This window comes from Pseudomonas sp. SHLD1, assembly GCF_028640935.1.
In the GTDB taxonomy this organism is placed as follows: Bacteria; Pseudomonadota; Gammaproteobacteria; order Pseudomonadales; family Pseudomonadaceae; genus Chryseomonas; species Chryseomonas aestiva.
The window spans coordinates 1,049,636-1,106,589 of sequence record NZ_JAQZAD010000013.1 but is presented as its reverse complement, the minus strand read 5'-3'; the positions used below and the strand labels follow the sequence as shown (position 1 = coordinate 1,106,589).

Here is a 56,954-nt window from a genome sequence, read left to right as displayed (position 1 = left end):
GCCAGGCCTTGTGCGCGAAGTGGGTGTCGCAGGACACGCCATAGATCTCTACGCCCAGCTTCTGGAACTCGGGGTACAGGTCAGCAAGGTCTTCCAGCTCGGTGGGGCACACGAAGGTGAAGTCAGCCGGGTAGAACACGATGGCGGACCACTTGCCCTTCAGATCGGCCTCGGTCACCTGGACGAATTTGCCATTGTGGTAGGCGGTCGCGGTGAAAGGCTTCACTTCGGTGTTGATCAGGGACATTGATGACTCCTTGATGGGTTTAAGTCAGGGTTGAAATCGATAGGACGCATACTAATCGCATTTTGACGATTCACCTCATTGTTAAAGGCGATGCTGGCGATTAGGCGCCTCTATCGGATACTACAGGTCATGAGCGAAATCAGTACCTTAGCCAGGTCTCAGGCAGCGCCCAGGGCTTTGACCGTGGCGGGATGCTGACCCCATTCGCTCCAGGACCCGTCATAGAGTCGGCCATCCGGAAAGCCGGCGACACTGAGCGCGAGCAGCAGCACCGTGGCGGTGACCCCACTGCCGCAGCTGGTGATCACCGGATGCAGGCCATCGATACCCAGGGCCTGGAAGCGCTGGCGCAGCTCTTGGGGTGGCAGCAGGGTGCCGTCTTCGGTCAACAGGCTGTCGTAGGGCAGGTTCTGGCTGCCGGGCATATGACCGGAGGCCACCCCCGGGCGCGGCTCGGCGATCTCCCCGGTGAAGCGCTTGGCGCCGCGCGCGTCGAGTACCTGGGTCTGGCCTACGCTGAGCGCGGTCTGCACATCGCCCAGGCCGCAAAGCAGGCGGTTGTTGAAGATGACGGGGTAGGGTGGCTGGGGGCTGGGCGGATTTTCACCGGCCTCCAGCGGCAGGCCCTGTTCACGCCAGAGCGGCAGGCCGCCATCGAGCACCATCACCTGGTCATGGCCGAACAGGCGGAACAGCCACCAGGCCCGGGCGGCGGAGAAGAGACCCTTCTGGTCGTAGACGACCAGGGTAGTCTCCGGGGTGACGCCCAGTTCGCCGGCCAGGCGGGCGAAGCGTCCGGCGCTGGGGACCATGTGCGGCAGCGCGGTGTCCGGGTCCGAAAAGTATTCGATGTCGAAGCGCAGGGCGCCGGGGATGTGCTGCTGCCGATAGGTCTCGTCAGCGACCTGGGCCTCGTTGGGCAGATAGAGACTGGCGTCGAGGATCAGCAGATCCGGGCGGCCGAGGTGCTCGTGCAGCCAGGCGGCGGTGACCAGCGGGGAAGCGATCATGGGTGGCGCTCCTTGATGGGCAAAGGGCGACAGCTTAGCGCGCCTGGCGCGACGTGGGCTGTCAGGGACCAGCGGATACTTTATCCTCGTCAGCCTGGCAACTGGATAGATGACTTATGAGCGAACTTAACGGGCAATCCACGGGCGGCAACGACTGGCAACTAGGGCGCATCGTCGGTGAACTGCATGAGGCGCGCAGCCAATGGCGCGAGACCCACGGACGTTTTCGCGAATTCAGTGGCCGCGAGCTGCCGTCGCGCAGCGTCATGGCCAGCGTGATCGAATCCCTCAGCGGGGCGCTCTTTCCGCTACGCCTCGGGCCGGATCAGTTGCGCCAGGAAAGCGAGGACTTCTATGTCGGCTTCGAGGTGGAGCGAGCGCTCAATGCCCTGGTGATCCAGGCGAAGCTGGAGCTGGACTATTTCGCCAAGCAGCGTGGTGAGAACGGCGTCAATCGTGCCGATGAGGCGCGCCGGCTGGTGCAGGCCTTTGCCCTGGCGCTGCCGGATCTGCGCCGCCTGCTGGATACCGACGTGATCGCCGCCTACCAGGGCGATCCCGCCGCGCGCAGCGTGGACGAGGTACTGCTGTGCTATCCGGGCATCTACGCCATGATCCATCACCGCATCGCCCATCACTTCTATCGCAGCGGCCTGCCGCTGCTGGCGCGGATGGTCAGCGAGCGGGCGCATTCGGCGACCGGGATCGACATCCACCCGGGCGCCCAGATCGGCGAAGGCTTCTTCATCGACCATGGCACGGGCGTGGTGATCGGCGAGACCTGCATCATCGGCGACCGGGTGCGCATCTATCAGGCGGTGACCCTGGGCGCCAAGCGCTTCCCGGCCGATGCCGAGGGCAATCTCAAGAAGGGCCACCCGCGCCATCCCATCGTCGAGGACGACGTGGTGATCTATGCCGGGGCGACCATCCTCGGGCGCATCACCATCGGCCAGGGCTCGACCATCGGCGGCAACGTCTGGCTGACCCATGGCGTGCCGGCCAACAGCAATGTCAGCCAGGCCAGCCTGCAGGGGTGTGCCGGCCTGGCTCAGGAATAGTCGGCGGCGTTGTCGCGAACGAACTTGGCCAGGAAGCGCCGGGTTCGTTCCTCACGCGGCCGATTGAACAGCTCGGCCGCCGGACCCTGTTCGACGATGCGGCCAGCGTCCATGAACAGCACCCGGTGGGCGACGTCGCGGGCGAAGGCCATCTCGTGGGTGACGATGACCAGGGTACGACCCTCCTGAGCCAGCCCGCGGATCGTCTCCAGCACCTCGCCGACCCTTTCGGGATCCAGCGCCGAAGTGGGTTCGTCGAAGAGGATGGCCTGGGGGCGCATGGCCAGCGCCCGGGCGATGGCGACCCGCTGCTGCTGGCCACCCGACAGCTGCCCTGGATAGGTATCCGCCTTGTCGGCCAGCCCGACCCTGGCCAGCAGCTCGCGACCGCGGGCGCTGGCGGTGTCCCGCGCTTCGCCCTGGACGATGATGGGGCCCTCGATCACGTTCTCCAGCGCGGTGCGATGGGGAAACAGATTGAAGCTCTGGAAGACGAAACCCATGCTCTGCCGCAACCGACGAATGGTGCCTTGCTGGGCCTTGAGCGGCCGGCTGGCATCGATATGCAGATCACCCAGGCGGATGCTGCCGGCGTCCGGGGTCTCCAGCAGATTGAGGCAGCGCAGCAGGGTGGTCTTGCCCGAGCCGCTGGGGCCGATGATGGCGACTACCTCGCCCTCGGCCACCTGGAGGTCGATGGCCTGGAGCACGGTCTGCCGTTGAAAGGACTTGGACAGCCCCTGCACCTCGATCATGACGGGCCTCGCTCGTTGATATGACGGCCGTAGTGCCGCTCCAGACGGTTCTGCAGGGTGGAGAGCAGGCTGGCCAGCACCCAGTAGAGCAGCGCGGCGGCCAGGTAGAGACTGAAGATTTCGAAGGTGCGGGCGGTGATCAGCTGGGCCTGGCGGAACAGCTCCGGTACCTGGATGGTGGCGGCCAGCGAGGTGTCCTTGACCAGCGAGATGAAGCTGTTGCCCAGTGGTGGCAGGGCGATTCGCAGCGCCTGGGGCAGGATGGCGCGCCTCAGGGTCTGCAGGGGCGTCATGCCGATGCTGGCGGCGGCCTCCCACTGGCCGCGGTCGATGGCGCCAATGGCCGAGCGAATGATCTCCGCGGTGTAGGCGGCCATGTTCAGCGAAAAGCCGATCAGCGCCGCGGGCAGCGGATCGAGCTGGAGACCGAGCTCGGGCAGGCCGTAGTAGATGACGAACAGCTGCACCAGCAGCGGCGTACCCCGGAAAAACGAGATGTACAGCCGCGCGAGGCTACGCAGCGGCAGACTCCGGGAGCGGCGCAGCAGGGCCAGGCCGAAGCCCAGCAGCAGTCCGAAGAACATGCCGCCGAGACTCAGGACCACCGTCCAGATCGCGCCCTTCAGCAGGAAGGGCAGCGAATCGAGCAGGAGCTGTAGCGTGTCGCTCATTGGGTGACGTCAGCCTTGAACCACTTCTCGGAGATCTTGGCCAGGGTGCCATCGGCGCGCAGCTTGGCGATCGCCTGGTCGACCGCGGCATGGAATTCCGGATCACCCTTGCGCTCGGCGATGCCCGATTCCTGGCGGCTGAAGGGCTCACCGGCCAGGGCCAGCCTGTCCTTGGTCTTGGACAGCAGTTCCAGGGCGGCCAGGCGGTCGACGAGAATGGCGTCGATACGGCCGACGCGCAGGTCCTGGTACTTGGTCGGATCGTCTTCGTAGGTGCGCACGTCCGCCTTGGGTACGTTCTGGCGCAGCCACTGCTCGTAGTTGGTTCCCAGGCCGACGCCGACCTTCTTGCCGGCGAGGTCGGCGGCGGTCTTGATGCTGTCCACGTCGTCCTTGCGCACCAGGGCCTGGATGCCGGACACGGTGTAGGGGGTGGAGAAATCGTATTTCTTCTTGCGCTCTTCGCTGATGGTGACCTGGTTGATCACCACGTCCAGACGACGGGATTCCAGAGCGGCCAGCAGGCCATCCCACTTGCCGGGCTGGATCTTGGCATCGACGCCCAGTTCCTTGGCCAGCGCCTTGGCGAAGTCCACCTCGAAGCCGGTCAGCTGGCCCTGTTCGTTCTGGAAGCTGAAGGGCGGATAGGTGCCTTCCAGGCCGACGACCAGTTCGCCGCGCTGCTTGACGGTCTGCAGGAGGTCTTCGGCCTGGGCGGTGGCCTGGTGGGCCAGGCCCAGGGCGAGCAGCAGGGCGGCGCTACGGAACAGACGCTGGGGGAGAGCTTTGCGCATGGAGGAAATCCTTGAGGTTATGAGGGTGCGCCACTATGAGGGTGTCTGTTCTGACATCCCAAGTCCGAAAACTGCTGACGTTATGCCATCGCCCTGGGGACTTGGCTAGCCGATCACGCCAACCAGTCGCCATAGGCGAAGGTGCCCGGGGCGCCGCCGGTATGCAGGAATACCAGGGGGCCGGGTGGGAGGTCGCCGCTGGCCACCAGATCCAGCAGGCCGGCCATGGCCTTGCCGGTGTAGACCGGATCCAGGACCAGACCTTCCAGTCGGCCCAGCCGGCGGATGGCCGCCAGGGTGCCGGGATTGGGCTCGCCATAGCGGGGACCGAAATAGCCGTCACGCAGCTGCGGCGGCTCCTGAGGCAGGGCGACGCCCAGCAGGGCGGCCAGTTGTTGTCGCAGCAGGGCGACCTTGGGCAGCTGTTCGGCCTCGGTGCGGGAGACGGTGACGCCGATCACCGGCACCCCTGGCCGCAGGTGATGGAAAGCGAGATCCAGCCCGGCCTGGGTGCCGGCACTGCCGGAGGCGAGGATGACGGCGGCGGGTTGCAGCTCCAGTTCGTGCAGCTGGGCGTCGAGTTCCAGGCCGGCACGGACGTAGCCGAGGGCGCCCAGGGCGCTGGAGCCGCCAACGGGAATCACCCAGGGCTTGCGCCCTTGCTGGCGCAGGCGCTCGGCTTCGGCTTCCAGCTGGCTGACCGGATCATCGAGTGCAGCCACGGCGCTGACCTCGGCGCCGAAGAGTTCGAGCAGGAGACGATTGCCGCCGTGCAGGTAACCGGGATCCGCAGTGGCGATGGGATTTTCCAGCAGGGCGACGCAGCCCAGGCCCTGTTGCGCAGCGACGGCTGCAGTCTGGCGCACGTGATTGGACTGGATGGCGCCGGCGGTCACCAGGGTGTCGGCGCCGGCGGCCAGGGCCGCAGCGACCAGGTACTCCAGCTTGCGCACCTTGTTGCCGCCCAGGGCCAGGCTGGTGGTGTCGTCGCGCTTGCAGTGGACCGGTCGGCCCAGCTCTGCCGACAGGCGCGGCAGGACCTCCAGCGGGGTCGCCGAGGATTGCAGCGTCAGGCGTGGAAAGCGGGCGAGAGCGGTGGCGAGCATGGCGGAACCCGGGGCAGTGGAGGAGGCTTCACTCTAGGGGTAAGCCGCGCCTGGCAGCAATCCTGCCCTCAGGCGAGGTCCGGGCGCCGCGCCCAGGCCTGAGGTACCAGGGAGCGCAGCAGCACGCCGTAGAGCGGCACGAAGAGCAGCAGGCTGACCGTCAGCTTGACGCCGTAGTCGACCAGGGCGATCTCCGGCCAGTGGCTGGCCATGAAGGGATTGTCGCTGCGCCAGAAGGCGATGGAAAAGAACGCCAGGGTGTCGAGGGCGTTACCGAACAGGGTCGAGACCGTCGGCGCCAGCCACCAGTGGCGCGAGCGCCGCAGGCGGTCGAACACCTGGATGTCGAGCAGTTGCCCGAGCACATAGGCGCAGAAGCTGGCCAGGGAGATGCGCAGGACGAAGACATTGAGGGCGGCCAGCGCCGTCCAGCCCTGGAAGCTGCCGTCCTGGAAGAGCACGGAAACCCCATAGGAGACCACCAGCGCCGGCAGCATCACCCGGGCGATGACCTGACGCGCCGCCGCCTTGCCCATCACCCGCACGGTGAGGTCGGTGGCCAGGAAGATGAAGGGGAAGCTGAAGGCGCCCCAGGTGGTGTGCCAGCCGAACAGCTGCAGCGGCAACTGCACCAGATAGTTGCTGGCGATGATGATGAGGATGTGGAAGGCGACGAGCGCGGCCACGAGGGCACGCCGCGGGGTGGCAAGCAAGGCAGACATGGGCAGTCCTTTTTTGGTTACCTGGGGTGAGGGAACCCAGGGCGCTCAGGCGGGGCGGCATTTTACGGATTCGCGGCGCGCCTGGCGAGGGTGCGGTGGTCGTAGCCCGATCGAAAGCCTTGTCGGCGCGATGGGCAGAGCGGGCAGCCTCCTGCTAACTTGTACGACTTCCGCACCGACAGAGAGCTTCCTGATGCACTTTCGATCGCTGGGCCGTACCGATCTCAAGGTTAGCGCCATCGCGCTGGGCACCATGACCTGGGGTGAGCAGAACACCGAGGCCGAGGCCTTCGAGCAGCTGCGCGCCGCCAAGGCCGCCGGGGTCAACTTCATCGACACGGCGGAGATGTATCCGGTGCCGCCGCGCGCCGAGACCTATACCCGTACCGAGACCATCATCGGCAACTACTTCCGCCAGCATGGCGATCGTGCCGACTGGGTACTGGCCAGCAAGGCGGCCGGTCCGGGGCGCGACATGGACTACATCCGCAATGGCGGGCTGGCCTTTACCAAGGCCAATCTCACCGCGGCGCTGGACGCCAGTCTCCAGCGGCTCAACACCGACTACCTGGATCTCTACCAGCTGCACTGGCCGGATCGCCGCACCAATTACTTCGGTCAGCTGGGCTACGTGCACAGCGAGGCGGCCTTCACCCCGTTGGAAGAGACCCTCGAAGCCCTCGACGGCCTGGTCCGTGCGGGCAAGGTGCGCCATGTGGGGCTGTCCAACGAAACGCCCTGGGGCGTGCAGCAATTCCTGCACCTGAGCGAGAGCCGTGGCTGGCCGCGGGTGGTCTCGATCCAGAATCCCTACAACCTGCTCAATCGCAGCTTCGAGGTGGGGCTGGCCGAGCAGGCCATCCGCGAGCAGGTCGGCTTGCTGGCCTATTCGCCGCTGGCCTTTGGCGTGCTGGCGGGCAAGTACCTGCACGGCGCGCGTCCAGAAGGGGCGCGGCTGACACTGTTCGAACGCTTCCAGCGCTACAGCAATCCGCAGACGCAGCGCGCCGCCCAGGCCTATGTCGAGCTGGCCCAGGAACGCGGCCTGGATCCGGCGCAGATGGCCCTGGCCTTCGTCACCAGTCGGCCCTTCGTGACCAGCAACATCATCGGCGCCACCTCGCTCGCCCAGCTGGAAAGCAACCTGGCGAGCAGCGAGCTGGTGCTGGACCAGGAAACCCTGGCCGCCATCGAAGCCATCCACGTCGACCAGCCCAATCCGGCGCCCTGATCGCGTGGTATCCGGCGCCCGGTACAGCTGCTGTACCGGGCGCTTTTTTTACGCCTGGCAATCGGGAGGGTGATGAACAGGGCGGCAGCGCAAGGCCTGCTGTCCGCGACGCCTATTAAAACCACGGGCCCCAGGCCCTAGAGTGGGTAGGACCTTTCCTCCAGCCGACAGGTGTCCACCATGGCGTCTTACGAGATCGTGCTCCTGGGTGACCAGGACGCGTCCATTGTTGCCCATCAGGCCATCCCCCAGGCCCTGGCGCTGACAGCCAGCGCACTGGGCATCACGTTGCGGACGCGCTGGCTGCCTACCATGGCGGCTGACGGCGCTCTTGCCGATTGTGACGGCCTCTGGTGCGTGCCGGGCAGTCCATACCGCAACCGGGAGGGGGTGCTGGCGAGCATCCGCACCGCCCGTGAGCGGCGGATCCCCTTTCTTGGTACCTGTGGCGGGCTGCAGTACGCCCTGCTGGAGTACGCTCATTCCGTGCTGGGATGGACGGACGCGGCCCACCCCGAGGAGCACCCGCTGACGTCGCGGGCGCTGCTGGCGCCCCTGAGCTGTGCGCGCATCGAGTATCACAATGAGCTCCGTGTGGAGCCTGGTTCGCGCCTGGCAAGGGGAGAGGAAGGCCGGCAGGCGCAGGCCGCCTATCGCTGTCGCTTCGGCGTGAATCCCGAGTACCTGCCGGACCTGCTCGCCGCCGGCTGGCGGGTACTGGCCTGGGACGAAGAGGCGTTACCCGTGGCCTTTGAGCTGGAAACCCAACCCTGTCATTTCGGGACCCTCTACCAGCCTGAGCGCGAGGCCCTGACCGGGCAGGTTCCCACCGCGGTCCGGGCCTGGCTGGAGGCCGTGGTCGCGCGGAGACCGCGTCCATGAACCGGCCGGACCTGCCGCCCGATTGCGTGGTGATCGCCTTCATCTCGCAGCGCGCGGACGAGGATCCCGACTATGAGCGTACGGCCGCGCGCATGCTGGAGCTGGCGCAGGCACAACCGGGCTTTCTGGGAGTGGAGTCGGTACGCGGCGCCGATGGCCTGGGCATCACGCTGTCCTACTGGGTCGACCAGGCCGCAGTGGCGGCCTGGGGCGCCCATCCGGAGCATCGCCAGGCGCAACGGCTGGGCCATGAACGCTGGTATCGCTGGCATGACACCCGGGTCATGCGGCTGTTGTCGTCGCGCTCCGGGGCCGGCGTCATTCCAGACGGATCGCGCCCAGCGCCGGGGTGACGCGAATCCAGCCGATGCGGCTGTCTTCGCCGATCAGCATGACCTTCTTCCAAGGGCGAAAGGGGGCGCTGTCCAGGACCAGGACGCGATCACCCGGCTCGAGCATGACGATCAGCTGGCGGTTGGCGACCACGCTGCGTTCCGGCATGGCGGGATATTGCATCAGCGGGATCTGGCCACCGCGGATCTGCCAGGTCTCGCCACTGGCCGCGTTGATGAAGGTCGGCAGCCGCGTCAGCAGGATGGCCAGCGCAAAGAACCCGATCAGCAGCAGGACGAGCCGCTGCGTCACGGTGCGGACGGCAACGATATCGGGTGACAGCTTGCCAAGCGAGGACATGGGAATGGCTCTGGGCGGCGGACGGTAGAGGTTCGATGCTACCGTCGTGCGGCCAATTGACATCATTCACATGAAGGAAAGGTCAACGGCTGCTCATTCGCCAGTGCCAGACTGTGAACGGCCGCAAAAGCGGCCGCCTAGAGGGGCGGATTCAGGGCGCCAGCTGGCGGGTGACTTCCAGGGCCTTGTCGAAGGACGGGTAGCCACTCTTGGCGACCGCCAGTTCGCCATAGGCGCTCTTGTAGGTCTGCGCCTGGATCGGATCCGCCTCGGGAACCAGGAAGGGGTCGGTGTACATGCGATAGAGCAGGGCATAGGCCAGCGGATAGCGATGATCGGCGGAGGCGTTCAGCAATTCCAGGACATCGTCGGTCTGCGGACCCTGCTTGATGGCGATCACCGCCCGATAGAATTCCACCTCGCCATCGGCGCTGGTGCCGCCATTGCGCAGGAGCAGGGCATCCGCGAGCTTGAGCTGTTCCTCACTGCCACCCAGGACCAGCAGCTTGGCCTGCAACAGGTCGTTCTGGCGCAGCAGGGTGGTCTGTTCAGCGCTCAGTGGCCGCGTTTCCGCTGCCTCGTGGTGACCGCCCAGGGAGCAGCCGGCGAGGGAAACACACAGCAACGGGAGCATCCATTTCTTCATGTCGAGATCTATCCGCGGAGTCGTGACGCTGGTTCCAAACTTTGGACGATAGCAGTTCTTTACGGCTTTGCGCAGAACCGGAAGGCAATCCTGGAGTCGTATCCGCACGTCCACAGAGCGCCCATGCCTGGCTATTTCCAGCGTCGCGCGCTTCGGGCATTGTATGCGACAAGCGGCTGGATAGACCGCCGTTCGTTTTGCCTTCACGTACAGATCAAAGGACTCCCATGATCACCAAATGTCTGTTTCCGGCAGCCGGCTATGGCACTCGTTTTCTCCCTGCGACCAAGGCCATGCCCAAGGAAATGCTGCCCATTGTGAACAAGCCGCTGGTGCAGTACGCCGTGGAGGAAGCTCTGGAGGCGGGCCTGCATCAGATCGGGATCGTCACCGGTCGTGGCAAGCGCTCGCTGGAAGACCATTTCGACATCAGCTACGAGCTGGAAAGCCAGATCAAGAACACCGACAAGGAAAAGTACCTGGTCGGCATTCGCAAGCTGATCGACAACTGCACCTTCTCCTACACCCGTCAGGTGGAAATGAAGGGCCTGGGTCACGCCATCCTGACCGGCCGCCCGCTGATCGGTGACGAACCCTTCGCCGTGGTGCTGGCGGACGACCTTTGCCTGAACCTGGACGGCGACAGCGTCCTCAAGCAGATGGTCAAGCTGTACAACCAGTTCCGCTGCTCGATCGTGGCCATCCAGGAAGTCCCGGCCAACGAGACCAACAAGTACGGTGTGATCGCCGGCGAGATGATCCGCGACGACATCTACCGCGTGAACAACATGGTCGAGAAGCCCAAGCCGGAAGATGCCCCTTCCAACCTGGCGATCATCGGCCGCTACATCCTGACCCCGGACATCTTCGATCTGATCGAGCAGACCGAGCCGGGCAAGGGTGGCGAGATCCAGATCACCGACGCCCTGATGAAACAGGCCCAGGACGGTTGCGTACTGGCTTACAAATTCAAGGGTCAGCGTTTCGACTGCGGCAGCGCGGAAGGCTTCGTCGAAGCCACCAACTTCTGCTTCGAGAACCTGTACAAGGCGCTGTAAGACGCCCTGTGCACCGGACCAGGCCACCTGCGGGTGGCCTTGTCGTTTCTGGCGGTTGGCCATCCGCGCCGCTGCCCGGGGTGGCCTTGCGTTATGCTGGCGCCAGCAGCTGCAGAGAGAGAGCTCCATGACGACCTTTGATTTCGACCTCTTCGTGATAGGCGCCGGTTCGGGCGGCGTGCGCGCGGCACGTTTCGCCGCCGACTTCGGGGCCCGGGTGGCGGTCGCGGAAAGCCGCTACCTTGGCGGCACCTGCGTAAACGTGGGCTGCATGCCCAAGAAGTACTTCATCTACGGCGCTTCCTTTCGCGACGAATTCCGCCAGGCCCGCGGCTATGGCTGGGACGCCGAGGTCCCGGCCTTCGACTGGAATACCCTGGTCGCCAGCAAGGACCACGAGATCCGCCGGCTGAACGGCATCTATCGGGCCCTGCTGGTCAACAGCGGGGTGACCCTGCTGGAAGCCCATGCCCGCATCCTCGATCCCCATACCGTCGAGGTGGAAGGAAAGCGCTATCGCTGCGAACGCATCCTCATCGCCACCGGTGGCTGGCCGGATGTGCCGGACTTCCCCGGGCGCGAGCATGCCATCACCTCCAACGAGGCCTTCTACCTGCCGGAGTTGCCCAAGCGGGTGGTGGTGGTGGGTGGCGGCTACATCGCCGTGGAATTCGCCTCGATCTTCCAGGGCCTGGGCGCCCGTACCACCCTGCTGTATCGCCGCGAGCTGTTCCTGCGCGGCTTCGACCAGGGCGTGCGCGAGCACCTGCGCGACGAGATGCAAAAGCGTGGCCATGATCTGCAGTTCAATGCCGATGTGGCGCGGATCGACAAGGCCGCCGATGGCAGCCTGCAGGTGACCCTCAAGGATGATCGGGTGCTGGAAGCCGATTGCGTGTTCTATGCCACCGGCCGCCGGCCGATGCTGGATGACCTGGGTCTGGAAAATACCGGGGTGGCCCTGGATGCGCGGGGTTTCATCGAGGTCGGCGACACCTTCCAGACTGCCGAGCCGTCGATCTACGCCATCGGCGACGTCATCGGCCGGGTGCAACTGACCCCGGTGGCCCTGGCCGAGGGCATGACCCTGGCGCGGCATCTGTTCAATCCGGACAGCTATCGTCCGTTGAACTACGACCTGATCGCCAGTGCGGTCTTCAGCCTGCCCAATCTGGCCAGCATCGGCCTGAGCGAGGAAGAGGCGCGCGAGCGTGGCCATCGGTTGAAGATCTTCCAGAGCAGCTTCCGGCCGACCAAGCTCAGCCTGACCGACGTCCAGGAGCGCACCCTGATGAAGCTGGTGGTGGATGCCGACAGCGACCAGGTGCTGGGCTGCCACATGGTGGGGCCGGATGCCGGCGAGCAGATCCAGTGCCTGGCCATTGCCCTCAAGGCCGGGGCGACCAAGGCCTGCTTCGACGACACCCTGGGCATCCATCCCACTGCTGCGGAAGAGTGGGTCACCATGCGCAAACCGGTTCGCGAGGACGAGGCGCGCTGATCGGGCGCCTCGCCGCCGCGCGCATCACTTGGGTAGCGGCGCTACCGCGGGCGTGACAGGCGCTACCGCCTCACGCTTGGCGTAGCGCTGGGCCAGTACCGCGCAGACCATCAGCTGGATCTGGTGGAACAGCATGATGGGCAGCAGCACCGGCCCCATGGTGCTGCCGGCGAACAGCACCTTGGCCATGGGCACTCCCGTGGCCAGGCTCTTCTTGGAGCCGCAGAAGACCACGGTGATCTCGTCTTCCTTGCTCATGCCCAGCAGCCGCGCGCTGTAGCGTGTGGCCAGCAGCACCAGGGTCAGCAGGGTGGCGCAGATGAACACCAGGCCCACCAGCGACAGGATCGGCGTCTCGCGCCACAGGCCTTCGATTACCGCGGCACTGAAGGCGGTGTAGACCACCAGCAGGATGGACCCCTGGTCGACGAACTTGAGCTTGCCCTTGTGGCGATCGACCCAGTGGCCGATCACCGGGCGCAGCAGCTGGCCGGCGACGAAGGGTAGCAGCAGCTGGACGCAGATCTTGACGATGGCGTCGAGGGTGCTCTGGCCGTCCGATCCGCCGTGGGCGTCGAGCAGCAGCCGTACCAGCAGCGGGGTGAGGAAGATGCCGAGCAGGCTGGACAGCGACGCACTGCAGACCGCCGCCGAGACATTGCCGCGCGCCATGGAGACGAAGGCGATGGACGACTGCACGGTGGCGGGCAGGGCGCACATGAACAGCACGCCGAGATAGAGCTCCGGTGTCACCAGGGGCGCCAGCAGCGGCTGCAGCGCCCAGCCGAGCAGCGGAAAGCTGACGAAGGTGAAGGCGAACACCAGCAGGTGCAGCCGCCAGTGGGTGATGCCGGCCACCAGCGCCTGGCGCGACAGCTTGGCGCCATGCAGGAAGAACAGCAGGCCGATGGCGATGTTGGTCACCACGTTGGCGACCTGGGCAGCGAGGCCCCGGCAGGGCAGCACGCTGGCCAGGATCACCGTGGCGACCAGCAGCAGGGTGAAGTTGTCGGGCATCAGGCGGGGACGAGCCATGGTCTCTCTCGGGTTGTCTGTGGATGGCCTCAAGGCTATCGTCTCCCGACCTAACCGACTAACGCGAAAAGCCCCAATGATGTCGTCAAACGGACAGTCTGCGGTCGAACGTCCCGTTCCCACGCTCGCCCACCTGCCCCGGCGGCTCTATGCCCGCGTCGAATCCCTGGCGCAGCCGGCCTGGACCCCCTGGCACCGGCATCCCTGGGGACAGCTGTCCTATGCCATCAGGGGGGTGCTCACGGTGACCACCGCCGAGGGAAGCTACGTCGCTCCGCCGCAGCGGGCGGTGTGGATCGCCGCGGATGTCGAGCACCAGGTGCGTTCCTCGCCGCAGGCGGAGATGCGCAGTCTCTACGTGAGCGCCGAGGCAGCGCCCTATGTCGGCGAGTGCTGTCGCGTGGTGGTGGTGAGTCCCCTGATCCGCGAGCTGATCAAGACCTTCAGCGGTTTCCCCCGGGAATATGACGAGGACGGTGCCGAGGGAAGGCTGGTGTCGGTGATGCTCGATCAGTTGCAGGCGGCGCCCGAGGTGGGGCTGTCGCTGCCGGCGCCCCAGGATGGCCGCTTACGGTTGCTGTGCGAGGCCCTGGCGGCCAATCCGTCGGACGACCGCACCCTGGCGCAATGGTCGAGGGTGCTGGGGGCTTCGGAAAAGACCCTGAGCCGGGCCTTCTTGCGGGATACCGAGCTGACCTTCAGGACCTGGCGGCAACGGTTGCGGCTGATCAGTGCCCTTGAGCGCCTGGAGCAGGGCGCTGCGGTGACCGAGGTGGCGCTGGATTGCGGCTACAACTCCCCATCGGCCTTTATCGCGGCCTTTCGCCGCCAGTTCGGCGCGACGCCCGGGGCCTTCGCCCTGGGCGTCTAGGGTGGTGTTTCAGGCGTTCGCACAAGAATTGGCGAGGGATTTCTGCTTCCAGACCAGGCCAGGCCAGGCGCTGCGACGAGTCATGGCAGGGCTATGGCGCTGAGTGGCAACACCGTCTGGAAGCAAGAAGCACCGCCAAGACTGTGCAGATGACTTCTGCGGCACCACGCTAACCGTCAGGCGGTGGCGCCGAGCAGGCTCAGGTAGTCACCGAAGCCGCCGCGAGCCCGGCAGTCCAGGCGCGAGCTGGTGCGTACCCGCACGCTGTTGCTCCAGGCAATGCGCGCGCCCTGGGTCTTGAGCGCGGTAACCAGGGTGACGTCCTCGTCCACGGTCATGGAGGGAAAGCCCCCGGCGCGCAGGTAGGCGGCCGCCGAGATGCCAAAGTTGGCGCCGTGAATGTGCTGATGGCCTTCACGATCATGATAGGCCGCCTCATAGCGCGCTCTCAGACCGGGGGAATGCGGAGCCCAGTCGTCCACCTCGACCACGCCGCAGACGGCATCGGCGCCGTAGGCGAGTTGAGCGGCGAACCAGTCCGGCGCCACCTCGGAATCGGCATCGGTGCAGGCCAGCCAGCGCGCGCCCCGCTGGATCAGGTGGGCCGCGCCGGTCGCGCGGGTCAGGCCGACGTTGCAGGCCCAGACCTCCAGTGCGGTCACCGGCAGGCGGCGAACGATGTCGGCGGTGCCGTCGGTGCAGCTGTCCAGCACGATGACGATCTCTACGGTCTCACCCAGCAAGGCCGGATGCCGCGCAGCGCGCAGAACCGATTGCAGACAGCGTTCGACGTGTTGCTCTTCGTTATGAGCGGGTATCACGGCACCTATCATAGAAGCTGCTCCCGGCGGGCGACGGAGGTGGGATCGGAAGACCAGAGGGTGAGGACGAAATCGGCTTCTTCGAGATGGCTCAGGCGATGCAGGCCGGGCAGGGCGGCCATGCGTTCGTGGACCTGGTCGCCGGTCAGGGCGCAGCCGTCGATGGGGTGGCGCCAGTGGCAGCCGAGCAGCACCCCGGCGGGCAACAGGGCGCTGTGGGCGCGATCCAGCAGGGCATCCAGGCCGCGCTCACCGAGGTAGTAGCCGATCTCGCTGATGACGATGAGATCGAAGGCGCCCGCGGGCCAGGCGTCCGGCAACAGCAGGTGCCGTACCTCGACCTGGGGCTGGTCGGCCAGGCGCTCGCTGGCGGTGGCGACCGCCGAGGCATTGCCGTCGCTGACCAGCAACCGTTCGCAGCGTTCGGCCAGCCGCCGGGACAGTTCACCGGTGGAGCAGCCTGGTTCATAGCCATGCGTGTATCGGCGGTGCGGCAGCACGGCCAGGGTAAGATCGCGCTTGCGCGCCTCATACCAGCGATGGCGGTAGTCCCAGGGGTCTTCGCTATCGGCGTAGAGCGAGTCGAAATAGCTCATGGAGACAGTCACGTTAGATAGACCTCCCAGGCACGCGTGAGACGGGCAACCACCGCAGGCGGCAGGATCGGCCCCTGTCCCGTGCTGGCGTCCTCGGTCAGCTGACTGCCAAAGGCGCTGACCGCACGCTTCTTCAGTGCGAGGACGTCTTCTTCCAGATCCAGGCGCCGCGCCCGGTCCCAGGGCACGCGCGGATCACCGGGAGCGGCCCAGTGCCAGGTCCAGACCGGCACCTCGATGCAGCGAGCCCCGCGCAACCGGCAGGCTTCCACCGCCGCTCGGCCGGTCGCCTCGTGATCGGGATGGCCATCCAGCCGCCAGGTGCCGAAGACCACGTCTTCGGGAGTGATGAACTCCAGCAGGCGCTGCTGCAGGGCGTCCTGCTGCTCGCTGACCTGACCGTCCGGGATCGCCAGGCGCGTCACGGTAGCGCGCTCCAGGTGCAGCCGGCGCAGGGCTTCGCGGGTTTCCAGCGGGCGGGTGTTGCGCAGGCGACTGGCAGGCCAGAGGGTGGACTGCGGATGGCTGCCATCGCCATCGGTGACCGCCACCAGCGCCAAACGGCGACCCAGTTCGCCCAGCAGGCAGAGCAGGCCGCCACAGCCGAGGATCTCGTCGTCCGGGTGAGGGGCGACCACCACGGCGCGGTGTCCCGGCGGAACCAGTTGCGAGGCTTCGATTGCCGGCATCTCGGTGAAGCCGGACCACTGCAGCCACGCCTCGGGCGGGGTGCCGAGTCCTTGAATCTGACGATCGCCTACAGTTGCCAAGGGGCACCCTCCAGCAGATTGAGGTCACCCAGTACCGCCAGATCACGTTCGGCGTGGCTCTGGCGCAGGTAGACGGGAAGGTCCGCCATGTGGCGGGCGCAATAGGCGTCACGGCACAGCGGCGCGGCGCCAAAGGCGCGGCCGGTATGGCGGATGACGATTTCGGCGCACTGCTCGACCAGGGCCCGCAACTGGCAGACGGGATAGCGGGCGTCCGCCTCGGGGTTGTGGTCGATCCAGTGGGCGGCCTGGCGCAAGGCCGTGGCGGCGCCGAGCAAGGCGGCGTCCACATGGCCCAGGTGAGCGAGGGCATGGGGTTCGCGATGACGCTTGCAATGGGCGCGCAGGGTGTCGGCCAGGGCGGTGGCGGAGCCATACCAGCAGGCGGCGATGCCACCGCCGCCATGCCAGAAGCCAGGGCGGTGCAAGTAGCGTCCGGGAGCCCCGACCAGCACGCCGGCGGCGCCATCGAAGAGCACATCGACGCTGCCCGTGTGCTGCATGCCGATGGCGCGCCAGCCATCCTGGGTGACCTCGACGCCCGGTTGCTTCATTTCCACCGCCACCAGCATCGGATGGTCGTCCATCCAGGCGGTAACCAGGGCATGGCTGACCAGGGATGCGCCGGAGCACCAGGACTTGCGGCCGTGCAGGGTGACCATGCCGTCGGCGCTGTAGCGCACCAGCAGGCGGGCGTCCGGCGGCTCGGCAGCCCAGACGCCCCAGAGGCTTTCGGGCGGCACGTAGCCATCCAGTTCGCTCAGGATGGCCAGGGCATCGGTATGGCCCTCGTACAGCTTGACCAGGCCCAGATCATGGTGGGCTACCTGGGCCAAAGCGCGCCAACGGTCCAGGGTCTGGCCCTGGCCGGGCAAGGGCAGGCGGTCGAGGCCGCGCTGATTGAGAATCTGGAGTCGGTGTTGCAGCAGTGCGGGAGTGACCTCGTCATAGGCCCACTCGTCCAGGGTGTCCTGAAGGCTATCCAGATCGATCGACATCGGCTCCATCCCGTGGCTGGCGACGGCGCTGTCCACGACAGCGCTCGTTAGTGCAGACCACGGGGAGCGACAAGGGGTTTCGCTTGGGCGCAACGCTTGCCGACGGCAGGCGTGTCACTAGGCCATGCCCAGTCGTTTGCGCCTTGTCGCCGTGAGGCTCTGGCGCACCCCGGCGTACCCGGCCCAGGGATCGTCCTTGAGCCCTTCGAGACGTTGCAGGAGGGAGTCGAAGCGCCACTGGTCGCTGCCCCGTAGGTCGCTCAGCTCGTCGCGCGTCACCGGCACCGAAACGCCGAGGTGGGGACGGGCGCGCAGGGAAAAGGCACTCACCGTGGTGGCGCCATGGCGATTGCGCAGGTAGTCGACGAAGATCTTCCCCTGGCGGTTCTGGGCGCCCATCTTGGCAGCGAAGAGCTTGGGCAGGGTGTTGGCCAGGTGCTGGGCGGCCGCCTGGGCGAAGGCCTTGACGGTGTCCCAATCCTGGCGCCGATCCAGGGGCACCACCAGGTGCAGGCCGCGGCCACCGCTGGTCTTGACGAAAGCCTGGAGGTCCAGCTCGTCGAGCAGGGTCAGCACCAGCTCCGTCGCTTCCACCATGCGCGACCAGGGCAGGGCGGGATCGGGGTCGAGATCGAGGATGAAGCGGTCGGGGCGATCGATACGGTCAGCGGTGGCATTCCAGGTATGGAGTTCCACCGTACCCATCTGGGCCGCGCCGATGAGCGCCTCGCGACTGTCGATGACCATCAGCGGTGCGTGACCCGGATCCAGCTCAGGCGCCAGTTCGCGGATATGGGGAATCGCGAGGGTCTGCTTGTGCTTCTGGAAGATCTGCTCGCCGGCGATACCCTCGGGCGTACGGACCAGGGCCACGGGCCGGTCGGCCAGGTGCGGCAGGATCCAGTCGGCGACGGCGGCGTAATAGCCGGCCACGTCGAGCTTGCGTGCGCCGCTGGCCTCGTCAATGACGCGCCCAGGGTGGCTGATGCGCACCCCGGCGACGGTCGCCTCCTGCTGGCCGGCACCGGGTTTGCGTCGGGGCGTGGCATCGGGATCCTCGGCTTCCCGTGCCGGCGCGGCCCGTTCGAGACCGATGCCCTCGGCCGGCTTGTCGCCACGCAGGCCATGGAAGACGCCCTGACGGACGATGCGATCCTGGGTCAGCTCGGCATAGGCGATCTCGCACAGCTGCTCGGGCCGCAACCAGGTCACCTCGCGGTAGGCAGCGCCCCTGGGCGGATCCACCACCGGTGGCTTATCGACGATCAGCGGCTGGAATCTGGCGTGCAACTGCTTGAGCAAGGCGGCAGTGAAGCCGGTGCCGACCTTGCCGGCATAGTGCAGCCGGCCCTGGTCATCGTGCAGCGCCACCAGCAGCGCGCCCAGGTGCTGGCGACCGCCCTTGGGCGGGGTGTAGCCGACGATGATGAATTCCTGGCGATGGGCGCACTTGAGCTTGATCCAGTCCTTGTTGCGCCGGGAGCGATAGGCGCTGCCCAGGCGCTTGCCGATCACCCCTTCGAGGCCCAGTTCGCAGGCGCTGGCCAGGATGCGATCGGCCGGTACCTCGAAGGCGGTGGAAAAGCGCAGCAGGTCGCTGTCGTTGCCTTGCTCCAGCAGCTTGCCGAGCAGCTCGCGGCGCTGCTCGACTGGTACCTCGCGCAGATCCGCGCCATTGAGATAGGGCAGGTCGAACAGGTAATAGGCGATGCGGGTCGCCTTGCCAGTCTCGAAGGCATTCTGCAGCGCCTGGAAGCTGGAGACGCCCCGCGCATCATTGACCACGATCTCGCCGTCCAGCCAGGCGTTTTCCAGGCCGAGGGCCGCCAGCGCCCTGGCCTGCTCCGGCAGGCGTTCGGTCCAGTCGTTGCCGCTGCGGGTGAAGAGGCGCACCTCACCGCCCTCGATATGGGCGAGCAGCCGGTAGCCGTCGTATTTCACCTCGTACAGCCAGTCGCCGGCCGGCGGACTATCGACCAGGGTCGCCAGTTGCGCCTCCAGCGTCTCGGGCAGCTTGGCCTTGCGCGCCTTGGCCTGGCGTGCCGGCGTCTTGGCTGCCTTCGGTTGGTCGGTGGTTTTGCCCTTGGACCTGGCCTTGGGCTGCGCCAGCCGCGGCAGGGTCTTGTCGCTCAGTACGCTGTCGGGTTCGGCAGCGGTCACCTCGTAGTCGGCGCTGTCGCGGGCCTCGGCGTCGCGCTCCTTGATCAGCAACCATTGCGGCTTGTCGCTATGGCCCTGCAGCCGGGTGCGTACCAGGGTCCAGTGGCCGCGAAGCTTTTCGCCACGGAGTTCGAACTTGAGCTTCCCAGCGGCATAGGCTTCGGCGGCATCGCCCTCCGCCTGCCACTCGCCGCGATCCCAGACGATGACATCGCCCGCGCCGTACTGGCCTTCGGGAATGCTGCCTTCGAAGCTGCCGTAGGCGAGCGGATGATCCTCCACCTGGACCGCCAGGCGTTTTTCACCGGGATCCAGGCTGGGACCCTTGGGCACCGCCCAGCTCTTGAGGGTGCCGTCCAGCTCCAGACGGAAGTCATAGTGCAGGCGACGGGCATCGTGCTTCTGGATGACGAAACTCAGGGCGCCCTCGGCCTTGCGCCGGCGCGGGCGGTCCTCGTCACGCGGCTCGGCGGTGATGTCGAAGTTGCGCTTGCGGTTGTATTCGCTGGACGGGCTGGCCATGGCGGCGGTCCTCACTTGGCCTTGCGGGTACGGCTGGCGGCCGGGCTACGGCGGCCGCTCGAACGACCGGCGCCCTTGGGCTTGGGTGCGTCCTTGGCTTTGTCCTGCTTGCCGCCCAGGCTACGGCGCAGCAATTCGGTGAGGTCGATGACGTCGGCGCCGCTGTCCTCGGTTTCGGGCTCCTCGGCGACGGCTTCGAGCTTGCCGTCCTTGAGCTTGCGTTCGACCAGGGCCATGACGTTGTCCTTGAAGGTGTCGTGGTACTGCTCCGGATCCCATTGCTCGGTCATCTCGTCCACCAGCCGCTGGGCCATGTCCACTTCCTTCTTGGTGACCTTGGCGTCCAGCCCTTCGAGCCCGACGTCTTCCGCGGAGCGGACCTCGTCGGCCCAGCGCAGGGTGTTGAGCACCAGGGCATCGCCCAGCGGCATGATCACCGCCAGATGCTGCTTGGAGTGCATCACCAGGTTGGCCACGCCCACCTTGCCGGCGGCGCTCAGGGTGTCGCGAAGCAGGGCATAGACCTTTTCGCCGTTCTTGTCCGGCGCCAGGTAATAGGGCTTCTCGAAGTGCAGGATGGAGATCTCCCGCGCCTCGACGAAGGTGAGGATGTCGATGGTGCGCGTGGCCTCGGGCAGCGCGTTGTGGATCTCGTCCTCGCTGAGCACCACGTACTTGCCCTTGCCATGTTCGACGCCCTTGACGATATGCTCGCTGGGCACCTCCTTGCCAGTGGTCTTGTTGATCCGCTTGTAGCCCACCGGATCGAGGCTGCGTTCGTCCAGCCAGTCGAAGTCGATGCCCGATTGCCGGGTCGCCGAGACGACCGAAACGGGGATGTGCACCAGGCCGAAGCTGACGGCGCCTTTCCAGATCGAGCGGGGCATGGACGTTCTCCTCTTGGGTGTCCCCTATGGATAGGCCGGCGATCCATCGGGTTCCGCCTTGGGGAACCCCGCTCCGCTGTTGGGTTCTACCCCCGGAACGACGCTTTTGCCGTCGCAGGTGCAGGGTAGAGAGGAGCAGGGCGTGGACAGTGTCGATCAAGAAGTTTTGCGCAAGACCCTGGCCTGGCGACGGGAGGGACATGGCGTCCGCCTGTTTACCGTGGTCCAGACCTGGGGCAGTTCGCCACGGCCGCCGGGCGCCATGCTGGCCCTGCGCGACGATGGCCAGGTCTGTGGCTCCGTGTCCGGTGGCTGCATCGAGGACGATCTGATCGCCCGACTGCACGCCGGCCGGTTCGCCGGGGAACGCCCGGAGATCATCACCTACGGTGTCTCCGGCGACGAAGCCGCGCGTTTCGGGCTGCCCTGTGGCGGCACCCTGCGTCTGGTGCAGGAGCAGGTCGGGGACTGGCGCTGGGTCGAGCAGCTGCTGCAATGCTGCGACGGCCACGAACTGGCCTTGCGTGAGCTGGACCTGGCGACCGGCGAGGTGCGGATTTCCAGCACCACCCGCGATGCGCCGGTCACCCTTGACGAGCAGCGGCTGCGCCTGGTCCATGGGCCGCGCTGGCGGCTGCTGCTGATCGGCGCCGGTCAGCTGTCGCTCTATGTCGCCGACATGGCGGCCATGCTCGATTTCGAGGTGCTGGTCTGCGACCCCCGCGTTGAATTCCGCCAGGGGTGGGAGATGCGCCAGGCGCGTTTCATCTCCGGCATGCCGGACGATGCCGTGCTGTCGATCCGCCCGGACGAACGCACCGCGGTGGTGGCCCTGACCCACGATCCGCGCCTGGATGACCTGGCGTTGCTGACGGCGCTGCAGTCCGACGCCTTCTACGTCGGCGCCCTGGGCTCGCTGCGCAACAACGACCGGCGGCGGGAGCGGCTGCTGCAGCTGGACCTGCCGGTCGCGGCGATCAATCGCCTGCATGGCCCCATCGGCCTGCATATCGGCAGTCATACCCCGCCGGAAATCGCCCTGTCGCTGCTGGCGGAGGTGGTCGCCGTCAAGAACGGCATCGCCCTGACCCAGAAGAAGCGCGCCCTGGTGGCAGTGGAGCAGGTCGCCTAGGGATGTCCGGGGTTCAGGTGCTGATCCTCGCGGCGGGTGCCGGGAGCCGGTTCCGCGCCGCAGGCGGCGGCGACAAGTTGCAGGCCACCTTGCCCGGGCCGTCCGAGCTGACGGTGTTGCAGGCGACCTTTCGACTGTGGCGAGGCGTGGGTCTGCCGTGCCTAGCGGTGGTTTCGGACAGCGCCCCCTGGCGCGCCGAGCTGGCGCAGCAGGAAGGCCTGGCGGTGCTCAGTGTGCCCACCACCGGCATGGGCGACAGCCTGGCCGCTGCCGTGCGAGCGACGTCCGGAGCGTCCGGTTGGCTGGTGACCCTGGGCGATATGCCCTTCGTGCAGCCCGCGACGGCCCGGCAGTTGCTGGATCTGCATCATCCCGAGCGCATCGTCATCCCGACCTGCCAGGGCAGGCGTGGCCACCCCGTGCTCTTTGGTCGGAATTTTGCCGCTGCGCTGGGCGAACTCGAGGGCGACGAAGGAGCGAAACGGCTCCTGCGCGAGGGTTCGGTGCTAGAGCGGGAGGTCGCGGACGCCGGTATCCAACACGACATCGATACGCCCGCCGACCTGGAAAATACCCGGCAGGCAGCCCCAGAACTTCCCCGATTCGCCGCTCTTCCAACGGAGGAGCACCGCTTTGGGGGACACGCACTCATGAACACCATCGAGTCCATGCTGGACTATCTCAAGACCCGCGAACTGCAACTCACCACGGCGGAATCCTGCACGGCCGGCAAGGTCGTGGGGCTGCTGTCGGAAGTACCCGGCAGCGGCGGCTGCATCGAATCGGGTTACGTCGTCTATTCCCCCGAGGCCAAACAGCGTCTCCTGGGCGTCAGGCCGGAGACCATCGAGCGTCACAACCTCACCAGCGAGGAAGTGGCGCGGGAGATGGCCGCCGGGGCCCTGCGCGACAGTCCGGCCCAGGTGGCCATCGCCAATACCGGGCTGGCCGGGCCCGGCGGAGCCGATGGCATTCCCCAGGGAACCGTCTGCTTCGCCTGGGGCTACCGGGTTGGCGATGACATCGTGCTCTATTCCGAAACCCAGCATTTCCCCGGCGATCGCGAGGCCGTGCAACTGGCGGCGGCCCGTCACAGCCTCGGCGCCGTAGTGACCTATCATCAACGTCTCGAACGCGAATCAGAGGAGAACGCCCGATGACCGAAGCCATTCAGCGCGACATCATCCAGGCCCTGCAGGTACCCGAACAGTTCGATCCGGCCGCGGAAGCGGAACGGCGTATCCAGTTCCTCAAGGATTATTTGCTGAACAGCCGCCAGGAGAGCTATGTGCTGGGCATCAGTGGTGGCGTGGATTCCTCCACCGCTGGCCGACTCGCCCAACTGGCGGTGGAGCGGGCGCGCGAGGAAAGTGGCAATGCCCGCTTGAGATTCATCGCCATGCGGCTGCCCTATGGCGTGCAGCGCGATGAGGCGGATGCCCAGCGCGCCCTGCAATTCATCCAGCCCGACGAGACCCATACCGTCAATATCAAGCCAGCCAGCGACGCCATGCTCGCCTCGGTCCGCGAAGCACGAGTGGCCTTCGATGATGAACTCCATGAAGACTTCACCCTGGGCAACATCAAGGCGCGCCAGCGCATGATCGCCCAGTACGCCGTAGCCGGCGCACGCCGGGGCCTGGTGATAGGCACCGATCATGCGGCGGAAGCGCTGATGGGCTTCTATACCAAGTTCGGCGATGGCGCCTGTGACCTGACGCCCTTGCACGGACTCAACAAGCGGCGGGTAAGGGCAGTGGCCGAGTGGCTAGGCGCGCCGAACGAATTGGTGCACAAGGTGCCGACCGCCGATCTGGAATCCCTGTCGCCTGGCAAGGCCGATGAAGATGCCTTCGGCATCACCTATGCCGAGATCGACGATTTCCTGGAAGGCAAGGCGGTAAGCCCGGCTACCCTGGAGATCATTCTCACTACCTACCGGCGTAGCGCCCACAAGCGTGATCTTCCCTACACACCCTTCCATTGAAATCATAGGGTTGCGGGTATTACTTCAGGTGATTTCTCGAACAGCGGCTGCAGTACGACTGCCATCCTGGCATGTGCTGCGCTGCTGCTCGACGAACACTAGGACGCTAGTCATTAAGTTAGATATCGCTTTATATCTGTGCTTCAAGCATATGATATAAAAAGAGTTTTCCTGATTTTCTGCACCTGTCGGTCATTGGGCTTTGGCTGAACTTTTGCGCGCCGTCAGTGCTCAGACTCTTTCAGACACACCCGCGTGAGTGCTTCCGGTTGCAGTAGAGCCGCGGCTGTCTGGAGTGGCGTCCTCCTGGGCGTCGCTGCGGGTTACCGACTCCTTGCAGGGGTTCGGCCAGCCGGGCCTCTTTGGCGGCAAGCTAAGCAGTAGCGGGTTCATGACCAAGGTCGCAACGCCAGCGCGTTGCGGCCTTTCACGCGTCCCAAGATGGAGTCAGGCTCGATGTCGAACACCGATCTCCCCGGTTCTTTTTCCACGCTTTCTCTCGATCCCGCTACCGCTGCCCAGACCCCGCGCATCGCCATAGAGGCGGTTACGCCGGCCGTGGACAATGGCCAGTTCCCTGCCAAGGGCATCACCGGGCGGGTGGTCGAAGTGACCGCCAAGATCTTCGCCGATGGCCACGACAAGCTGGCTGCCAGCGTGCTCTGGCGCAAGGAGGGCGAAGAGAACTGGCAACAGGCCCCGCTGACGCTCGAGACCAATGACCTCTGGCGTGGGCACTTCACCCCGCCGGCCGTGGGCCGCTATGAATTCGTGGTCCAGGCCTGGTGGGATGTCTGGGGTACCTACCGCTACGAGATCGAGAAGAAGTACGCCGCGGGCGTCGGGCTGAACCTGGAACTGCAGGAAGGCCGTCTCCACGTCGAGCAGGCCCTATCCCGTGCCGAAGGCGAGCAGCGCGGCCCACTGGAGGCGCTGCTGCAGCGCCTGGACCAGGCCGGTAGCGAAGGTGACAAGGTCGCCGTCCTGCTGGCGGGCGAGGCGAGCCAGGCCATGATCCCGGTGGACGCCTATGCCCACCTGACCCACAGCATCGAATATCCCTTGGACATCGAGCGTCTGCGCGCCGAATTCGCCAGCTGGTACGAACTCTTCCCCCGTTCCATCACCGATGATCCCCATCGCCATGGCACCTTCCGCAACGTGATCGGCGAATTGCCACGCGTGCGCGACATGGGCTTCGATGTGCTGTACTTCCCGCCGATCCATCCGATCGGCCTGGCCCATCGCAAGGGCAAGAACAACACCCTGGGTGCCGGCGCCGATCAGCCGGGCAGCCCCTACGCCATCGGCAGCCCGGACGGCGGCCACGACGCCGTGCATCCCGAACTGGGTACCCTGGACGACTTCCGTGCCCTGGTGGCTGCCGCCGCCGATCACGGCCTGGAGATCGCCCTGGATTTCGCCATCCAGTGCTCGCCAGACCATCCGTGGCTCAAGGAGCATCCGGGCTGGTTCTCCTGGCGCCCGGACGGCTCCATGCGCTATGCGGAGAATCCGCCGAAGAAGTACCAGGACATCGTCAACGTCGACTTCTATGCCCAGGACGCCGTGCCGGATCTGTGGCTGGCGTTGCGTGATGTGGTCTGGCACTGGGTGGAGCAGGGCGTGAAGATCTTCCGCGTCGACAACCCCCACACCAAGCCGCTGCCCTTCTGGGAATGGCTGATCGCCGACATCCGCGGGCGCGATGCCGATGTCATGTTCCTCGCCGAAGCCTTCACCAGGCCGGCGATAATGGCGCGCCTGGGCAAGGTGGGCTACAGCCAGAGCTACACCTACTTCACCTGGCGCAACACTAAGGCCGAACTGACCGAGTATTTCACCGAGCTCAACGAACCGCCGCTACGCGATTGCTACCGGCCGAATTTCTTCGTCAACACGCCGGACATCAACCCGGCCTTCCTGCAGACCAGTGGCCGGCCCGGCTTCCTCATCCGTGCGGCGCTGGCCACCATGGGCTCCGGCCTCTGGGGCATGTATGCCGGCTTCGAACTCTGCGAGGGCGCGCCGCTCACGCCGGGCAAGGAGGAGTACCTGGATTCGGAGAAATACGAGCTGCGGCCGCGCGACTTCTATGCGCCGGGCAACATCATGGGCGAGATCGCCCAGCTCAACCGTATCCGTCGGCAGAATCCCGCGTTGCAAACCCATCTGGGGTTGAAGGTCTACACCTGCTGGAACGATCAGATCCTCTACTTCGGCAAGCGCACCGACGATCTGGGCAACTTCATCCTGGTGGCGATCAACCTGGATCCCTTCAATGCCCAGGAGGGCCACTTCGAATTGCCGCTGTGGGAGCTGGGCCTCGACGATCACGCGACCACCTATGGCGAAGACCTGATGACCGGGCACCGCTGGGCCTGGCACGGCAAGACTCAGTGGACACGTCTGGAGCCGTCGATGCCCTTCAGCATCTGGCGCATCCGGGCGGGCCACTAGCGATACCTCGGGCGGAGCGCGTCAGGCCACTCGGGGATAGGTCCCTAGGTGCCTGGCGCCTTCCGTCATCATCGCCGGACGGCCTGGACGACCGGTGCACGCATACGCTTCAGACGCCCTGTTAAGGACCTGACGACATGGCAAAACCCAATAAAGCTCGCTCCCGCAAACCTGCCGCCTTCATCGACGATCCGCTCTGGTACAAGGATGCGATCATCTACCAGGTGCACGTGAAGTCGTTCTTCGATTCCAACAACGATGGCATCGGTGACTTCCCCGGCCTGATCGACAAGCTGGACTACATCGCCAGCCTGGGCGTCAACACCATCTGGCTGCTGCCGTTCTATCCCTCGCCGCGGCGCGACGACGGCTATGACATCGCCGAATACCGTGGCATCCATCCTGACTACGGCACCATGGCCGATGCCAAGCGTTTCATCGCCGAAGCCCATGCCCGTGGCCTGCGGGTGATCACCGAGCTGGTCATCAACCATACCTCCGACCAGCACCCCTGGTTCCAGCGCGCCCGGCGCGCCAAGAAGGGTTCCGCGGCGCGCAACTTCTATGTCTGGTCCGACGACGACCAGAAGTACGATGGCACCCGCATCATCTTCCTCGACACCGAAAAGTCCAACTGGACCTGGGACCCGGTCGCTGGCCAGTACTTCTGGCACCGCTTCTATTCCCACCAGCCGGACCTCAACTTCGACAATCCCCAGGTCATGAAGGCGGTCATCTCGATCATGAGGTACTGGCTGGACCTGGGTGTCGACGGCCTGCGCCTGGACGCCATTCCCTATCTGGTGGAGCGCGACGGTACCAACAACGAGAACCTTCCCGAGACCCACGTGGTGCTCAAGGAGATTCGCGCCGAGATCGACGCCAACTATCCCGACCGCATGCTACTGGCCGAGGCCAACCAGTGGCCGGAAGACACCCAGCTGTATTTCGGCGATGGCGACGAATGCCACATGGCCTTCCACTTCCCGTTGATGCCGCGCATGTACATGGCCATCGCCCAGGAAGACCGCTTCCCCATCACCGACATCCTGCGCCAGACGCCGGAGATCCCGGCCAACTGCCAGTGGTCGATCTTCCTGCGCAACCACGATGAACTGACCCTGGAGATGGTGACCGACCGCGAGCGGGACTACCTCTGGAACTACTACGCCTCGGACCGCCGTGCGCGCATCAACCTCGGCATTCGTCGCCGCCTGGCGCCCCTGCTGGAACGCGACCGCCGGCGTATCGAGCTGCTCAACAGCCTGCTGCTGTCGATGCCCGGTACCCCGACGATGTATTACGGCGACGAAATCGGCATGGGTGACAACATCCACCTGGGCGACCGCGATGGCGTGCGGACCCCGATGCAGTGGTCGGTCGACCGCAACGGCGGCTTCTCCCGCGCCGACCCGGCCAGCCTGGTGCTGCCCTCGATCATGGACCCGCTCTACGGCTACCAGGCGATCAACGTCGAGGCCCAGTCGCGCGATCCCCATTCGCTGCTCAACTGGACGCGGCGCATGCTGGCCGTGCGCAAGCAGCAGAAGGCCTTCGGTCGCGGCACCCTGAAGATGCTGTCGCCCACCAACAGACGCATCCTGGCCTACCTGCGCGACTTCACCAATGCCCAGGGCGAGCACGAGACCATCCTCTGCGTGGCCAACGTCTCCCGCGCTGCCCAGGCGGTGGAACTGGACCTGTCCAGCTTCGCCGGTCAGGTACCGGTGGAAATGATCGGTGGCAGCGCCTTCCCGCCCATCGGCCAGCTGCCCTACATGCTGACCCTGCCGCCCTACGGCTTCTACTGGTTCTACCTGGCCGGCAACGAGCAGATGCCGGCCTGGCACACCGAGCCGCCAGCGCCGATGCCCGACTACCAGACGGTGGTCATCAAGCGCAATCTGCAGGAACTGCTGGACGGCGAGCCGCGCCGCATCTTCGAAGAGGTGCTGCCGGTCTATCTGCCAAAGCGTCGCTGGTTCGGCTCCAAGGACGAGGCCATCACCGGTGTGCGGCTGGACTATGCCGTGCAGATCAACACGCCCAAGCTGCCGGTGATGTTCAGCGAGGTGGTGGTGACCAATGCCAAGGGCGAAGAGCGCTACGCCTTGCCCCTCGGCTTCCTCGCCGAAGAGGACCAGCACTGCAGTCCGCTGGCGACCCAGCTGGCGCTTTCCCGCATCCGCCACGTGCGGCGTGTGGGCCTGGTGACCGACGCCTTTGCCCTGACCAGCTTCGTGCATGGCGTGTTCGATGCCTTCCACAAGGGTGCCAGGCTGGCGTCCCCGGCCGGGGACCTGAGCTTCGAGGTCTACGACCAGGCCGAGGACTTCGCGCTGGATCCGGCTATCGAGATCAAGCACCTGGGCGTCGAGCAGTCCAACAGTTCGCTGATCGTCGGCGACCACCTGATGCTCAAGCTGATCCGCAAGGTGGCGCCGGGCATCCACCCGGAAGTGGAGATGGGACGCTATCTGGCCCAGGCCGGGTTCGCCAACATCGCCGCGACCCATGCCGTCGCCCAGCGTATCGCGGCGGATGGCACGCCGCACGTGCTGATGCTGGTACAGCAGCACATCCACAACCAGGGCGATGCCTGGACCTGGAGCCTCGACGGTCTGGATCGCGTCACCCGTGACCTGCTCAGCGGCGGCATCTCCGACGTGGAGAACGAATTCACCGCCATGGGCGATCTGACTGCCTTCGCGGGCGTGCTGGGCAAACGTCTGGGCGAGATGCATCTCGTGCTGGCGCAGCCCACCGAGGATGCGGCCTTCGCGCCCGAAACCGTGGACGCCCAGGCGGCCAAGGACCTGGCGCATCGCGTTCGCCTCCAGGTGGACAACGCCCTGGATACCCTGCAGGGCATGGGCGATCAGCTCGACGCCACCGGCAAGGCGCTGCTGCAGGGCCTGGTCGGCAAGCGCGAAGCCCTGGCCAAGCGCATCGAGGCCCTGGCGGCCGATGTTGAGGGCGGTCTGCGCATCCGCGTCCACGGCGATCTGCACCTGGGTCAGGTGCTGGTGGCCCAGGACGATGCCATCCTCATCGACTTCGAAGGCGAGCCGGCGCGGTCGCTGGAAGAACGCCGTGGCAAGTACGGTCCGCACAAGGACGTCGCCGGGGTGCTGCGCTCCTTCGACTACGCGGCGGCCATGGTCACCCAGTCGAGCAACGCCGGCGCGGATACCTCGGAAGAGCACCTGCAACTGCGTGCCAAGGCGGCAGAAACCTACCGCAATGCTTCCTACGCGGCCTTCCTGGAAGGCTATCGCGCTGCGGCGGCCGGCATCGGCCACCAGTGGAGCGAGCGGGGCGAGCAGGCGGCGCTGGATCTCTACAGCCTGGAGAAGGCGGTCTATGAGATAGGCTACGAGGCTGCCAACCGACCCACCTGGATCAACATCCCGCTACGTGGCGTCGCCGCCATCGTCGAGACCCTCTTGTCCGGAGCCCGCGCATGACCGATCACAACACCGCTCCTGTCGCTCCGCTGGACGACGCCCGGCTCTCGGCTGCCGAGGCCGAGTCCCTGGCCCGTGGCGAGCACGGCAATCCCTTCGCCGTGCTCGGCCCCCATCCCGATGGCGAGGGCCTAATCGTCCGCGCCTTCCTGCCCAACGCCCTGGGCGCGGAACTGGTCGATCGCGTCAGCGGTCGGTCGCTGGCCCAGATGCAACCCGGGCGGGTGCCCGGGCTGTTCGTCGCGCGGCTCGACTACGCCGCGCCCTACAAGCTGGTCATCCGCTGGCCCAGTGGTGTGCAGGAGACCGAGGATCCCTATTCCTTCGGCTTGCTGCTGGGAGAAACCGATCTCTACCTGTTCAACGAAGGCCGCCACCGCAATCTCGGCGAGACCTTCGGCGCCCAGCGCTGCCAGGTCGACGGCGTGGAGGGCGTGCGCTTCGCGGTCTGGGCGCCCAATGCCCGGCGCGTCTCGGTGGTCGGCGACTTCAACAGCTGGGACGGGCGCCGCCTGCCCATGCGCCTGCGTGCCAACAGCGGCGTCTGGGAGCTCTTCGTGCCGCGCCTGCCGGTCGGCACCGCCTACAAGTACGAGATCCTCGGCCAGCACGGCGTGTTGCCGCTCAAGGCCGATCCCATCGCCCTGGCCGCGGAATTGCCACCGCGCACCGCCTCGGTGGTGGCCGACAACAAACCCTTCACCTGGCACGACCAGGACTGGATGGCCCGCCGTCGCGAGCTGCAGGGTGTGGAAGCGCCCATCTCGGTCTACGAACTGCACGCCGGGTCCTGGCGCCGCGAAGGCGGTGAAGAGGGGCGCCAGTACAACTGGCGCGAACTGGCCGAGCGCCTGATTCCCTACATCCGCGAGATGGGCTTCACCCATATCGAGCTGTTGCCGATCATGGAGCATCCCTTCAGCGGTTCCTGGGGCTACCAGCCCCTGGGCCAGTTCGCGCCCACCTCGCGCTTCGGTACGCCGGCGGACTTCGCCGCCTTCGTCGACGCCTGTCACCAGGCCGACATCGGCGTCATCCTCGACTGGGTACCGGCGCATTTCCCGACCGACGAACATGGCCTGGCCCGCTTCGACGGTACCGCGCTGTACGAATACGAGCACCCCTACGAGGGCTTCCACCAGGATTGGAACACCTACATCTACAACCTGGGGCGCCACGAGGTGCACGGCTTCATGCTGGCGTCGGCCATGCACTGGCTCAAGCACTTTCACATCGACGGTCTGCGCGTGGATGCCGTGGCCTCCATGCTCTACCGCGACTACTCGCGCAAGCACGGCGAGTGGATTCCCAACATCCATGGTGGTCGCGAGAATCTGGAAACCATCGCCTTCCTGCGCCATCTCAACGAGGTGGTCCACGAAGAGGCGCCGGGTGCCCTGGTGATCGCCGAGGAATCCACCTCCTGGCCGGGTGTCAGTGCGCCGGTCAGCGAAGGCGGCCTGGGCTTCGACTTCAAGTGGAACATGGGCTGGATGAACGACACCCTCCACTACGTGGAGGAGGACCCGGTCTATCGCCAGTACCATCACCATCAGATGACCTTCGGCCTGGTGTATGCCTGGTCGGAGCGCTTCATGCTGCCCATCTCCCACGACGAGGTGGTGCACGGCAAGGGCTCGATGATCGAGAAGATGCCGGGCGACGTCTGGCAGAAATTCGCCAATCTGCGCACCTACCTGAGCTTCATGTGGACCCATCCGGGCAAGAAGCTGCTGTTCATGGGCTGCGAATTCGGCCAATGGCGCGAGTGGAGTCATGATCGCGAGCTGGACTGGTTCCTGCTGGAGCACGGCACCCACCGGGGCGTGCAGCAGCTGCTGGCCGATCTCAACCAGCTCTATCGTCACGAACCGGCACTGCACGAGCGCGATCACCTGCCCGAAGGCTTCGACTGGATAGTCGGCGACGACAACGGCAACAGCGTCTTCGCCTGGTTGCGCAAGGACGCCCAGCAGCGACCGCTGCTGGTGATCGCCAACTTCACTCCGGTACCGCGTCACGATTACCGGGTGGGCGTGCCTTCGCTGGGTCATTGGCAGGAGATCTTCAACAGCGATGCCGAGCGCTACGGTGGCTCCAACCTGGGCAATGGCGGCGGGGTAACGGCCGAGGAGATCGGCGCCCACGGCCAACCGGCCTCGCTGAATCTGCAAGTGCCGCCGCTCGGTCTGTTGGTGTTGAAGCCGCAGGGCTGATCCGGGAGCGCCCCATGCGGGGCGTGTTCCGCTGACAGGCATCCCCGTTCTGGGCGATGCTTGTCAGGCATCTGGCAACCGAGAACACCATGATCGATCTCGCCGAATGGAATCTGACGGTTCCCGTACCCATGCCCGTGGCCCAGGTACAGACCGCCGAACTCAACAGCAGCGCCTTTCGCAGCCCCTATCTCGCGCGCGGCGAGGGGGGATCGCTGGTGTTCTGGGTGCCGGTGACCGGCACGCCGCAACCCTTCAACACCTATCCCGCCACCGAGCTGCGCGAAACGCGCCCGGACGGCAGTGCCTATGCCTGGAAATACCGCGAAGGCGATGCCCTGCTGCAGGCGGAAGCCGTGGTGCAGCAGGTGCCTTCGCGCCCCGAGGTCATCATCAGCCAGATCGAAGATCAGACTGCCGTGCCGGCAGCCCCCCAGGCGCTGTTGCAGCTGGTCTATCAGGTAGAAAGCGTGACCAGTGGCAAGGGACAGATAGAGCAGGGCCAACTCATCGCCCGGTTGCGGGAAAGCCCCAGCGACAGTCCCAAGGACGTCATCCTGCTGGAGCGCCTGCCCCTCAACAGTCGCTTCAGCTATGACATCAAGCTGGCCCGCAGTGGCGTGCTCACCGTCCGTGCCCACGGCGCCGGTTCGCGCACCGGTGACCTGGGTCTGCAACTCGACAGCGCCTGGAGCAGCCATCACCTGTATTTCAAGGCCGGTGCCCGCTTGCGCGATGGGGAAGGGCCCGCCACCGAAGGCGGGCGGGTCCTGTTCTACCGGCTGATTTCCATGCACCAGCCCAACAACCGTTAAGGCCGCTTCAGGTCGCGTGCTTTTCCTGCTGCTTGCGCTCTTCGCGCCGGTCATTGCTGACCTTGAGCTTCTTGGCCCGGCTTTCCAGGGCGAAGTAGAGTACGGCCGCGATCAGCAGCGGCAGGATGAAATACAGCGTCCGGTAGCCGAGCAGGGCGGCGATGATCTTGCCCTGGGAGAGGCCGTCGTTGGCCAGCAGGGCGATGAACACCGTCTCCAGCACCCCGACCCCAGCCGGGATATGCACGATGACCATGGCGATGCTGGAGAGCAGCAACACGCCCAGCACATGCAGATAGTCCACCTGGCGACCGAGGAACAGGTAGACGATGGCCGCCATGGCCATCCAGTTGATCGAGGACACCAGCAGTTGCAGGCAGGCCATGCGCAGCGAGGGCAGGGCGAGACGCTGCTTGCGTACCGTCCATTCGCGCTGCTTGGCGAAGGCGCAGACGCCCAGGTAGAAGACGATGAAGGCCAGCAGGCCGAAGCCGATCAGCCGCAGGGTGGTATCACCCACGAACCAGTTGGGCGGCATGTCCACCACGCCACTGATGAAGATGCCACCGGCCAACAGGATGTAGCCAAGCCAGTTGGTGGCGATGCTCAGGGAAAAGATGCGGGTGATGGTGCCGCTGGAAAGTCCAAGTCGTGAATAAAGCCGGTATCTCATGCCGATGCCGCCGACCCAGGTGCTCAGGGTCAGGGTGAAGGCGTAGCAGATGAAGGACACCAGGAACACCTGGCGCTTGACCAGCTTGTGCCCGCAATAGGCACGCCCGATCAGGTCATAGCAGCCGTACATGATGTACGACAGCACCACCAGGCCGCCGGCCATGGCCAGGGTCGTCCACTTGTAGCCGGTGAAAACCTTCCAGACCTCGCCCCAGTCCACCTTGCGGGCATAGATCACCAGCAGCACCACCACCGCGATAAGAAAGACCCAGGTGAGGATCTTCTTCGCCAGCACCCAGCGACCGTTCTGCGGCTTGTCGGCGGCCTGCTGGTCGTCCTCGTCGTCGGCGTGGTCCAGGGCGTCGCTGTGGCTGCTCATCGTTGGGGATACCTTGAAATCGAGGAATCGACCCGATCCTGGGTTTCGAGTTCGGGCTGCACCGGCGGACTCACCAATTCGATCTTGGGGGTATGACCGGGCAGCCAGCCGACCCAGGCGGGGAAGTGGCGCAGGAAGTGAAAGACCAGCATCGTCTTGGCCAGGTGCCAGTAGGTGCGCTTGGGTACCTTGCTGCTGTCGACGTGCTCGCAGTGATTCTGGATCAGGGTTTCCAGGCGACCGCGCAATTCACGATTGAAGGCGTGGTCATGGAAGATCAGGTTGCATTCGAGATTGAGCGAGAGACTCAAGGGATCGAGATTGCTCGAACCCACGGTGGACCAGTGCTCGTCCATGGTCGCGACCTTGCCGTGCAGGGGCCGCAGGCAGTATTCGTAGATCTCCACCCCGGCCTTGACCAGGTAGTTGTAGAGCATCTGGGCGCCCACCTTGACGATGGCCATATCCGGTTCGCCCTGCACGATCAGCACCACGCGGACGCCACGCTGCGCCGCATTGCGCATCTCCCTGAGCAGGCGATAGCCCGGGAAGAAGTAGGCGTTGGCGATCACCACCTCGCGCTTGGCGTTGCGCAGCATCTCCAGGTAGTGCTTTTCGATGTCGGCACGATGCTCGTCGTTGTCGCGGAACACCAGCAGCGCCTGGGCATTGCCGGGGTTGCGGTTGTCGGCCGGCTTCTGCGAGCGCTTGCCCCACCAGCGGTGGGTCTCCTCCGGGGAGTTGATGGCGTCGCGCGCGAAGCGGTGGATGTCATCGACGATGGGACCTTCGACCTCGACGGCGTAGTCCTGCTTGGCTTCGGGCCCGAAGTCGCCCAGGTGCTCGGCAGAGTAGTTGATGCCGCCGATGAACCCCAGACGGGCGTCCACCACCACGATCTTGCGATGCAGGCGGCGGAACAGATTGGTCCGCATCCCCATGACCAGGGGGCGCGGATCGTAGTAGCGAAAGCGCACGCCGGCATGCACCATTTCATCGATGAAGTCGCGTGGCAGATCGGGCGAGCCGTAGGCGTCCACGGTGATATCCACCTGGACACCACGCTTGGCCGCCTTGACCAGTTCTTCCTGCAAGGCCTTGCCGACCTTGTCGTAGAAGAGGATGAAGGTCTCGATGATGACCTCGCGCTCGGCCGCGCGGATCGCCTCGAAGACCCGTGGAAAGAAGTCCTCACCGTTTTCCAGCAAGGCGATGCGGTTTCCGTCCCGCCATTCGAAATTCATAGGTGGAAGTCCGCCGCCAGGGGAGCATGGTCGGACAGGTGCGACCAAGGCTGATTGCCCAGCACCTGTGGGCGCCCGACGCTGACGTTGCGCGTGTAGATGCGATCCAGGCAGAGCAGGGGGCGCTTCGCCGGGAAGGTCTTGGGCAGTCGCCCTGCGGTCTTCATGAACACCTCTTCGAGTCCCGCGCCCTCGCCAAGGATGTCATTGGCCTTCTGGCGCCAGTCGTTGAAGTCCCCTGCCACCACGACGGGGGCGTCGCTGGGCAGGGAGTTGATGTGTTCGCAGATCAGCTGCATCTGCATCTGGCGATGTTTCTCGCGCAGGCCCAGATGCACGCAGATGACGTGCAGATCCACGGCCTGATCCGGGATACGCAGGACGCAATGCAGCATCCCGCGCTTTTCCGGACCGGCGATGGAAATGTCGAAGTTGTCGTAACTGACGATGGGAAACTTCGACAGCACCGCATTACCGTGATGGCCGTCCGGGTAGACCGCATTGCGCCCGTAGGCGAAATCGGTCCACATCGAATCGGCCAGGAACTCGTACTGCGGCGCTGCCGGCCAGTTCTCGAAGCGCAACGGGTGCTTTTCGTGGGTACCCAATACCTCCTGCAAGAAGACAATGTCCGCTGACACCGTCCGCACCGCATCGCGCAATTCCGGCAAGATGAACTTGCGGTTGAAGGACGTGAAGCCCTTGTGCGTGTTGATGGTCAGGACCTTGAACGAAAAACCCTGTTGCGCGTTCGTCATGCCTGGCGCTTCCTCCGCTTGGTCTGCGTCAGCTCGAACAGCAATACCGAGCGTCCGGTGACCTGATAGGTGTCTCCGAAATTGAAGACGTCGCCGGCATCCAGGTCAGGCTGATTGGTATCCAGCTGCAGGGACCAATGCTCGCCCATGGGGACTTCCGGCAGGGTGAAATCCACCACGTCATAATGAGCATTGACCAGAATCAGCAGCGAGGTATCCGCACCCTTGCGACGAATACCGGTCGGCTGGGCACGGCCATCGAGCAGGATGCCCATGCACTTGTTGCTGCCGTCCTGCCACTGCTCGTCGCCCATCTCGGTGCCACCGGGCTGTAGCCAGGTGACATCCTTGACGCCCAGCTCTTCGTTGTAGGCGCCGGTGAAGAAGCGGCTACGACGCAGCAGCGGATAGCGACGACGCAGGTCGATCAGGTTGCGCACGTATTCCTGCAGTTCGGCGCTCTTCTCGCTGATTTCCCAGTTGACCCAGCCGATCTCGCTGTCCTGGCAGTAGCCGTTGTTGTTGCCGCCCTGGGTACGCGCGAACTCGTCTCCGGCCAGCAGCATGGGCGTGCCCTGGGAGAGGAAGAGGGTAGCCAGCAGGTTGCGCATCTGCCGATAGCGCAGCTCGATGATCTCCGGATCGTCGGTCTCACCTTCGACACCGCAGTTCCATGACAGGTTATGGGAGTGGCCGTCGTTGTTGCCTTCGCCATTGGCCTCGTTGTGCTTGTCGTTGTACGACACGGTATCGGCCAGGGTGAAGCCATCGTGGGCGGTCACGAAGTTCACGGAAGAGTAGGGCTTGCGACCGCGACGGTTGAACTTGTCGCCGGAGCCCAGCAGGATCTTCGCGAAATCGCCGATCTTGTCTTCGTCACCCTTCCAGAAGGCGCGCGCGGTGTCGCGGAAGGTGTCGTTCCATTCCATCCAGCCGGGCGGGAAGTTGCCGACCTGGTAGCCACCGGGGCCACAGTCCCAGGGCTCGGCGATGAGCTTGGTCTCGGCCAGGATCGGGTCCTGACGGCAGGCATGCAGGAAACCGCCGCCTTCGTCGAAGCCGTCCGGCTCGCGGCCCAGGATGGTCGCCAGGTCGAAGCGGAAGCCGTCCACGCCCATCTCGGTCGCCCAGTAGCGCAGCGAGTCGGTGACCATCTGCAGCACGCAGGGGTGGCTCATGTTCAGGGTGTTGCCGGTACCGGTGTCGTTGATGTAGTAACGCGCATCATCGGGCATCAGGCGGTAGTAGTTGGCGTTGTCGATGCCCTTCAGCGAAAGGGTCGGGCCCATCTCGTTGCCTTCGGCGGTGTGGTTGTAGACCACGTCGAGGATGACCTCGAGGCCGGCATTGTGCATGCGCGCGACCATCACCTTGAATTCGCCGATGGACTGGCTGGCCATGTAGCGCGAGTGCGGGGCGAAGAAGGCCAGGGTGTTGTAGCCCCAGAAGTTCCTCAGGCCCTTTTCCAGCAGGTGGTTGTCATCGAGGAAGTAGTGGATCGGCATCAGTTCTACGGAGGTGATGCCGAGCGACTTGATGTAATCGATAACTTCGCTTTCCTGCAGGCCGGAGAAGGTGCCACGGGCGTTCTCGGGCACTGCCGGGTGCTGCATGGTGTAGCCGCGGACATGGGTTTCGTAGAACACGGTGCGGTCGCGCGGGACACGCGGATGGGTGGTGTTGCCCCAGGTGAAGGCCGGGTCGATCACCCGGCAGCGCGGCATGTAGGGGGCGCTGTCGCGCTCGTCGAAGGACAGGTCGCCATCGGCATGGCCGATGGTGTAGCCGAACAGGGCATCGTTCCACTCCAGCTCCCCGACGATCTGCTTGGCGTAGGGATCGATCAGCAGCTTGTTGTGGTTGAAACGATGGCCATTCTGCGGCTCGTAGGGGCCGTGTACACGGTAGCCGTAGAGGGTGCCGGGACGGGCGTCGGGCAGGTAGCCGTGCCAGATCTCGTTGGTGAATTCCGGCAGTTCGATGCGTTCGATTTCTTCCTTGCCTTCGTCGTCGAAGAGACAGAGTTCTACCTTGGTGGCGTTGGCGGAAAAGATGGCGAAGTTCACGCCGGAGCCGTCCCAGGTAGCGCCCAGGGGATAGGGCAGGCCTTCACGAACACGAGACTTGGACTTGCTGATGAACGCGGTCGCTTCGGTTAGGGGCTTGTTGGAATCGGTTGATGTCATTTCGACGCTCTCGGGGATAGCTAGGAAGGAAGTAGCTCTGACTCGGCTCTCAATACCTGCCGGTGGCTGAATCGATACAGATCCGGCTACCTGTATATGAAAGGCCCGACGCAGCGCAGTTCCGAGCCCTGATGGCGAACCGACAAAGCGTTGTTTTTTCAGGAAAAATCAAGAGAACGGCGGTAACGCGAACACCGCAGCGAGGCGGCAGGGGGAAGGCCTGGCCGAACGGCCAGGCCGGAACATCACATCACTCGATGGCGGCGGGCTTGGCCGTGGTCGCCTTGGCGCGGGAAGCACGCGGCTTCTTGGGCGTGGCCGGTGCCACACCTACGCCGGTAGCCTCGACGTTGGCGTCAGCCTTGGCCTTGCTGGCCGGGGCCTTGCTCGCGCTGGCCTTGCCTGCACTGGGCTTGACCGCCTGCTTGACCTTGGTGGCGACCTTCTTGGCGGCCGACTCGACCTTCTCGGTCACGGACTCACCGGCAGCCGCGTCTTCGGTAGCGGCCTTCTCGCTGCCACTCTTGGTCTTGCCAGTGGTGCCGGCCTTGCTCGCGACAGGCTTCTCAGCACTGGCTGCAGCCTTGGTGGCGCGAGGCTTCTTGGCCGCGGTCTTCTTGGCCACACCTTCCTGTTCGGCTTCGTACAGTCGGGTCGCCATCTCCCAGTGGCGATCATGTTCGTGAGCCGGCCGTCCTTCGGACTCCCAGATCTGATAGGCGAGCTGCTGGATGCGTTCGTCTTTTTGGGTCATTGCGGTGCGGCTCCTTGAGTGATGTCTTGTGTGCTGAGCAATCCAAGCGGAAAACGTGCCAGAACCTCGCCGACAGAAAGCTCTTTCTTCTGGTCATGGACAGATGCCGGGGCAAAAGTTTCCCCAAAACGGTACATGGACAAGGTTTCGGGAAGTTTTATCCGGGTGTCCTGCCAAGCCTCCGCGGAAAAATGCAGTTTTCCGCTGTTCTCCAGCAGTTCGGCGGCATGCACCGGCACGATGACGATCACCGCCTGTTGCTCCCAGGTACGGGCAAAGGCCAGCACCTGATCGGCGTGGGCACCCACTACGCTCAGGGGCAGGTAGCCACCCTCGGTGAACAGTTGCGGCTGCTGCTTGCGCAGTTGCAATACGGTAGCCAGTACCTGCTGCTTGATCTCGCCGTTCTGCCAGGCATCCAGGGCAGCCTCGACCGAGGCGTGCTTGGCCAGCGCCTGTTGCCGCGGGGCGTAGTCCACGGCGCGACGGTTGTCGGGCTCCACCAGGCTGAAGTCCCAGAATTCGCCACCCTGGTAGAGGTCGGGCACGCCAGGCGCGGTGTTGCGCAACAACATCTGCACCAGCCCGTTCAGGGCACCCGCCGGCGCCAGTTCCTGTACCGCGGTGACGATCTCGCTGCGCAGGGTGCGGTACTGGTCGTCGGTGAGCAGACCCTCCAGGAAGGCCTTGCAGGCCGCTTCGTAGTCACCGTTCGGCGCCCACCAGTCGGACTCCAGCTTCTCCTCGCGCAGGGCCTTTTCCTGCCACTGCAACAGGCGCTCCAGATAGGCCTCCAGACCCTGCCGGTCATCGGCCTGCAGATGCAGTGGCCAGCTGGCGAGCAGGGTCTGGTAGAGCATGAGTTCATCGCCCGGCGTCGGCGCCGGGGCGTCGTTCCACTGGCCGCGCAGCGGTGCGGCCATCTGCATCCAGCGGGTAGCCTGGGCGGTGTAGGCGTCCGGACGTTCCGAGACCACCGCCAGGCGGGCGCGGGTGTCCTCGCCACGTTTGTGGTCGTGGGTCGCGGTGGTCAGCATGTTGCGGGGGAAGTGTTCGGCGCGCCAACCGCTGGCCTGGTGGAAGGCGCTGACCGGCTGGGCGAAATGCTGCGGATCGAAGCCCACGTCATTGCGTGACAGCAGCGGTGCGGAGCGATAGCACGCGGTGTCTTCCACGGCCTTGGCGGCAATGGGCGAAGTGAGCTGCTGGAACTTGGTGATCGCCCGGCGCTGTTCGCGACGCGCCACGCTGCCCACTGGCTTGTGACGCGGGGCATCACCACCCAGCCAGGCGCGCAGTTGCTCCAGCAGCGGCTGCTCTGCTTCGCTGACATGGGGGCGGGCGGCCTCCAGCGCGGTATCGAACCATTGGGCATCGGCACCCACGAAACCCGCCGCGCCGGCATAGGTGCGATAGACCTTGAACTGCACGATCAGCTCCAGCAGCACCCGGCGAATGGCGCCTTGACTGGTGTCGCGGGTACGCCAGTCCTGTTGGGCGAGCAGGTGCAGGGTGTGCACGGCCGATTCGAATTCGCTGGACAGCGCGCCGGTGAGAACCAGACGCCGTGCTTCCCGTACTTCTTCGAGGAAATCCTCGGTACGACCGGTCTGCTCGGCCCAGAACCGGCGGAGCGGTGCTTCGCCGCTGGCCGCATGCTGCACCGCCGAGACCTCGTTCATGAACTCGTAGCCGGTCGTGCCATCGATGCCCCAGCCTTCGCGCAACTGCTCGCCGTCCGCCAGGATCTTCTCGATGTAGATGGGGAAGCCATCTTCCGGCGCGCCACCGGTGCGGCTGGCGCAGAGGTCGTCCACACGACGGCGCAGCTTGCGGCAATAGGCACGGGGATTGGCCAGGCCATCGATGTGATCCAGGCGCAGGCCGTCGAGCAGGCCTTCGCTGATGAGGCGGAAGATCAGCGAATGGGTTTCCTCGAACACCTCGTGGCGCTCCATGCGCAGGCCGCCGAGTTCGGTGATGTCGAAGAAGCGCCGCCAGTTGATGTCGTCCGACGCGGTGCGCCAGCTGGCCAGGCGATAATGCTGACTCTCCAGCAGGGCATGCAGGCGTTCCTGGTTGGCCGCCTGGCTACCGTCGAAGGCGGCGACCGCCTTCTCGATCGCCGCCGCCACGGCGGGCTCCCTGGCGGCATCCGCCAGCTGGCGCTGGGCACCGCGGGCTTCTTCCAGGTTCTTGGCACGTGCCGAGAAGGCATCGGCGAACAGACTCAGCTGCGGCAGATCGCTTTCGCGCAGGATCTGACCGTAGGTACCCGGGTTGATGGGGAAGTGGTGGGCGTAGTACTCCACGCGGAAGGCGCCCTGCTCGGCATCGAACACCAGCTTGAGTTCGCCGGCCTGCAACACGTTGCCATAGGCGTCACCGAGGAAGGGCAGCAGTACCTGGCCCTGCAGGTCCGGGTCGGGGCCGTACCAGTTGATGTCGTAGAAGCCGGCATAGCGACTCTGGCGACCCCATTCGAGGATGTCCAGCCACCAGGCGTTTTCCGAACCGCCCACGTTGGTGTGGTTGGGCACGAAGTCGGCGATCAGCCCCATGCCCTGTTCGCGCAGGCGGGCGACCAGGCGTCGCAACGCCTCTTCGCCGCCCAGCTCCGGGTTGACCCGGGTCGGATCTACCACGTCGTAGCCATGCACGGAGCCGGCGCGAGCGGTGGTGATGGGCGAGGCGTAGATGTGACTGATACCCAGCTTGGCGTAGTAGTCCACCAGGGGCAGGGCATCGTCGAAGGTGAAGTCCTTGTGGAACTGCAGGCGTACGGTAGCGCGCAAGCGACTCATCGAGTGTTCTCCGGATTATTACGCGCAGTGCTCAGCACGCTCAGGCGTCGTTTAGGGGTAGCAGCGTTCAGCAAGCGCTCGGCCGGGTCGTCCCAGCGGCGCAGCCAATTGGGGTGTTCGTTGGTGGTGCCGGGCAGGTTGGCCTGCTCCAGCTGGCCCAGGGCGTCTTCCACCGGCAGGATGATCAGTGGTGCCGGGGTGCGGCCGATGAAGGCGATGGCGGCATCCACCGCCTGCTCGACGTTGCTTTCCCGGGTGTCGTCCAGTTCCAGCACCTTGGCCAGGTATTGACGATCCTCGGCCCGCTCGTCGAGCCGGTCCTGGCGCGAGGTGCCATCGGGCAGCAGCCCCAGTTCCTCCTGCCAGTCGGCATCGCGGCCCTGCCACCAACCGGTAAGGGTCGGCAGGTCATGGGTGGTAGGCATCCCCATGGCCGTGTTAGACCATTGCGCAGCAGGCTTGAAGGCCTTGCCTTCGCGTTCGAACAGCAGCACCTGCATGCCCATGATGGCGCGCTCGGCCAGGCGTTCGCGGAAGCCTTCGGGCACCGTGCCCAGGTCTTCACCCATGACCACGCAGCGATGACGCCAGGATTCCAGGGCGACCAGCCGCAGCAGGTCGTCGATGGGGTAGGAAAGATAGGCACCGTCGGCCGGCGAAGCGCCCTCGGGCACCAGCCAGAGGCGTTGCAGCCCCATCACGTGGTCGATGCGCACGCCACCGGCATGGGCGAAGTTGGCCCTGAGCATCTCGATGAAGGCGCGGAAGCCATGCTGGATCATGCCGGTGGGCGAGAAGGCGGAAATGCCCCAGCCCTGGCCTTTCTGGTTCAGCAGATCCGGTGGGCAACCCACGGTGACCGAGGCCAGCAACTCTTCCTGCCGGCTCCAGGCCTGGCTGCCGCCGCCATCCGCGCCCACGGCGATGTCGGCGATCAGGCCGATCTTCATGCCCGCGTCGCGACACTGTGCCTGGGCTGCGGACAGCCCTTCGCTGGCCAGCCACTGGGTGAAGGCGTAGAACTCCACGTCCTGGGCATGGCGTTCGGCGAATTCGGCCACGGCCGGGTTCTTGGGGTCGCGATACTGCTGCGGCCAATGCTGCCAGCTCGGCGAGGCAGCGCCCTGGGTGAAGGAGGCATGCAGGGCTTCGAAGCGACAATGGTTTTCCAGCGCATCGCCACCGTCGCGGCGGAAGGCCTCGAAGCGCTTGCGCAACGCACCGCCCGCGGTACGGAAATCCAGGTGCAGCGTGCGCAGCAGGCGCAGGCGCAGCTTGGCCAGCGCCGGCCAATCGATCAGCTCCAGCTGCTCCAGGCGCTCGGCTTCCTTCTGCAGGCCGGCGCGCTGCATGGCCTGGCGTACGGACTCGGCACCCAGGACCAGCTCCGGCGCGGCGTAGAGCACATTGAAGAACACCCGACTCGACGGCGAGTAGGGGCTGTAGCGGCTGCCATCGGCGCTGAACATGGCGTGCAGAGGGCTGATGGCCAGGGCGTCGGCGCCCTTGTCGCCAGCGGCCTTGGCGAAGTGCACCAGGCCTTGGAGATCGCCGGCGCCGCTGCCCCCTTCGCGTCTGAGGCTGTAGAGCTGCACGGCCAGACCCCAGAGACGGGCCTGTTCATTACCGGTGGCGTCGGCGATGGTGAAGCAGCGTTCCGGGGCGACGGCCAGGGTCAGGGCTTCGCCATCGACCTCGGCCTGGTGATAACCGGCGGCGCTGATCGGCGCCAGCTGTCCCCGCTCGTCGACCTGGCCTTCCAGGCGCTCGCCGCCTTCCAGCTGTACCTGGTAGCGGACCCCGCGCTTGAACTGGTCCGGCGCACCGACCGGTTTGTCGACCACCGCGGTGATGAGCGGCGGCAGGTGATGCTTGTCGCCTACCTCCGCCAGCTTGCGCAGGCTGGCGTCGATATCGGCGTCGCTGTCCGCAGGCAATTCGATGGCCTTGAGCAGATTGCGCAGCGCCTCCGCGCTCACCCGTTGGCGCTTGCCGTCGTAGGCGGTCCATTCGATGGCGATGCCGGCGGCCTCGGCCAATTGTTCCAGACGATCGCCACTCATGCCTTTTTCTCCAGCCAGACCAGTGCCGAATGCGCCGCCAGCGTGCCGTCCTGGCGCGCGGGCGTTGCCGCGGCGTCGCTGCTGTGCAGCAATTCGCCCTGAGGCGCCTCGTCCAGTTGTACGGCCTTGTCGCTCAGGTTGAGCTCGATGGTCAGGCGGCTGCCGTCGGCGAGGCTCCAGCGCGCGCGCACGGCGCGGTCGGCCAGGGCTTCGGCGCCTGCGGGACGAGCCCCTTCCAGGCGCGGGAAGAGTTCGCGGCGGCGGATCTCCAGCAGCTCGCGGTAGAGCCCCAGCCAGGCCGCGTGGTCGGGCTGATCGGCTTCGCCGAAATTGGGCTTGGAGTCCTCGAAGGTCTTGGGCGCGTTCGGATCGGGGATCTGCTGGCGATGCTCTTCGCTGGTGAAGAAGTCGAAGTCCTTGAACTCGTTACGGCGACCATCGCGAACCAGCTCGGCCAGTTCTTCGTTGTGGCTGGTGAAAAACAGGAAGGGTTGGCGGCTGCCCCATTCCTCGCCGATGAACAGCAGCGGAATCATCGGACTGAGCAGCAAGAGCGCGGTGGCGGCCTTCAGCGCCGGCTCCGGTGCCAGACGGGTCAGGCGTTCACCGAAGGCGCGGTTGCCGACCTGGTCATGGTTCTGCAGGAAGATGACGAAGGCCGAGGCTGGCAGGTCCTTGCTGGGCTCGCCGCGGGCCTTGCCGTGGCGGGTCTGTTCGCCCTGGTAGATGAAGCCTTCGCCCAGGCAGCGCACCAGCTTGGCCGTGGCGTCCTCGGTGAAGTCCTGGTAGTAGCCTTCGTTCTCGTCGGTCAGCATGGGATGGATGACGTTGTGCCAGTCGTCCGCCCACTGCGCGTCGTAGTGCTGGCCGCCCAGCAGGGTGGCGGTGTTGTCTTCGTTTTCCAGCATCAGGTGGACGTGGCGACCCGGTTCTACGGTGCTGCGGATCTCCTCGGCCATCTCTTCGAGGAAGCCCTTGTCGTTGATGGCATGGACCGCATCGAATCTCAGGCCATCGAAGCGGTACTCCATCAGCCACATCAGGGCGTTGTCGATGAAGTAGCGGCGCACGGCGTCCTGGCGGAAATCGATGGCGGCGCCCCAGGGCGTATGGATGTCTTCGCGGAAGAAGCGCTCGGCGTAGGCGTGCAGGTAGTTGCCGTCCGGCCCGAAGTGGTTGTAGACCACATCCAGGTAGACCATGACGCCATGACCGTGGGCGGTGTCGATCAGCGACTTGAGATCGTCCGGCGTGCCATAGGAGGCTTCCACCGCATAGGGCAGGACGCCGTCATAGCCCCAGTTGCGATCGCCGGGAAATTCCGACAGCGGCATCAGTTCGATGGCGGTGACGCCCAGCGCGGCCAGGCGGGGTACGAGCTTCTCGACACCGGAAAAGCCGCCCAGGGTGCCGACATGCAATTCGTAGATGACGCTTTCGTGCCAGGGGCGACCCTGCCACTCGACGCTTTGCCAGTGGTAGGTGGTGGGGTCGATGACGATGCTGGGTTCATGCACGTCGCCCGCCTGGGCGCGGGACGCAGGATCCGGGACCAGCAGGTCCTCGATCTGATAGCGATAACGGGTACCGGCGCCGCACTGGGCCTCGACCGCGAACCAGCCGTCTTGCTCGGCCTCCATGGCAAGGGTGATGCCGCCTTCCAGGACCACCGAAACGGCATCGGCGCTGGGTGCCCAGAAGTGGAAGAGGGTGCGGTCCTTGCCCACCAGGGTGGCACCGGCACGGGTTTGCCAGGCATAGCCCCCGGTCACCGCGGCTGCGTCGCGCGAAATATCAGTCATGGATAGAGAACTCCCGAAGCCGGACGGCAGAAAAGACACTGCGGCCCAGTTGGCCGCAGTTGCTGTTATGACCGGTGAGAGTTGCTCAAAGTTGGGCGGGGGAAGCGCTTTTCGTCGGCCTTTTGGCGAAGGAAAAGCGCTTGGTAGCCACGTCGCGCATCAGGCGCCGACGTGACGCTCCTGATGCGCGGTGGCCTGGAGCAGATCGAGGTACAGCGAGGCATAGGGCTTGGCGCATTCGGACCAGAAGAACGGGCCCTGCATTGCCCGGTGACGCATGGCCAGCAGCAGGTCCTGACGTTCGAACACACCCAGGGCGCGGTCGATGGCGCTGATGTAGTTTTCCAGCGACAGTGGGGCGAACAGGAAGCCGGTGGTGCCGTCCTCGATACTGTCGGCCAGACCACCGGTACGGGTGGCGATCGGCAGGGAGGCGAAGCGCTGGGCGTACATTTGGCTCAGGCCGCACGGCTCGAAGCGCGAGGGCATCAGCAGGAAGTCGCTGCCGGCGTACATGCGCCGTGCTTCGGTTTCGCAGAAGCCGATGTGGGCGCTGACGCGACCGGGATAGCGCAGGGCCAGGGCCCGTACCTGACGCTCGATGTGCGGCTCGCCACAGCCAATGATCATCAGCTGGCCGCCGCGGGCAACGATGTGATCGGCCGCCTGGATGGTCAGGTCGATGCCTTTCTGCTGGACCAGCCGCGAGACTACCGCGAACAGCGGGCCGTTGGAGGGCTCCAGATCGAATTCCTCGCGAATGCGCGCCGCGTTGACCGCCTTGCCATCCCAGTCGGATTCGGTGAACTGCTGGCACAGGTGCGGATCGCTACAGGCGCTCCAGCCATCGTCGATGCCGTTGAGCAGACCGGTCAGCTTGCCGTCCCGCGCCTTGACCTGCAGCAGTCCTTCCAGGCCACAGCCGAACTCGGGCGTGGTGATCTCGTGGGCATAGGTGTGGCTGACCGTGGTGATGTGGTCGGCATAGACCAGACCGGCCTTGAGAAAGGAGACCTTGCCCCAGAATTCGAGGCCTTCCATCTGGAAGGCATGAGCGGGAATGTCCAGGTCGGCCATGACCGACGCCGGGAACAGACCCTGGTAGGCCAGGTTGTGGATGGTGGTCAGGCAGGGGGTGCTGGCACCCTTCCAGCGCAGGTAGCCGGCGGCCAGGCCGGTTTGCCAGTCGTTGAGGTGCAGCAGATCCGGTACCCAGCGAATCGAGGCGTCGCCCAGGGCGAAGTCGGCGGCGGCGCTGGCCAGACGACCGAAACGGATGTGGTTGTCGGCCCAGTCGGCACCGTTCAGGTCGCCGTAGGGATTGCCCGAGCGCTCGTACAGCTCGGGACAGATCAATACATAGACGACCAGCCCGTCGTCCAGATTGACGCGGCCGATGTCACAGGCGGGCATGGCGGCACGGGCGGCGATGCGGCCGACCATCTGCACACGGTCCTTGATGGCGGCCATCACCTGACGGTAACCGGGGATCAGCACCCGGACGTCATGGGAGGCGGCGAGGGCGCGCGGCAGGGCGCCCGAAACCTCGCCCAGACCACCGGCCTTGACGAAGTCGGAAATTTCCGGGGTCACGAAAAGGATGCGTTTGCGGCTTTCGACAACGGAGCTCAGCGTCAGCTGAGGCTCATCCGTGCGCTTGCGAGGAGAGCTGGATCTGGTGGAAAGAGTGGCAGTTTCAACGGGCTCCAGAGCCCCAAGTTTCCCCACGACGGCATTTGCCATGGTGCGCTCCCAATGCAGCAAGTTCGAGACTGAGGTTTACCTGATTGCTTCTTCCTGAAGCTCGATGCTCCTGGTTCAAAAACGCCTACAGCCGAGCTGCTACAGCCTTTTTGCCGGTCATCTCTTCTGAGATGTCTGGATATGGGCGAGAACTGCTTCGCGGATTTCCAGATTGCTCTCGCACTGACTCTCGGACAACGTCACAAGTTTCCTGCTCGAATGTTGCGGTCCTGCTGCGTATTGCCAAATACATGCCCAAAAGCTGGCGCTCACTCTTGGTGCGCTAAGAAATAAGCCGCAGGTGAACCGCTTAATGGCCACCTGATCGAGACAATTAGCCGATAAATCAGACTTCTGGCTGGCGTACGACCGGTTCGTGCCTTTCGTCGGATTGTGGTGTGGAAAGCACATCGCGACGTCCCAGCTCGGTTCGCAGCTTGGGCAGGCAGAGGGGGAATTCACGATTGATGTAGGTGATCAGCCGTTCCCGCACGAAGCAGCGCAGGTCCCAGTTCTTCGAGGAATCGCCGGAGCTCACCAGCACCCGGATCTGGATGGAATCATGGGACGCATCGGTTACCTGCAACACGCAGACACGCTCGTCCCATAAATGGGGCACCTCGGCACAGGCGCGTTCCAATTCAGTGCGGATCGGCGCCAGCGGCAGGGAATAGTCAACCCATATGAAGACCGACCCGATCAGGCTGGAGGATGAGCGCGTCCAGTTCTGGAAGGGGGTCTCGATGAAATATTGCAGGGGAACCACCAGACGGCGGTCGTCCCAGATGCGTACCACCACGTAGGTGCCGGTGATCTCTTCCACCCGGCCCCATTCCCCCTCGACGATGACCACGTCGTCGAGCCGGATCGGCTGCGTCACGGCGATCTGCAGACCGGCGATGAGATTGCCCAGCACTGGGCGCGCGGCGATACCCGCGACCAGGCCGGCGACGCCGGCGGAGGCGAGCAGGCTGGCACCCACCTGGCGAACCGCGGGAAAGGTCATCAGCATCAGGGCGATACCCACCAGCAGCACTATGAAGCTGAGGCTGCGTACCAGCACCCGATTCTGCGTCTGGATACGCCGCGCCCGCAGGTTGTCCGCCACATCCACGGGATTGCGCAGGGCGATGGTGGCGCCGACGGCCTTGACCGCCCTGAGACCCAGCCAGGTGAAGGCAGCGATGCTCAGCAGACCGGTGAGGTGCTGTACCGCACGCAACAGCGGCAGGGCATCGGGTGCGGAATTCCAGACACCTTGCAGCACTACCAGGGGTACCGCCAGCCGCGCCGGCTTCTCGGCGTACTTCACCAGGTTGCGCGCCAGCAGGAAGGGGTTGGCCAGCCGGCGAACGGCTGCGAACGCGAGCATCAGGAGGATGCTGCTGATCAGCAGGGCGACCCCTGCCGCGATCAGCGTGGTGATCCAGGGGGCGTTGAGCCAACCTGTCCAGTCGATGGCCGTCATGCGCATTTCCTCAGGCAGACGGCTTCCCGGGATCCTGAAAAGCTGACGCGTCGGAATCGCGGGAAGCCTTTCGAGATACCTGTTTTCCGACTGAGGGGCTCCGCCACGGTTCCCCGGGGAATCGGCAAAAGGCTCTGCTCATTAATACCACCCCTGTAGGAAAAAGCTTGTTCGGCTCCCGGTAGATTTTTCTGTCGATCAGTGGGGCGGGATGTCGCACCTCGCGTCTAAGCTCAGAGGAGACCGCGCAGCGGACGCCGGATAGGAGTAGAATTCGCGCCCCAACGAGATACGTCCAGTCAGATGGCGGACCTGCGGAGATCGAGACGGATTTATGAAGCCAGTGGTAGTGGTTGTCGAAGACGAGAACATGTTGCTCGGGCTGATGGAAGAGGTGCTCGAAGGCGAAGGCTTTCAGGTGCATACCTTCGGTACCGCGGACCAAGCCTGGGAATACCTGTCGAGCGCACGTCCGACGCCGGATCTGCTGATCACCGATGTCCGCATGCCAGGTGCCATCGATGGCCTGGAGCTGGCGCGCCGCGTCAAGCAGCAGCTGCCGGGTCTGCCCATCATCGTCTCTTCGGGATATTTCGAAGAACTCCAGCCCGAACGCGCCCCGGATATCTATTATCTGCCCAAGCCCTGGCGCTTCGATGACCTGCTGGCCGGCTGCTTCCGCTTCCTCAATCAGCGCAAAGGCTGATTGCTGTCCGCTGCGGCCTGGTTCCAGGCCGTATGCGCTTCTCGACGCTCAAGGTGTCCGTAGCTGTCCAGCTCTGTACCTAAGCTGATTCCATTTCGTTATTTATCTGACCATCCTTAGATCGTTTAGCTTGGCCTCCATCAGGCATCGAGTCGATGCCGAGGGCGTGCTGCGGCACGCCTGCCGACAAGGAGGCCGTTGTGAATTCGCTGATCAAATCCCTGGTTCTGGCTATAGGTGTGGCAGCCCTGGCAGGGCAGGCGCACGCTGCTGATCTGGTGGTGGGTTACCAGACCGGTGTCGATCCGTCCAAGGTTGCCCAGGCCGATGGCCTCTACGACAAGGCGCTCGGTCAGAAGATCGATTGGCGTCGTTTCAACAGCGGTCCCGAGGTCGTCGCCGCGTTGGCGTCCGGTGATGTGCAGATCGGCAATCTCGGCTCCAGCCCGCTGGCAGCGGCCACCTCGCGCAAGCTGCCGCTGGTGACCTTCATCGTCTCCGCCCAGATCGACTCAGCCGAGGCACTGGTGGTGCGCGATGGCAGCGGTATCGGCAAACCCGAGCAACTGGTCGGCAAGACCATCGCCACCCCCTTCGTCTCCACCTCGCACTACAGCCTGCTCGGAGCGCTCAAGCATTGGGAGGTGGATCCGACCAAGGTCAAGATCGTCAACCTCAATCCTACCGAGATCGCCGCCGCCTGGCGCCGCGGTGACATCGATGGCGCCTTCGTCTGGTCGCCCGCGCTGGGCGAGATCAAGAAGAATGGCAAGGTCCTCGCCGATGCGGCCCAGGTGGGCAGCTGGGGTGCGCCCACCTTCGAGGTCTGGGTGGCGCGCAAGGACTTCGCCGAAAAGCATCCCGAGATCGTTGCTCGATACGCCAAGGTCACCTTGCAGGCCTTCGCCGACTACCAGGCCCACGGCAAAGAATGGAACGCACAGTCCGAGCAGGCCAGGAAAATCGCACGCCTGACCGGCGCCGACGCTGCGGACATTCCCGAATTGCTGGCGGGCTCGCGCTACCCGGACGCCCAGGCGCAACTCGGCCCTGATCTGCTGGGTGGTGGCACGGCCAAGGCCATCGCTCGCACCGCCGAATTCCTCAAGGAACAGAAGCGCATTCCCAAGGTGCTCGACGACTACTCGCCCTATGTCAGCGCCGAGTACGTCCGCAAGGCCCAGTGACGACCCTTCCACGCCACGACTCGCCCCTCTCCGGAGGGGCTTTTTTCCCTGCCGACAGGAGCCGGTCATGAGTCGACTCACCCTGGAACAGGCCAGCCTCGGATTCGTCCGGCGTGGCCGTCTGCAACCCATCCTGCAGCGTCTCGATCTCGCGGTGGAGAAGGGCGCCTCCGTGGTCGTGCTGGGCCCGTCCGGCTGCGGTAAATCCAGCCTGCTCAACGTGCTCGCCGGTTTCCAACCCCTCGATGAAGGGCGCGTGCAGCTCGATGGCCGGATCCTTGAAGGGCCGGGCGGCGAACGCGGCGTGGTGTTCCAGGACGATGCCCTGATGCCCTGGCTCAATGCACTCGATAACGTCGCCCTGGGCCTCCGCCTGCGCGGGCTGAGTCGCCGCGAGCGCGAGACCAGGGCCCGCGAAATGCTCGAGCTGGTGGGGCTGACGCAACATGCCGAGCATGCCATCGGCGAGCTGTCCGGTGGACAGCGCCAACGTCTGGGGCTGGCCCGCGCCCTGGCGGTAGATCCGGATTTCCTGCTGCTGGACGAGCCCTTCGGCGCTCTCGATGCCCTGACCCGGGAACGGATGCAGGTGCTGCTGCTGGACGTCTGGAAACGCACCGGCAAGGGCCTGTTTCTCATCACCCACAGCGTCGACGAGGCGCTGTTCCTGGCGACCGAGCTTCTGGTGCTGGACGGGCCGCCCGCGTGCATCGTCCGCCGCCTGGAGGTGCCTTTCGCCCGCCGCTATCTGGCGGGGGAACCCGTGCGCGAGATCAAGGCCGATCCACGCTTCGCCGAGCTGCGCCAGGAGTTGCTCGATCTCTTTCTGCAGGAGTCTCCCGATCATGCCCTCTGACACCCTGACAACCTCCCTGCGCGATACCCGGGAACGTCGTCGACTGCACCTTGACCGCCGCCGCGTGGCAGCGTTGGGCACCCTGGTTGGCGTGGCGACGCTCTGGTGGAGCGCGACCCATCTGGGTTGGGTGGATACCCTGTTCCTGCCATCTCCCGAGCAACTGCTGGTCGCCCTGCAGGGGTTGCTCGCCGAGGGCTATCTGGACGCCAGTCTCTGGCAGCATCTGGGCACCAGCCTGTTGCGGGTGCTGGCTGCGCTGCTGGCCGCCGTGCTGACCGCGGTACCCCTGGGTATCGCCATGGGCCTCAACCCGACCCTGAATGCCGCTCTGGATCCGCTGGTGGAGTTCTATCGTCCGATTCCGCCGTTGGCCTACCTGCCGCTGATGGTGATCTGGTTCGGCATCGGCGAGCTGTCCAAGGTGCTGCTGATCTATCTGGCGCTGTTCGCGCCCTTGCTGATCGCCACCGTGGGTGGGGTGCGCCGGGTCGATCGGGCGCGACTTCAGGCGGTACGTTGCCTGGGCGCCTCGCGCGGCCAGGTGGTGCGTCACGTCATCCTCCCCAGTGCCTTGCCCGATATCCTCACCGGGCTGCGTATCGCCCTGGGTGTGGGCTGGTCGACCCTGGTGGCCGCTGAACTGATCGCCGCCAATCGGGGCCTGGGCTTCATGGTGCAATCGGCCGCGCAATTCATGGCCACCGAAGTGGTGGTGGTGGGCATCCTGCTGATCGCCAGCATTGCCCTGTCTATCGAACTGGGCCTGCGCGCCCTGCAGCGGCGCTACGCCGGCTGGAACTAGGGAGGCGACGATGACCATTACCTTCGAGCGTCTGAGCCCCGCCCTCGGTGCACGCGTCCATGGCCTGGATCTGCGCGAGCCTCTGGATCCCGCGAGTCATGCCGCACTACACCAGGGTTTGCTGGAGCATCAGGTGTTGTTTCTGCGTGACCAGTTGCTCACGCCACGCCAGCAACGGGACGTGGCAGCCCATTTCGGCGATCTGCACATCCATCCGATCTATCCCAAGCATCCCGAGCAGGCGGAAATCCTGGTGCTGGATACCGAGTTGAACGACCTGAGAGACAACGCGCTCTGGCATACGGATGTCACCTTCATCCAGACGCCGCCGCTGGGGTCGCTGCTCAGCGCGCGCCAGGTGCCTGCCTATGGCGGCGATACCCTCTGGGCGAGCAGTTCGGCGGCCTATGCGGCGTTGTCCGTGCCGTTGCGCGAGTTGCTCGATGGCCTCAGTGCCTGGCATGACCTGAGCAAATCCTTTCCGCTGGAACGCTTCGGCCATACGCCGGAAGGCTTGCAGCGTTTCAACGCGGCACGCGTGGCCAATCCGCCGGTGCGTCATCCGGTGATAAGGGTTCACCCGGAAACCAGGGCCAAAGGGCTTTTCGTCAGCGCCGGCTTCACCACTCGGATCGTCGAGCTGGAAGAGGCCGAGAGCGAGGCGCTGCTGCAATTGCTGTTCGCCCACGCCGCGCGACCGGAATTCCAGGTGCGCTGGCAGTGGCAGGCGGGCGATCTGGCCTTCTGGGACAACCGCATCACCCAGCACTATGCCTGTGACGACTATCGTCCGCAGCGGCGCGTGATGCACCGGGCGACCATTCTGCGTGACCGCCCCTATGGGCCAGGCGAGAGGACGTGATGACCCATCCCGCGGCCGGGATAGGCCAGCATCTCAGCGGGGCGATCAGTTGCCCAGGACGTCGACCAGCCCCAGGACGAAGAACAGCACGATGCACACCGCCGCCACGGCGACGGGGATGAAGCGCGGATCCTTGATCGCCTTCCATATGGCCTGACGATTACTGCGCGACCTTTCCATGACACCGCTCCAGGAGGAAAGCCGGCGAGCTTAAAGCATCGCCGGGGGCGGCGAACAGCGGGGCAGGGCGGCTCTCGTCGGCATTTCCGCCCGCTTCGGCCGCTAGGCGACGCCGATCTTCCACTGTGGCGGTGGCGGCGTGCCGTTGACCGCGAAGTCGCCGACGATGCGATCCTTGTAGATGCGCGGATTATGGGAGGCGAGGGTACGGGCATTGCGCCAGAAGCGATCCAGTCCCTGAGGTTTCAGCGTGGCCGAGGCGCCCAGGGCGTCGAACAGGCGTCCGGACGCGTCGATGATCAGGTCCGTGACCACATTGAGCGACTGGCAGACCTCCAGTTCGGCCAGTTCCACCGCGCGATCCTCGGCCGCCTGGTCATCCGCCTGCCTGAGGTCATGCACGCGCTGCAGCGCCTCGGCATTCTTCAGCGCGATCACTCCAGCGCAGTAGGCGGCGCTGCGCACCTGGCCGACCACGGCCAGCACCTGCGGATCCTGGCTGACTCGGTCGGCATTGCCGATGGTGAAGGTGCGCGTGCGAGCGGCGACCGCGGCCGCCACCTCGCTGCTCATGGCCCGCCCCATGCCTGCCAGGTTGGCGAGGTGGAATACCTGGAAGAAGCCCGGCGAATAGCGGAAGCGCTCGCCGACCGTGACCACGTCCGCGGGCTCCACCCGCACATTGGTAAAGGTGGCCGTGCCGCTGGCGGTCAGCGTCTGGCCGAAGCCATTCCAGTCATCCACCACCTCCACGCCGGGGGCGTCGCGGCGGATGGTCGCCATGACGCGATTGCCGGCGTCATCGGTGGCGCCCACGTCGATCCAGTCCGCATAGAGCGAACCCGTGGTATAGAACTTGGTGCCGGAGAGCAGCAGGGCCTCGCCCTCCCGGCGCAGGCGGGTACTGAATTCGGCCCGCCGGGCATCGCCCACCTCGCTGGAGGCCGGACCCAAGGTTTCACCCGCGGCGATACGGGCGAACCAGCGGCTGCGGCGTGCCTGGTCATCGCTGTTGAGCAAGCCCTCGACAAAGCCCATATGGCCACGCAGCGCCTGCACCAGATTGGAATCGGCCTCACCCAGTTCGATGAGCAGGGCGAACAGTTCCGGCAGGGTGACGCCCGCACCGCCATGCTCGACCGGCAACCGCAAGGCGGTGAAACCGGCCGCCTTCAGCCAGGCCAATTCTTCGACCGGCAGTCGCCGCTGCACCTCGCGTTCTATGGCGCCCGCGCGAATACGCTGGAACAGCGGCTGGAAGCGGCCCGAGAGCTCGGCGTGGCGGGCGGAGGGGCCGGCGCCCCAGCCTGCGGAAATGATGCTCATGGAAGAGAAGCTCCTTCTGGTCGTGTCAGCAGAGAGTCGGGAAGCGCGAGCCCAAGACGAGCCAGTTCGGTATGGGCGGCACGGGTGCAGCCGATCAGCACCATCGCCGCCATCAGGCGCCGGCCGAGGGTTCCCACGAGAGCTACCCGCGCTGTAGCAACGTATCGGGTGCGCGTTGCCGTTCCGACCGATTCAGGGTCGTCAACCTCGATAGCGGAGGGGGGCCTGGGCACGGCGGACGCTTCCAGGCCGGCAACGAACTTCACCTTTGGTGTTCGAGCAGACGGAGCAGGCAGAAGAGTTTTGTCAGACAGCGGCATGGCAAACTTTGAAGTAAGGGAAAGTTGGCGGGAGTGTAGATGAGCGCTCAAGCGCGCCGCCAAGCTTCAAAGCTGCTAAGGATATGTCTTTAATTGATTTCTAATGCAGGTGTTGCTCGCGCAACAGTTGATCGCTGCCAGATCAGTATTTGCTTATAAGCTTATGATTTTTGGGATATTCGGCTATGCAAAGTCAGGCGTGTGAGATGGCTAGAGTGAGGCGTTTAATTAGGTGGAGCTACAAGGGTGCGGTCGTCGAATAACTTATTCTTCATGAAGTAATGCCTTAACGATATTTGGCTTATCTATTGTTCTTCCCTAGAGTCAGCCTTGATTTCTCGTTATCAGGACCCTGCGGTGACTGTCTATCTCGATGCGCGGCACCGCCGCCTGATCAAGCTGCTCCTGCATACCGCCACCGGTCGAAGCGAATGGCCAACCTGGGGGCTGATCGTGGGTGTCTACGCCGGCTGGCTGACGCTCGTCTGGGCGTGGCCGCTACTGGGTTTCTGGATCCTGCCGCCGCTGACGATCCTGGTGGTGCTGCATCAGTCCCTGCAACACGAGTTGATTCATGGCCATCCGACCCGCTGGCCCGGGGTGAACGCCTTTCTCGCCTATCCGCCCCTCGGCCTCTGGTTTCCCTTTCCGCTCTATCGCGACAGCCACCTGGCGCACCATCGGCGCGAGAACCTCACCGATCCGGCCCTCGATCCCGAGAGCCGTTATGTCGATGGCGAACTCTGGGAGCAGCGAGGGCAGGTCGGGCGTGCGCTGCTCTGGATGGACAAGACCCTGATCGGGCGGCTCCTGGTAGGCCCGATCCTGTCGCTGCACGGCATGCTCGACCACGAAGTGCGCCGCGGGCGGCGCGGGGAGCGGGGCGTGCTGCGCGTCTGGCTGATTCATCTGGCGCTGTGTGCAGGCTTGCTCCTGGCGATCCACTGGCTGTCCGGCATGCCCCTGGAGGTCTATGTGCTAGGGGTAGCCTGGCCGGCGCTGGCCGTGGCGCTGATCCGATCCTTCTACGAGCACCGCCCGGCGCCGGATCCTGCACACAGATGCGTACTCAACGAAAGCGGTGGAGCGCTGCGCTGGCTATTCCTGAATAACACCCTGCATCTGGTTCACCATGATCTGCCGGGCTTGTCCTGGTATTTCATTCCACGGATCTATCGAGCCAGGCGCCGTGCCTACCAGGCCCGCAGTGGTGGCTTCCTGTTTTCCGGCTATCGCGAGTTGGGCCGACGTTTTGCCTGGCGCGCGGTGGATGCGCCACTGCATCCTCAAGCGCAAGCCGCGGGTACGCCGCCTGCCATAGTTCCAATCACCAGTTAATACCACCCCTTAAAGGCTGTTCAGCGTCTTTCGACTCCTCTGCTGCAGCCCTCAACGGCGAAGGTATCAGCCTCGATCGCGACGCTATGGTCGTCATGATCGAATACCGTCGTTGCAGCGCAGACGAAGCGACGCAAATTGGGAGCGCTCCGGCTTCGCCAGACAGGGCTGTAGTCGAACGGATGGCTTCCAGGATCGCCTCGTCAGGCCTGGTGTGCATCGCCCCTGGCCGATTTCTGCAGCAGTCTGACCAGGGCGCGGACACTTTCCGGCAGCGCCTCCAGATCCCTGACCAGGATATTTCGCTCGCGCAGCGCCCAGGGCTCTTCGAGCCGTACCGTCTTGATGGCCATGCTTTTGCCGTGATGCTGGGCGGCGGATTCG

General features: G+C 65.1%; 49 protein-coding genes and 1 pseudogene (2 of these 50 running past the window's edge). 21 read left to right on the top strand and 29 right to left on the bottom strand.

The window, feature by feature from the left end:
- Together ahpC and sseA are read right to left on the bottom strand one after the other, a co-directional pair.
- On the bottom strand, positions 1–247 hold the start of the coding sequence (gene ahpC, locus PVZ77_RS10540) for an alkyl hydroperoxide reductase subunit C (RefSeq protein WP_007161854.1). The gene continues 317 nt to the left of window position 1, outside the view; only the first 247 of its 564 coding nucleotides appear in the window; it begins with the start codon at positions 245–247; the stop codon falls past the left edge of the window.
- A 158-nt stretch (positions 248–405) separates the two neighbouring features.
- The gene (gene sseA, locus PVZ77_RS10535; protein ID WP_273807507.1) at positions 406–1,257 is read right to left on the bottom strand and encodes a 3-mercaptopyruvate sulfurtransferase; all 852 of its coding nucleotides are present in this window, start codon (positions 1,255–1,257) and stop codon (positions 406–408) included.
- A gap of 116 nt (positions 1,258–1,373) precedes the next feature.
- Here sseA and epsC point away from each other — a divergent pair, with 116 nt between their 5' ends.
- Positions 1,374–2,318, top strand: coding sequence for a serine O-acetyltransferase EpsC (gene epsC, locus PVZ77_RS10530; protein ID WP_273807506.1), 945 nt, complete (start codon positions 1,374–1,376; stop codon positions 2,316–2,318).
- On the opposite strand, the gene tcyN is transcribed toward epsC, so the two are convergent.
- The 5 genes from tcyN to PVZ77_RS10505 form a co-directional block, all read right to left on the bottom strand.
- Positions 2,309–3,073 carry an L-cystine ABC transporter ATP-binding protein TcyN gene (gene tcyN / locus PVZ77_RS10525; RefSeq protein ID WP_273807505.1) on the bottom strand — a complete coding sequence of 255 codons (765 nt, stop codon included), beginning with the start codon at positions 3,071–3,073 and terminating at the stop codon, positions 2,309–2,311. The two genes, epsC and tcyN, sit on opposite strands and share 10 nt — an antisense overlap.
- Complete coding sequence (tcyL, locus tag PVZ77_RS10520) at positions 3,070–3,744, bottom strand: cystine ABC transporter permease (protein ID WP_160922313.1); 675 nt, start codon at positions 3,742–3,744, stop codon at positions 3,070–3,072. Before tcyL ends, tcyN begins: the two co-directional genes overlap by 4 nt.
- Positions 3,741–4,538: a cystine ABC transporter substrate-binding protein gene (gene tcyJ / locus PVZ77_RS10515; RefSeq protein WP_273807504.1), complete on the bottom strand. Its 798-nt coding sequence runs from the start codon at positions 4,536–4,538 to the stop codon at positions 3,741–3,743. Before tcyJ ends, tcyL begins: the two co-directional genes overlap by 4 nt.
- Before the next feature lie 113 nt (positions 4,539–4,651).
- Positions 4,652–5,644 (bottom strand): D-cysteine desulfhydrase, encoded by a 993-nt coding sequence (locus tag PVZ77_RS10510; RefSeq protein ID WP_273807503.1) that lies wholly within the window; start codon positions 5,642–5,644, stop codon positions 4,652–4,654.
- A 68-nt stretch (positions 5,645–5,712) separates the two neighbouring features.
- A complete protein-coding gene (locus PVZ77_RS10505) occupies positions 5,713–6,366 on the bottom strand; it encodes a 7-cyano-7-deazaguanine/7-aminomethyl-7-deazaguanine transporter (protein WP_273807502.1) in 654 nt (217 codons plus the stop codon).
- Between the two features lie 193 nt (positions 6,367–6,559).
- Between PVZ77_RS10505 and PVZ77_RS10500 the strand changes: the two genes are divergently transcribed.
- From PVZ77_RS10500 to PVZ77_RS10490, 3 genes are all read left to right on the top strand, one after another.
- Positions 6,560–7,597, top strand: a complete 1,038-nt coding sequence (locus tag PVZ77_RS10500; protein ID WP_273807501.1) for an NADP(H)-dependent aldo-keto reductase — start codon at positions 6,560–6,562, stop codon at positions 7,595–7,597.
- A 180-nt stretch (positions 7,598–7,777) separates the two neighbouring features.
- Complete coding sequence (locus tag PVZ77_RS10495) at positions 7,778–8,479, top strand: glutamine amidotransferase-related protein (RefSeq protein WP_273807500.1); 702 nt, start codon at positions 7,778–7,780, stop codon at positions 8,477–8,479.
- The gene (locus tag PVZ77_RS10490) at positions 8,476–8,832 is read left to right on the top strand and encodes an antibiotic biosynthesis monooxygenase family protein (RefSeq protein ID WP_273807499.1); all 357 of its coding nucleotides are present in this window, start codon (positions 8,476–8,478) and stop codon (positions 8,830–8,832) included. Before PVZ77_RS10495 ends, PVZ77_RS10490 begins: the two co-directional genes overlap by 4 nt.
- On the opposite strand, the gene PVZ77_RS10485 is transcribed toward PVZ77_RS10490, so the two are convergent.
- Positions 8,798–9,172: a hypothetical protein gene (locus PVZ77_RS10485; RefSeq protein ID WP_273807498.1), complete on the bottom strand. Its 375-nt coding sequence runs from the start codon at positions 9,170–9,172 to the stop codon at positions 8,798–8,800. The two genes, PVZ77_RS10490 and PVZ77_RS10485, sit on opposite strands and share 35 nt — an antisense overlap.
- Positions 9,173–9,323: 151 nt before the next feature.
- Complete coding sequence (locus PVZ77_RS10480; RefSeq protein WP_256664577.1) at positions 9,324–9,806, bottom strand: hypothetical protein; 483 nt, start codon at positions 9,804–9,806, stop codon at positions 9,324–9,326.
- Positions 9,807–10,045: 239 nt separating this feature from the next.
- Here PVZ77_RS10480 and galU point away from each other — a divergent pair, with 239 nt between their 5' ends.
- Positions 10,046–10,876, top strand: a complete 831-nt coding sequence (galU, locus tag PVZ77_RS10475; protein ID WP_059314756.1) for a UTP--glucose-1-phosphate uridylyltransferase GalU — start codon at positions 10,046–10,048, stop codon at positions 10,874–10,876.
- Positions 10,877–11,003: 127 nt separating this feature from the next.
- On the top strand, positions 11,004–12,377 hold the full coding sequence (gene gorA, locus PVZ77_RS10470) for a glutathione-disulfide reductase (RefSeq protein ID WP_273807497.1): 1,374 nt from the start codon (positions 11,004–11,006) through the stop codon (positions 12,375–12,377).
- Between the two features lie 24 nt (positions 12,378–12,401).
- Here the strand turns inward: gorA and PVZ77_RS10465 are convergent, their stop codons facing one another.
- A complete protein-coding gene (locus PVZ77_RS10465) occupies positions 12,402–13,412 on the bottom strand; it encodes a bile acid:sodium symporter family protein (protein ID WP_273807496.1) in 1,011 nt (336 codons plus the stop codon).
- Between the two features lie 76 nt (positions 13,413–13,488).
- Between PVZ77_RS10465 and PVZ77_RS10460 the strand changes: the two genes are divergently transcribed.
- Positions 13,489–14,283 (top strand): AraC family transcriptional regulator, encoded by a 795-nt coding sequence (locus PVZ77_RS10460; RefSeq protein WP_273807495.1) that lies wholly within the window; start codon positions 13,489–13,491, stop codon positions 14,281–14,283.
- Positions 14,284–14,459: 176 nt separating this feature from the next.
- Here PVZ77_RS10460 and PVZ77_RS10455 read toward each other — a convergent pair whose 3' ends face one another.
- From PVZ77_RS10455 to ku, 6 genes are all read right to left on the bottom strand, one after another.
- The gene (locus tag PVZ77_RS10455) at positions 14,460–15,116 is read right to left on the bottom strand and encodes a glycosyltransferase (RefSeq protein WP_133861813.1); all 657 of its coding nucleotides are present in this window, start codon (positions 15,114–15,116) and stop codon (positions 14,460–14,462) included.
- Positions 15,113–15,700, bottom strand: a complete 588-nt coding sequence (locus PVZ77_RS10450; protein ID WP_273807494.1) for a class I SAM-dependent methyltransferase — start codon at positions 15,698–15,700, stop codon at positions 15,113–15,115. The genes PVZ77_RS10455 and PVZ77_RS10450 overlap by 4 nt, the downstream gene beginning before the upstream one ends.
- Positions 15,701–15,708: 8 nt before the next feature.
- Positions 15,709–16,470, bottom strand: coding sequence for a PIG-L deacetylase family protein (locus PVZ77_RS10445; RefSeq protein WP_273807493.1), 762 nt, complete (start codon positions 16,468–16,470; stop codon positions 15,709–15,711).
- Complete coding sequence (locus PVZ77_RS10440; protein ID WP_405046283.1) at positions 16,458–17,468, bottom strand: acyl-CoA dehydrogenase; 1,011 nt, start codon at positions 17,466–17,468, stop codon at positions 16,458–16,460. Before PVZ77_RS10440 ends, PVZ77_RS10445 begins: the two co-directional genes overlap by 13 nt.
- A gap of 117 nt (positions 17,469–17,585) precedes the next feature.
- Positions 17,586–20,150, bottom strand: a complete 2,565-nt coding sequence (gene ligD / locus PVZ77_RS10435; RefSeq protein ID WP_273807491.1) for a DNA ligase D — start codon at positions 20,148–20,150, stop codon at positions 17,586–17,588.
- 11 nt (positions 20,151–20,161) lie between these two features.
- Positions 20,162–21,037, bottom strand: coding sequence for a non-homologous end joining protein Ku (ku, locus tag PVZ77_RS10430; RefSeq protein WP_273807490.1), 876 nt, complete (start codon positions 21,035–21,037; stop codon positions 20,162–20,164).
- A gap of 142 nt (positions 21,038–21,179) precedes the next feature.
- Here ku and PVZ77_RS10425 point away from each other — a divergent pair, with 142 nt between their 5' ends.
- The 8 genes and pseudogenes from PVZ77_RS10425 (at position 21,180) to PVZ77_RS10390 (ending at position 33,114) form a co-directional block, all read left to right on the top strand.
- Positions 21,180–22,169: an XdhC family protein gene (locus tag PVZ77_RS10425; protein WP_273807489.1), complete on the top strand. Its 990-nt coding sequence runs from the start codon at positions 21,180–21,182 to the stop codon at positions 22,167–22,169.
- A gap of 2 nt (positions 22,170–22,171) precedes the next feature.
- A pseudogene (locus tag PVZ77_RS10420) lies at positions 22,172–22,654 on the top strand (nucleotidyltransferase family protein); the annotation flags it as partial.
- A gap of 165 nt (positions 22,655–22,819) precedes the next feature.
- Positions 22,820–23,329, top strand: coding sequence for a CinA family protein (locus PVZ77_RS10415; RefSeq protein WP_273807526.1), 510 nt, complete (start codon positions 22,820–22,822; stop codon positions 23,327–23,329).
- Positions 23,326–24,156 (top strand): ammonia-dependent NAD(+) synthetase, encoded by an 831-nt coding sequence (gene nadE, locus PVZ77_RS10410; protein WP_273807488.1) that lies wholly within the window; start codon positions 23,326–23,328, stop codon positions 24,154–24,156. Before PVZ77_RS10415 ends, nadE begins: the two co-directional genes overlap by 4 nt.
- Positions 24,157–24,612: 456 nt before the next feature.
- Complete coding sequence (locus PVZ77_RS10405; protein ID WP_273807487.1) at positions 24,613–26,616, top strand: alpha-1,4-glucan--maltose-1-phosphate maltosyltransferase; 2,004 nt, start codon at positions 24,613–24,615, stop codon at positions 26,614–26,616.
- Between the two features lie 137 nt (positions 26,617–26,753).
- Entirely contained in the window at positions 26,754–30,083 is a 3,330-nt protein-coding gene (gene treS, locus PVZ77_RS10400; protein ID WP_273807486.1) for a maltose alpha-D-glucosyltransferase, read from the top strand.
- Positions 30,080–32,299 carry a 1,4-alpha-glucan branching protein GlgB gene (gene glgB, locus PVZ77_RS10395; protein ID WP_273807485.1) on the top strand — a complete coding sequence of 740 codons (2,220 nt, stop codon included), beginning with the start codon at positions 30,080–30,082 and terminating at the stop codon, positions 32,297–32,299. The genes treS and glgB overlap by 4 nt, the downstream gene beginning before the upstream one ends.
- An 89-nt stretch (positions 32,300–32,388) precedes the next feature.
- Positions 32,389–33,114 (top strand): polysaccharide lyase family 7 protein, encoded by a 726-nt coding sequence (locus PVZ77_RS10390; protein ID WP_273807484.1) that lies wholly within the window; start codon positions 32,389–32,391, stop codon positions 33,112–33,114.
- Positions 33,115–33,121: 7 nt separating this feature from the next.
- Here PVZ77_RS10390 and PVZ77_RS10385 read toward each other — a convergent pair whose 3' ends face one another.
- The 10 genes from PVZ77_RS10385 to PVZ77_RS10340 form a co-directional block, all read right to left on the bottom strand.
- Positions 33,122–34,168 (bottom strand): lysylphosphatidylglycerol synthase transmembrane domain-containing protein, encoded by a 1,047-nt coding sequence (locus tag PVZ77_RS10385; RefSeq protein WP_273807483.1) that lies wholly within the window; start codon positions 34,166–34,168, stop codon positions 33,122–33,124.
- Positions 34,165–35,412: a cardiolipin synthase ClsB gene (gene clsB, locus PVZ77_RS10380; protein ID WP_273807482.1), complete on the bottom strand. Its 1,248-nt coding sequence runs from the start codon at positions 35,410–35,412 to the stop codon at positions 34,165–34,167. The genes PVZ77_RS10385 and clsB overlap by 4 nt, the downstream gene beginning before the upstream one ends.
- Entirely contained in the window at positions 35,409–36,170 is a 762-nt protein-coding gene (locus PVZ77_RS10375; RefSeq protein ID WP_273807481.1) for an endonuclease/exonuclease/phosphatase family protein, read from the bottom strand. The genes clsB and PVZ77_RS10375 overlap by 4 nt, the downstream gene beginning before the upstream one ends.
- A complete protein-coding gene (glgX, locus tag PVZ77_RS10370) occupies positions 36,167–38,356 on the bottom strand; it encodes a glycogen debranching protein GlgX (protein ID WP_273807480.1) in 2,190 nt (729 codons plus the stop codon). Before glgX ends, PVZ77_RS10375 begins: the two co-directional genes overlap by 4 nt.
- A gap of 250 nt (positions 38,357–38,606) precedes the next feature.
- Positions 38,607–39,110 carry a DUF2934 domain-containing protein gene (locus PVZ77_RS10365; protein WP_273807479.1) on the bottom strand — a complete coding sequence of 168 codons (504 nt, stop codon included), beginning with the start codon at positions 39,108–39,110 and terminating at the stop codon, positions 38,607–38,609.
- Positions 39,107–41,914: a malto-oligosyltrehalose synthase gene (gene treY, locus PVZ77_RS10360; protein WP_273807478.1), complete on the bottom strand. Its 2,808-nt coding sequence runs from the start codon at positions 41,912–41,914 to the stop codon at positions 39,107–39,109. Before treY ends, PVZ77_RS10365 begins: the two co-directional genes overlap by 4 nt.
- A complete protein-coding gene (malQ, locus tag PVZ77_RS10355) occupies positions 41,911–43,977 on the bottom strand; it encodes a 4-alpha-glucanotransferase (RefSeq protein WP_273807477.1) in 2,067 nt (688 codons plus the stop codon). Before malQ ends, treY begins: the two co-directional genes overlap by 4 nt.
- Positions 43,974–45,779 (bottom strand): malto-oligosyltrehalose trehalohydrolase, encoded by a 1,806-nt coding sequence (treZ, locus tag PVZ77_RS10350; RefSeq protein WP_273807476.1) that lies wholly within the window; start codon positions 45,777–45,779, stop codon positions 43,974–43,976. The genes malQ and treZ overlap by 4 nt, the downstream gene beginning before the upstream one ends.
- 159 nt (positions 45,780–45,938) lie before the next feature.
- The gene (glgA, locus tag PVZ77_RS10345; protein WP_273807475.1) at positions 45,939–47,522 is read right to left on the bottom strand and encodes a glycogen synthase GlgA; all 1,584 of its coding nucleotides are present in this window, start codon (positions 47,520–47,522) and stop codon (positions 45,939–45,941) included.
- Positions 47,523–47,868: 346 nt separating this feature from the next.
- A complete protein-coding gene (locus tag PVZ77_RS10340; protein ID WP_273807474.1) occupies positions 47,869–48,990 on the bottom strand; it encodes a mechanosensitive ion channel family protein in 1,122 nt (373 codons plus the stop codon).
- 334 nt (positions 48,991–49,324) lie between these two features.
- Between PVZ77_RS10340 and PVZ77_RS10335 the strand changes: the two genes are divergently transcribed.
- The 5 genes from PVZ77_RS10335 (at position 49,325) to tauD (ending at position 53,406) form a co-directional block, all read left to right on the top strand.
- Entirely contained in the window at positions 49,325–49,696 is a 372-nt protein-coding gene (locus PVZ77_RS10335; RefSeq protein WP_027599241.1) for a response regulator, read from the top strand.
- A gap of 200 nt (positions 49,697–49,896) precedes the next feature.
- Complete coding sequence (gene tauA, locus PVZ77_RS10330; RefSeq protein ID WP_273807473.1) at positions 49,897–50,883, top strand: taurine ABC transporter substrate-binding protein; 987 nt, start codon at positions 49,897–49,899, stop codon at positions 50,881–50,883.
- 67 nt (positions 50,884–50,950) lie between these two features.
- On the top strand, positions 50,951–51,739 hold the full coding sequence (locus tag PVZ77_RS10325; protein ID WP_273807472.1) for a taurine ABC transporter ATP-binding protein: 789 nt from the start codon (positions 50,951–50,953) through the stop codon (positions 51,737–51,739).
- The gene (gene tauC, locus PVZ77_RS10320; protein WP_273807471.1) at positions 51,729–52,544 is read left to right on the top strand and encodes a taurine ABC transporter permease TauC; all 816 of its coding nucleotides are present in this window, start codon (positions 51,729–51,731) and stop codon (positions 52,542–52,544) included. The genes PVZ77_RS10325 and tauC overlap by 11 nt, the downstream gene beginning before the upstream one ends.
- 10 nt (positions 52,545–52,554) lie before the next feature.
- Positions 52,555–53,406, top strand: a complete 852-nt coding sequence (gene tauD / locus PVZ77_RS10315) for a taurine dioxygenase (protein ID WP_273807470.1) — start codon at positions 52,555–52,557, stop codon at positions 53,404–53,406.
- A gap of 45 nt (positions 53,407–53,451) precedes the next feature.
- Here the strand turns inward: tauD and PVZ77_RS10310 are convergent, their stop codons facing one another.
- Positions 53,452–53,586, bottom strand: a complete 135-nt coding sequence (locus PVZ77_RS10310; protein WP_260175613.1) for a hypothetical protein — start codon at positions 53,584–53,586, stop codon at positions 53,452–53,454.
- A 102-nt stretch (positions 53,587–53,688) separates the two neighbouring features.
- Positions 53,689–54,912 (bottom strand): acyl-CoA dehydrogenase family protein, encoded by a 1,224-nt coding sequence (locus tag PVZ77_RS10305; RefSeq protein ID WP_273807469.1) that lies wholly within the window; start codon positions 54,910–54,912, stop codon positions 53,689–53,691.
- Positions 54,913–55,589: 677 nt separating this feature from the next.
- On the opposite strand from PVZ77_RS10305, the gene PVZ77_RS10300 reads away from it, so the two are divergent.
- A complete protein-coding gene (locus PVZ77_RS10300) occupies positions 55,590–56,570 on the top strand; it encodes a fatty acid desaturase (protein ID WP_273807468.1) in 981 nt (326 codons plus the stop codon).
- A gap of 203 nt (positions 56,571–56,773) precedes the next feature.
- Here PVZ77_RS10300 and PVZ77_RS10295 read toward each other — a convergent pair whose 3' ends face one another.
- Positions 56,774–56,954, bottom strand: partial view of a LysR substrate-binding domain-containing protein gene (locus PVZ77_RS10295; protein WP_273807467.1) — the final stretch only. The gene runs 728 nt beyond the window's last position; 181 of the gene's 909 nt are visible here — the last part of the coding sequence; the start codon falls outside the window, past its right edge; it ends in the stop codon at positions 56,774–56,776.

Bases quoted from the DNA above. Each gene is read 5' to 3' on its own strand.
- epsC (WP_273807506.1), top strand. From the start codon at position 1,374: ATGAGCGAACTTAACGGGCAATCCACGGGCGGCAACGACTGGCAACTA.
- PVZ77_RS10385 (WP_273807483.1), bottom strand. From the start codon at position 34,168: ATGAGCAGCCACAGCGACGCCCTGGACCACGCCGACGACGAGGACGAC.
- PVZ77_RS10335 (WP_027599241.1), top strand. From the start codon at position 49,325: ATGAAGCCAGTGGTAGTGGTTGTCGAAGACGAGAACATGTTGCTCGGG.
- PVZ77_RS10480 (WP_256664577.1), bottom strand. From the start codon at position 9,806: ATGCTCCCGTTGCTGTGTGTTTCCCTCGCCGGCTGCTCCCTGGGCGGT.
- PVZ77_RS10505 (WP_273807502.1), bottom strand. From the start codon at position 6,366: ATGTCTGCCTTGCTTGCCACCCCGCGGCGTGCCCTCGTGGCCGCGCTC.
- PVZ77_RS10440 (WP_405046283.1), bottom strand. From the start codon at position 17,468: ATGTCGATCGATCTGGATAGCCTTCAGGACACCCTGGACGAGTGGGCC.
- PVZ77_RS10465 (WP_273807496.1), bottom strand. From the start codon at position 13,412: ATGGCTCGTCCCCGCCTGATGCCCGACAACTTCACCCTGCTGCTGGTC.
- PVZ77_RS10405 (WP_273807487.1), top strand. From the start codon at position 24,613: ATGTCGAACACCGATCTCCCCGGTTCTTTTTCCACGCTTTCTCTCGAT.
- PVZ77_RS10460 (WP_273807495.1), top strand. From the start codon at position 13,489: ATGATGTCGTCAAACGGACAGTCTGCGGTCGAACGTCCCGTTCCCACG.
- ligD (WP_273807491.1), bottom strand. From the start codon at position 20,150: ATGGCCAGCCCGTCCAGCGAATACAACCGCAAGCGCAACTTCGACATC.
- PVZ77_RS10490 (WP_273807499.1), top strand. From the start codon at position 8,476: ATGAACCGGCCGGACCTGCCGCCCGATTGCGTGGTGATCGCCTTCATC.
- PVZ77_RS10365 (WP_273807479.1), bottom strand. From the start codon at position 39,110: ATGACCCAAAAAGACGAACGCATCCAGCAGCTCGCCTATCAGATCTGG.
- PVZ77_RS10325 (WP_273807472.1), top strand. From the start codon at position 50,951: ATGAGTCGACTCACCCTGGAACAGGCCAGCCTCGGATTCGTCCGGCGT.
- malQ (WP_273807477.1), bottom strand. From the start codon at position 43,977: ATGAGTGGCGATCGTCTGGAACAATTGGCCGAGGCCGCCGGCATCGCC.
- PVZ77_RS10450 (WP_273807494.1), bottom strand. From the start codon at position 15,700: ATGAGCTATTTCGACTCGCTCTACGCCGATAGCGAAGACCCCTGGGAC.
- PVZ77_RS10495 (WP_273807500.1), top strand. From the start codon at position 7,778: ATGGCGTCTTACGAGATCGTGCTCCTGGGTGACCAGGACGCGTCCATT.
- gorA (WP_273807497.1), top strand. From the start codon at position 11,004: ATGACGACCTTTGATTTCGACCTCTTCGTGATAGGCGCCGGTTCGGGC.
- glgA (WP_273807475.1), bottom strand. From the start codon at position 47,522: ATGGCAAATGCCGTCGTGGGGAAACTTGGGGCTCTGGAGCCCGTTGAA.
- tauD (WP_273807470.1), top strand. From the start codon at position 52,555: ATGACCATTACCTTCGAGCGTCTGAGCCCCGCCCTCGGTGCACGCGTC.
- PVZ77_RS10305 (WP_273807469.1), bottom strand. From the start codon at position 54,912: ATGAGCATCATTTCCGCAGGCTGGGGCGCCGGCCCCTCCGCCCGCCAC.
- PVZ77_RS10390 (WP_273807484.1), top strand. From the start codon at position 32,389: ATGATCGATCTCGCCGAATGGAATCTGACGGTTCCCGTACCCATGCCC.
- ku (WP_273807490.1), bottom strand. From the start codon at position 21,037: ATGCCCCGCTCGATCTGGAAAGGCGCCGTCAGCTTCGGCCTGGTGCAC.
- PVZ77_RS10340 (WP_273807474.1), bottom strand. From the start codon at position 48,990: ATGACGGCCATCGACTGGACAGGTTGGCTCAACGCCCCCTGGATCACC.
- PVZ77_RS10500 (WP_273807501.1), top strand. From the start codon at position 6,560: ATGCACTTTCGATCGCTGGGCCGTACCGATCTCAAGGTTAGCGCCATC.
- tauC (WP_273807471.1), top strand. From the start codon at position 51,729: ATGCCCTCTGACACCCTGACAACCTCCCTGCGCGATACCCGGGAACGT.
- glgX (WP_273807480.1), bottom strand. From the start codon at position 38,356: ATGACATCAACCGATTCCAACAAGCCCCTAACCGAAGCGACCGCGTTC.
- tcyJ (WP_273807504.1), bottom strand. From the start codon at position 4,538: ATGCGCAAAGCTCTCCCCCAGCGTCTGTTCCGTAGCGCCGCCCTGCTG.
- clsB (WP_273807482.1), bottom strand. From the start codon at position 35,412: ATGAATTTCGAATGGCGGGACGGAAACCGCATCGCCTTGCTGGAAAAC.
- PVZ77_RS10510 (WP_273807503.1), bottom strand. From the start codon at position 5,644: ATGCTCGCCACCGCTCTCGCCCGCTTTCCACGCCTGACGCTGCAATCC.
- galU (WP_059314756.1), top strand. From the start codon at position 10,046: ATGATCACCAAATGTCTGTTTCCGGCAGCCGGCTATGGCACTCGTTTT.
- PVZ77_RS10375 (WP_273807481.1), bottom strand. From the start codon at position 36,170: ATGACGAACGCGCAACAGGGTTTTTCGTTCAAGGTCCTGACCATCAAC.
- PVZ77_RS10485 (WP_273807498.1), bottom strand. From the start codon at position 9,172: ATGTCCTCGCTTGGCAAGCTGTCACCCGATATCGTTGCCGTCCGCACC.
- tcyL (WP_160922313.1), bottom strand. From the start codon at position 3,744: ATGAGCGACACGCTACAGCTCCTGCTCGATTCGCTGCCCTTCCTGCTG.
- glgB (WP_273807485.1), top strand. From the start codon at position 30,080: ATGACCGATCACAACACCGCTCCTGTCGCTCCGCTGGACGACGCCCGG.
- treS (WP_273807486.1), top strand. From the start codon at position 26,754: ATGGCAAAACCCAATAAAGCTCGCTCCCGCAAACCTGCCGCCTTCATC.
- treZ (WP_273807476.1), bottom strand. From the start codon at position 45,779: ATGACTGATATTTCGCGCGACGCAGCCGCGGTGACCGGGGGCTATGCC.
- sseA (WP_273807507.1), bottom strand. From the start codon at position 1,257: ATGATCGCTTCCCCGCTGGTCACCGCCGCCTGGCTGCACGAGCACCTC.
- tcyN (WP_273807505.1), bottom strand. From the start codon at position 3,073: ATGATCGAGGTGCAGGGGCTGTCCAAGTCCTTTCAACGGCAGACCGTG.
- treY (WP_273807478.1), bottom strand. From the start codon at position 41,914: ATGAGTCGCTTGCGCGCTACCGTACGCCTGCAGTTCCACAAGGACTTC.
- PVZ77_RS10455 (WP_133861813.1), bottom strand. From the start codon at position 15,116: ATGATAGGTGCCGTGATACCCGCTCATAACGAAGAGCAACACGTCGAA.
- PVZ77_RS10310 (WP_260175613.1), bottom strand. From the start codon at position 53,586: ATGGAAAGGTCGCGCAGTAATCGTCAGGCCATATGGAAGGCGATCAAG.
- nadE (WP_273807488.1), top strand. From the start codon at position 23,326: ATGACCGAAGCCATTCAGCGCGACATCATCCAGGCCCTGCAGGTACCC.
- PVZ77_RS10415 (WP_273807526.1), top strand. From the start codon at position 22,820: ATGAACACCATCGAGTCCATGCTGGACTATCTCAAGACCCGCGAACTG.